The organism is Bradyrhizobium genosp. SA-4 str. CB756 (assembly GCF_000473125.1).
Lineage (GTDB): Bacteria > Pseudomonadota > Alphaproteobacteria > Rhizobiales > Xanthobacteraceae > Bradyrhizobium > Bradyrhizobium arachidis.
Genome location: NZ_KI421499.1, coordinates 4,387,842 through 4,444,118, shown reverse-complemented (window position 1 = coordinate 4,444,118; position 56,277 = coordinate 4,387,842). Strand labels below are relative to the sequence as shown.

Sequence of the window (56,277 nt, the reverse complement as noted above, 5' to 3'; positions counted from 1 at the left end):
CCGTCGCGGACGTTCCGGCGGCGATGGACATTGCGGGCGAATGGCTGCGGAACGAGGTTCGCATCCATCCGCTGGCGGTCGGGCATCGCGTCGTCCATGGCGGGCCTGACTATGAGCGGCCGGTCCTGGTCGATCATGGCGTGGTGGCGCGGCTGGAGCGCTTCGTCGCGCTGGCGCCGCTGCATCAACCGCACAATCTGGCGCCGATCCGTTCGATCCTCGCCAATTTCCCTGCGGTGCCGCAGGTCGCTTGCTTCGACACCGCGTTTCACCGCACGCACGGGCCGCTGGCCGATCATTACGCCATCCCGCACCAGCTCCACGCTGAGGGCGTGCGGCGCTACGGCTTCCATGGGCTGTCCTATGAATATATCTCCCGGACCTTGCCGCAGATCGCACCTGATATCGCAAAGCGCCGGGTGATCGTCGCACATCTCGGCAGCGGCGCATCGATGTGCGCGATGAAGGGCGGACAGAGCGTCGAGAGCACCATGGGATTCACCGCGCTCGACGGGCTGCCGATGGGCACGCGCCCCGGCCAGCTCGATCCCGGCGTGGTGCTATATTTGATCTCCGAGAAGGGGATGTCGGCATCGAAGGTGCAGGATTTCCTCTACCGCGATTGCGGCCTGAAAGGTCTCTCCGGTGTCAGCAATGACATGCGCGAGCTGGAAGCAAGTCCCGATCCGCAGGCGAGGCTGGCGGTGGACTATTTCGTCTATCGCATCGGCCTCAACGCCGGCATGCTCGCGGCCGCGCTCCAGGGCCTCGACGCCTTCGTCTTCACCGCCGGCATCGGCGAGAACTCGAGCAGCATCCGCGCCCGCGTGGCGGAGCAGCTCGGCTGGCTCGGCGTGACGCTCGATGCGGCCGAGAACGCACGCCATGCGCGGCTGATCTCGACGGCGACAAGTCGCATCCCGGTCTACGTGGTGCCGACCGACGAGGAGCTGATGATCGCGCAGCACACGCTGGCGCTGCTGATGAACGGCCACTCGCAAAATCCCAGGCATGAGAGGGTGTCATGATCCCAGTATTTCCGGACAGCAAGGTCGCCCTGAAGGGGAAGAAGGGCCTCGTCGTCGGCATCGCCAACGACCAGTCGATCGCCTGGGGCTGCGCCAGGGCGTTCCGGGCACTCGGCGCCGATCTCGCCGTCACCTATCTGAACGACCGCGCCAAAAAGCATGTCGAGCCGCTGGCGCAGGCACTGGAAGCACCGATCTTCATGCCGCTCGATGTCATGGTCGAGGGCCAGACCGAAGCGGTGTTCGAGCGCATCAAGTCGGAGTGGGGCCAGCTCGATTTCCTGCTTCATTCCATCGCCTTCTCGCCCAAGGAGGCCTTGCACGGCCGCGTCGTCGATGTCGGCCGTGACGGCTTCCTCAAGACCATGGACGTCTCCTGCTGGTCGTTCTTGCGCATGGCGCATCTCGCCGAGCCGCTGATGAAGGATGGCGGCACGTTGTTCACCATGACCTATTACGGCAGCCAGATGGTGGTGGAGAACTACAACATCATGGGCGTCGCCAAGGCCGCGCTCGAAGCCTCGGTTCGCTATGCTGCCGCCGAACTGGGTCCGAAGGGCATCCGCGTCCACGCGATCTCGCCGGGACCGCTTGCGACCCGCGCGGCCTCAGGCATTCCGGAATTCGACGAGCTGATGGACAAGGCGCAATCCAAGGCGCCGTCGCGCAGCCTCGTCAGCATCGACGATGTCGGCAACGCCACCGCCTTCCTCGCGCTCGACGGCGCCAAGCTGATCACCGGCGGCGTGCTCTACATCGATGGCGGCTACCACATCATCGATTGATCGCGCCGCGCGTTGTCACGCCGGATTCGGCCGTCTGGTCACTCGGGCTGATGATGGCATATTGCCACTGTTTTGCCCGACGGGTCAACGACTTTTCGCCAAATCAGAAAAATGCATCGTGGAATCAACCCATGGCTACTGTGCATGGGGTTGTTTTCGAACTTTTGTTTCAGCGGTAGTGCAGGGCGATCAGCTCGGCGATGCAGGCGGGCTTCTTTCCGCCCTCGATCTCGATCACGAGGTGATAGTTGACGCGCAGTCCGTCGGGCGGCACGTCCTCGGCTTCGGCGACCGTGACGCGGCCGCGCAGTTTCGAGCCCGCCGGCACCGGCGCGAGATATCTGATCCGGTCGGCGCCGTAGTTCAGCGTGTTGCGCAGGCCCTTCAGGCTGAGCACCGAGCGGATGAACAACGGCGCCAGAGCGAGCGAGAGCAGGCCGTGAGCGATGGTCTTGCCGCCGGGCATCTCCTTGCTCGCGCGCTCCTGGTCGACATGGATCCATTGCTCGTCGCAGGTCGCCTCGGCGAACTGGTTGATGCGCTCTTGGGTGATCTCGATCCAGTCGCTGGCTCCGATCTCGGTGCCCACGGCGGATTTGATCTCGTCGAAGTCCGTGAAGATCCGCATGGTCAGCCTGCTCAGAGCTTCATTTCCGGAACGTGATCGGGAATGGTCAATTCCGCCTCCGTCAGCGCCAGGACCTCGCCGACGCTGACGCCGGGCGCGGTTTCCAGGAGCGTTGCCTTGCCGTCGGGGAAGCCGATCACGGCCATGTCTGTCACGACCAGGTTGACAGGCCGCGCCGAAGTCAGCGGCAGCGAGCATTTCGCCACGATCTTCGACTTGCCCTTGGCGGCGTGCTGCATGGCGACGATGACGCGCTTGGCGCCGCTGACGAGGTCCATGGCGCCGCCCATGCCCGGCACCATCTTGCCGGGGATCATCCAGTTGGCGAGAAGGCCGTGCGCATCGACCTGGAGGCCGCCGAGCACGGTGATATCGACGTGGCCGCCGCGGATCAGTCCGAACGACATTGCGCTGTCGAAGGTGGCGGCGCCCGGCAGCGCGCTGATCGGCCGCCCGCCGGCGTCCGTGAGCAGGGGATGGGCCATGCCTTGCTCGGGGATCGGCCCGGTGCCGATCAGGCCGTTCTCCGACTGGAAAAAGACCTTGAGGTCGGACGGCACGTAATTGGCCACCAGCGTCGGGATGCCGATGCCCAGATTGACGAGGTTGCCGCTGCGGAGCTCCTTGGCGACGCGCCGGGCGATGATGATCTGCGGATCCATGGCTCACCCGTTGGTGATGAGATAGTCGACGAGCGGCGCCGGTGTCATGACGTGATCGGGCGCGATGACGCCGACCGGCACGATGTTCTCCGTCGTGACGATGACGGTATCGGCGGCCATCGCCATGATTGGGTTGAAGTTGCGCGACGTCAGCGCGTAGGCGAGGTTGCCGAGATAGTCGGCGAGGAAGGCGTGCACCAGCGCGAATTGCGCCCGCAGCGCGGTCTCGAGCAGGAAGGGTTTGCCATCGACCTCGATCTGGCGCTTGCCTTCCGCAACCAGCGTGCCGACGCCGGTCGGCGTGAGCACGCCGCCGAGACCGCATCCGCCTGCACGAATGCGCTCGACGAAGGTGCCCTGCGGAATGAGATCGACCGCGATCTGGTTCGCCAGCATCTGCTGCTGGGCTTTCGGATTGAGACCGATATGTGTGGCGGTCAAGCGGGAGACCAGCGCCGCATCGAACAGCTTGCCGACGCCCTTGCCGGGCGTGGCTGCATCGTTGCAAATCAGCGTCAGCCCGGTCTTCTTCTGCCGCACGATCTCGTCGAGCAGGCGCTCCGGAGTTCCTACGCCCATGAAGCCGCCAACCATGACGCTGGCGCCTGCCGGGATCATCGCAACGGCTTCTTCGACGGAGACGGCCTTCATGATTGAAACTCCCGGTCGGCCGGCGATGCGCAGAATGGCGACGGTGCGATGTTGGCGCCGGCCGGTTGCCCTCCTTTGATCTGCATCAAGGCTCCCGGTCATTCCGTTCCGGGTGCGTCCACGCCGATGCTCGCGAGCGTCTCGCGCCAAAGCTTGCGAACGCTGTCGTGGCGCTGCTCGAGCGCCGCGCTCACGGCGTCCCGATATGGCGCAAGGTCTTCGCCCTTAAGGAACAGGATCTGCGCCTGCAACAGCCGGCTGCTCTCGAACTCGATACGGCGCAGAGCCATGACAAAGGGATCCTGCGCATTGGCCTCGACCGGGAGCAGCGCAGCCGGTCGGATGCCGGCGTGAACGGCATGGGCAAGCGTTGCGAGGTGAACCGCCTGGGCGAGGCGAGGATCTGCGATCCCGTCGATGGGCGCCGGCAACCAGGCGGTCTCCCAGGATGCGGCCATGTATCCCAGGGCAAGATCGGGAATCCACGAGGTGGCGCGCATCAGCAGCGAGACGATCTCGCTCTCACGATAGAACTGCGCGTTCAGTTCGGTCTGCCAGGCGGCATCGAGCCTCATGGGTAGGGTGAAGGCGAATTGCCGGGCGAGGGCGCCATGCGCCGAGATCAGGAATGCTGCGACCCGCGTCTGCTGCCGCCGTGGAATGCGGCTGTCGAAATCGAGAGGACCAAGGAAGCCGCTCATGGCAGCGCTCGCTTGACCGGGATGGCGCGCAGATGGTCGTAGCCGGCGGGAAACGGCGTGAGCTCGCCGCCGGGCTCGTCCGGCGCGATCCAGACCGCTTGATTGCCTTGCCAGCGCCCGGCCAGCACGTCCTCGGCAAAGCGCGCGAGCAGATCGGCGGTCAGCGCGCCTTTCTCCAGCGTGAAGGCGTGATAGGCCTTTGGCACGATGACTAGTGAGCTGTTGGGAATCTCGACGCGCAACGTCTCGTGCAGGCTGCGCGGCGTCAGGAAATCGAACTCACCGTTGAGGATCATGGTCGGAACCGTGATCGCTGACAGGCGCGGCGTCAGCGGCTGGAAGTCGAGGAAGGATTCCATCAGGTTCTGGAGCGCGTAGACGTCGTTGACGAGCCAGCCCTGACGCTTGATGCCGTCGAGCTTGTCCAGCAGCGGCTCCAGCCATTGGTCCGACAGGTTCATCGGCAGCAAGAGGTCCTGGAGGTAACTTGTGCCGCCGAGGATCAGCCCGGTCCGCAAGGCATTGCCGAGCAGCAGAAGCTGCGGCGTAAGTTCGGCGAAGCAGCTCATCGGCACGAGCCCGGACAGCCGCGCGCCATGCGCGATGGCATAGCGCAGCGCGATCAGGCCGCCGAAACTGATGCCGCTCAGGAAGACCGGGCCGTCGCCGAGCTCGTCGATCAGCAGGCGTAGCGCCGTGACCTGGTCGTCCTGACTGATGAAGAGCGTCGGCTTGTCGGAAGCGCCCTGGCCGAGCAGGTCGAAGGTCGCAACGCGAAAGCCACGCGCCAGCAACGCCTCGCGATAGGCCGACCAGAGTTCGGCATATTGCGTAAGCCCGTTCACGAGCACAAAGGCTGGAGCATCCGCCGGCCCGTCCAGCTCATAGCGTACCCGGTATGAGCCATGACTGAGGAAGGGCATTGCACTGGCCGGCGGCGGTTTCGATTGTGCGATCCTCAACGTCGGCAAGCACATTCCATTGAGTTAGATCAAAGCTCGCCCGGCTGTCCTGCCTAGCGTCTCGCCAAAATGCGCGAGGGAGGATTCCGTCATGATCGCGAGAGATATCGTCAGGCGCTGCTTGGTCAGCCTGGTCCTGCTGCTGGTCGGCACGGCGCTCGCAGTCGCACAACCCTTCACGCGGCGTTCGTCGCAGGTGCAGCATGACGGTTTGAAGAAAACTTACGAGATCGCCAACTTTCGCCTTGGCGGCAAGTATGACCTGTCGGATCCCTCGAAATGGGAGAACGGCGGCGAAGGCGGCGTCACGCTGGAGTCGCTCGGCGCCGGCAAGCTGCGCACCGCCTACATCGCCATCGGCAACGCCCGGCGTAACGCGGCCGGCGAGATCACCAATGCTGTCGTGATCAACTCCTATTATTCCGGCGACTCCACCGACATGTACGAGCAGTGGGTCAAGGGCGCCGCATTGTCGGGCGGGGTGCCGATCATCGGTCCGGGCCGGCCGATCGACACCGATCGCTATTACGTCATCATGGTCGATCCGCTCGGCACCTGGGGCGCGAGCAAGCCGTCTGACGGACTCGGCATCAAGTTTCCGCAGTACAGCTACTACGACATGGTGCAGGCGAATTACCGTCTGCTGCGCGACGAGCTGAAGGTCGCGCGCGTCGCGCTGGTCACCGGCGTCTCCATGGGCGGCACGCAGACTTACGTCTGGGGCGTGATGCATCCGGAATACATCAACGCCCTGATGCCGATCGGCGGTACCACGCAGTCGGATGGCGAGGACCCCGTCGGCAACTGGACGTTCCAGATGATGACGGCGGCGATCGAGTCCGATCCCGTCTGGCAGTCCACCAACGGCGATTACTACAAGCTGCCCAAGGAAAAGCATCCGGTCCCGGGCGTTGCATTCGGCTGGTCGATCCTCGGCATGACCGGTTACGACTTTGCTTTCCGCACGACCCAGAACTGGCCAGCGGTGCAGCCGGAGATCTTCTATTGGGATCCGCCGAACGAGAAGGCCGGCTTGAACGTCACCAACCGCGCCAAGCTCTATGACGCAGTCGACCTCGTCTGGCGCAACCGGGTCGGCGAGACGCACAACATCAACCCGTATCTCGGCCGCATCCAGGCCCGCACGCTGGTGATGCACATCACCAACGATCTCTGGCTCAACTTCAAGCTGGCGCAGAAGGCGGTCGATCGCGTGCCCGGTGCGGACCTGATCGCGCAGGAGAGCCCGGTCGCGCACTACGGCGTGTTCCCGATCATCAACCAGCGCAAGAACGATCCGAAGTTCGTCGCCTTCATGGACGACGTGGTGGCGCTCGACCGCGCCCAGAAATTCGTCGACAAGAATTACCGCGTGCCCGACGTCGCGCAGAACATCGATCCCAAGAAGTCGTTCTGGAAGGCGTATGTGACCTATCCCTATCCGGTCAAATTTGCCAACGCCAAGGACAAGAGCGGCAACGCCTGGGAGATCGGCTACATGGACGAGTATGCCGGCACCGACAAGGATCCGAAGGTGCTCGTCATCATCCACGGCAAGGGTGCGTTCGGCGGTCACTACGGCAACATCATGCAATACGCGCTGCGCAGCGGCCTGCGCGTGATCGTGCCTGACCTGCCGCATTATGGTATGTCGGGGCCCGGCAATCTCGACAAGAGCCCGGCGCGCACCATGCAGGACATGCGCGAGGTGATTTACGACCTCGTCGTCAACCAGCTCGGCGTCAAGAAGGCCTATTATCTCGGTCACTCGCTCGGCGGTCAGTTCGTCGTGGGCTACGCCCTGACCTGGCCGGATGCGGTGCAGGGCCTCGCTTTGGAAGCGCCGTCAGGCCTCGAGGAATATCCGCGCGAAATCACCATCGCCAAGGACAAGAAGGCGCCGCTGTTCGATCCGACCCTCGGCCGCGACTTCGACAAGTGGAGGCAGGTCTGGGACCAGACCGGCATCCTCGCGGCGGAAAAGGCGCGCGACGAGCAGAACATCCGCGACTTCTTCTATTTCAAGAAGCGTGACCCCAACACCGGCGTGGTCTCGACGGCGAAGAGCGGCTATTTCTTCAGCGACAGCGAATATGCCCGCCTTCACACCGAGCAGCGCGTCGGGCTCACCAAGGGCAACCCCAAGGAGCTCGAGCAGTGGTGCAACGTCTTCATCTTCGACATCTACACGATAGGCGCGGAGCTGCAGCAGGATGACCCGAAGAACCTCTATGAGCGGGTCACCCAGATCAAGGCGCCGATCTTCCTCGCGTTCGGCGACAAGGAGCCGTTCATCCCGACACCCGCGTTCAACGGGCTGACCGACCTCGGTCGTGACGTCATCACGCCGTTCATGACGCGAATGACGAATGCCGGCAATCGGCCGATGCTCAAGATCTATCCGGAGACCGGACACTTCATCCACACCGACAACCCCGTGGAATATTCCGCCGATGTGGTGGACTTCGTGACCAAGGGAACGGTCGATACCTCGTCGCCGCAAGGCACCGACCGCATGATCAAGGGCGCGGTGGTGTCGGCCTTGCCGGTGGCGCCGACGCCGCCCGGCGCGGCGCCGACGGCCGGCCTCAACAAGTAGGACCTGTCGATGCCGAGAGTGCAGGCGGGCGAGGTGCAGCTTGGCTGGCGGGAGTGGGGGCGAGGCGACGTCACGGTCGTCTTCGTCCACGGCAATCTCGCCAGCAAGGACTGGATCGAGCTCGCGGCGCCCTTGTTTCCAACCGGCTTGCGCGTCATCGCAATCGACTGGCGTGGTTGCGGTGACAGCGACCGGCCGAAGCCGACTGCGGATTACGCCAACTACTCCATGCAACAGCATGCCGAGGATATGCTGGCGGCGCTCGATGCGCTCGATATCGGCTACTGCCACCTTGCGACCCATTCGACCGGCGGCATCATCGCCGCGCGCATGCTGTTGATGCAGCCGCAGCGCTTCGGCCGCGTCTTTGCGCTCGATCCGGTGACGCCGCTCGGCATGGCCTTCAACGCCGAGCAGATCGGGTTGTTCAGGGCGATGATGGCGAGCAAGGAGCTGACGCGGTCCGTGATGGCGACCGCCGCCTCGTCGCTGTTTGTTCCGGAGAGCATGGCACCGAACATGGTCCCGCGCTTTCGCGAGGGGCTCGGCGAGATCCAGGCGCTGTTCGACCGGATCATCGAGCAGACCTTCGGCGTCTCGGAGGGGGTCTGGATCGGAACGCCGGTCAACCTGACGCGCGAGAAGGAGAGCCGCGAGCTGGAGCGGCGCATGCCGGAGATCCGGCATCCGCACCTCGTCTTGTGGGGCGAGTGGGACGGCTGGATTGCGCCGGCTGATCTGCGCGCCATGGCCGAATCGATGCCGGACTGCCGCCTGGTGGTCGTCCCCGGCATCGGCCATTCGATGAACCTCGAACGGCCGGCGCTCTATGCTGGTTATTTCGGAGCCTGGTTCGGAGGACTAGCCGCTTAACCCCCAACTCCTCGAAGGGAGAGACGTCATGGCAGAAATCAATTCGTCCGTCGAAGGTATCCGCACGGCTTTGGCCGAAGCGCTCGGCCGTCTGCGCAAGGCCAATGCGGAGTATTTCGAGATGCTGGAGAAGGGACTTGCCGCTTCCCCGCTGCCGATCGCAAACCAGGCCAAGGAATTTTCCAGCTTCATGCAGCGCAACGTCACCGCCACCTTCGACCTCGGCGATAAGCTGATCCAGGCCAAGGACATGCAGGACGCACTCAAGCTCCAGGCCGATTTCTTCCAGGACCAGATGCGGGCTTTGACCGACCAGGCGAGGACCGTGGGCGAATCGGCGATGAAAGCCGCTGGCGGCCTGTTCACCCCGAAGAGTTGACACGCCGGACGGTCATGGGCGGGTCGAAGGACATGGCCGTGATAGTCTACTCAGAGCCGCCAGACGCGAGGTCCGGCGGCTCGGTCGTCGCTCTGCTGTCGCGATCGTGTCGTCGCGGCGTGCGCTTGAGTGCCGCCTTCGCGCGTTCGCGCATGCGCTGAAAGACCACGTATAGCATCGGCACCAGGAAGATCCCGACTGTGCTTGCGGCCAGCATGCCGGCGAACACGGCCGTGCCCACGGCGCGCCGGCTGAGCGCGGCGGCGCCGGTCGCGATCACGAGCGGCAACAGGCCAAGGATGAAGGCGGCCGACGTCATCATGACGGCGCGAAAGCGCATATGAGCGCCCTGGATGGCGGCTTCGTGAAGCGCGACGCCAGCCTCGCGCTGCTCCTTGGCGAATTCGACGATCAGGATGCCATTCTTGGCCGCGAGGGCGATCAGGACCACGAGGCCGATCTGGCCATAGAGGTCGAGATTGAGGCCCGCGAGCTTGATGCCGAGATAGGATCCCAGCACGCCGACGACGACCGAGAGCAGCACGGGAATCGGGATCACCGTGCTCTCATAGAGCGCGACCAGGAACAGATAGGCGAACAGCACTGCGAGCATCAGCACGATGCCGGTCTGGCCCGCGGCCTGCTGCTCCTGATAGGCGGTGCCGGTCCACGCGAAGCTGTAGCCGGACGGCAGCACGTTGTCCGAGATCTGCGCCATCGCGGCGATCGCGGTGCCCGAGGAGATGTTCGGCGCGGGGCTGCCGTTGATGGTCACCGAGCGATAGTTGTTGTAGCGGGTGATGACTTGCGGGCCTGTCACGATCTTGAGCCCGGCCAGTGATCTCAACGGGACCATCTGGCCCGTGCTGTTGCGCACATAGATCCGCCAGATGTCGGAGATGTCGGCCCGGTCGAACGCCTCGCCTTGCAGGTTGACCTGCCAGGTCCTTCCGAACAGGTTGAAGTTGTTCACGTAGATTCCGCCGAGCGTGGCCTGGAGCGCGGTGAAGATGTCGCTGATCGTAACGCCCAGCGCCTGCGCCTTGCGGCGGTCGATGTCGAGGTAAAGCGACGGATTGGTCGCGGTGAACGTGGAGAACACACGTGTGAGCCGGGGATCGGCATTGGCCGCGCCGATCAGCGCGTTGGTGACGCTGGAGATCGCGGCCGGACTCTGTCCCTCCAGCGCTTGCAACTGATATTCGAATCCGCCGCCGGTGGAGAGCCCGATGATCGGCGGCAGGTTGAACGGCAGGACGTTGGCCTGCCGGATCTGTGCTCCGGCCGCAAACATCTTGGCGATGAGCGCCTGTGCGGAATCCGCCGCCGTGTTGCGATCCGCGAACGGCTTCAGCCGCGCCACCACGAGCGCGCTGTTCGGCTCGGAGGCGCCGTCGAGCAGGGAAAACCCGATCACCGCGAGGACGTGGTCGACCGCCGGCATCTGTTTCAGGACGGCCTCGACCTGCCGGGTGACCTCGCTGGTTCGCGCCACCGAGGCGCCATCCGGCAGCTGCACGGAGGTGAAGAAGGCACCCTGATCCTCCTCGGGGAGGAACCCTGTCGGGGTCACGAGCGACAGGCCGAAGATCCCGGCAGCGAAGAGCGCCACCAGCAGGAGCGACAGGGTGGCCATGCGCACCAGCCGGCCAACGGCGCCGCTGTAGCGATCGCGCACCCAGTCAATTCCGCCGAGCACGCGGCCCATGACGCCGCGGCGCGGACCGCTGTGCCGCAACAGCAGCGCGCAGAGCGCCGGGGACAGCGTCAACGCATTCAATGCCGAGATCATCATGGCGGCGCTGATCGTCACCGCGAATTGGCGGAACAGCGTGCCCGAGATGCCGGGAATGAACGCGATCGGCACAAACACCGAGAGCAGCACCAGCGTGATCGCGATGATCGGCGCGGTGATCTGGCTCATTGCCTTCTTGCTGGCTTCGGCCGGGGACAGCTGAGGCTCTTCCGCCATGACGCGCTCGACATTTTCCACCACGACGATGGCGTCATCGACTACGATGCCGATGGCGAGCACCATCGCGAGCAGGGACACCGTATTGGCCGAATAGCCGAACACGAGCAGGACGGCGAAGGTGCCGATGAGGCTGACCGGCACGGCGACGGCCGGAATCGCCGTGGCGCGAAGGCTTCCGAGAAACAGATAGACCACGACCACCACGAGGACAAACGCTTCGCCCAGGGTGCGCAGCACCTCGGCGATGGTATCCCGCACGAAGGTCGTGGAGTCGTATTGCACGAGATAGCTGAGGCCCGGAGGGAACCGGGTCGACAGCCGCTGCATCGTGTCGGCGACCGCGCGCGCCGTGGTGACGGCGTTGGCGCCCGGCGCGAGGTAGATCGCGATCGGAACGGCTGCGCGCCCGTCGATCCGCGCTTCGCTGTCGAGATTCTGCGCGCCCATCTCGACCCGGGCAACGTCACGCACCAGCAGCGAGGATCCATCCGGATTGGCGCGCAGCACGATGCTCGCGAACTGGTCGACGGTCGCCAGCCGGCCCTGGGTCTGGACGTTGAACTGGAATTGCTGGTCGTCGCTGATCGGCCGCGCGCCGATGCGGCCGACGGGAGCCTGGACGCTCTGCGCGCGGATCGCAGCGATCACGTCCGACGGGGTCAGGTTGAGACTGGTCAGCCGCTGCGTGTCGAACCAGATCCGCATCGAGTAATTCATCTTGGCGAACAGGTTCGCCTGGCCGACGCCGGGCGTGCTCGCAATCGCGTCGAGCACGTTGATGATGGCGTAGTTGGTGATGAAGAGCGGGTCCTGCTGGCCGTTCGCGCTGTAGAGCACGAGGAACTGCAGGATCGACGAAGATCGCTTCTGCACCGTCACGCCCTGCTGCTGCACTTCCGTCGGCAATTGCGACTGGGCGCTCTGCACGCGGTTGTTGACGTTGACGGTGTTGATGTCGGGATTGGTGCCGAGCGCGAAGGACACCGTGAGCGTGTAGCTGCCGTCATTGCCGCTGGTCGATTTCATGTAGAGCGCGCGGTCGACGCCGATCACCTGCGCTTCCAGCGGCTGTGCGACGCTGCTCTCCACGACCTCGGCGGAGGCGCCGGGGAACGTTGCGGCGACGGTGACCTGCGGCGGCACGATGTCCGGAAACTGCGCCACCGGAATCTGCGTGAGCGCCAGCGCGCCGGCGATGGTGATGACGAAGGCGATCACCATCGAAAGCCGGGGGCGGTCGATGAAGACGCTCGAAATCATGGGCGGCTGCCGGGGCGCGTCGGAGCGGACGCGCCATGATCGCCCGGCGAAGCCGCGCCGCTCGCCGGAGCCTTCATGCTCGACAGGATCAGCGCGCTCGCCGGCTCGGGAGCGACGGCCTGACCCGGACGGACCCGCTGCAGGCCCTCGGCGATCACCTTCTCGCCGGCTGCAAGCCCGTTGATAACGGAAGCGATGGTCGGCGTCGACTGTCCGAGCTGGATGCGGCGCTGCTCGGCCTTGTTGTCGGCGCCGACCACGAGGACGTAATCGCCGCGCTGGTCGGACAGCACAGCCGAGCGTGGGATCGCCAGCACCTCGACCGGCTGGACGCCTTCGAGCACGACGGTGACGAATTCGCCGTCGGTGAGCTCGTGAACCGTCACGCCTGCGGCTGATGGAGCGCGCAGGATCGGATTGGCGATCTCTCCGCGCACGGTGATCGTATCGGTGTTTTGCGCGATGCTGTTGTCGACGAAATTGAGCTTGCCCGATTGCCCGTACATGCGCCCGTCGGGCAGCCGCAGCCTGATAGTGACCGCTTCGAGGCCGCCTTGCGGGCCGTATCGTTCGCGCAGCTCCAGGCCCTGACGCAGCGGCACCGGAAAGGTGACATACATCGGATCCTGGCTGACGATCGTGGTCAACACGCCCGAGCTTGGACTGACGATGTTGCCTTCCGTCACGGCCGTGCGTCCGATCTTGCCGTCGATCGGCGCGCTGATCACGGTGTAGTCGAGGTTGATCTGGGAAGCCTCGACCTGTGCCTGCGCGGCCTTGACCTGGGCCTCCAGGCTGCGCTGGTTCGCGATCGCTGCGTCGTAGGTCGATTGCTGACCGGCCGGCCCGCCCAGCAGGGTGCGTGCGCGCTCTGTCGTCAGCTTGGCATTCTCCAGCGTTGCCTCGAGCTGTACGACCTGCGCCTGCTTGGACGCTACGTCAGCCTCGAACGGCCCGCGCTCCAGGCGATAGAGCTCATCGCCCTTCTTGATCTCGGCCCCTTCGGTGAACAGCCGCTGCTCCAGGAAGGCGGTGACGCGGGCGGCAATGTTGACCCGATTGACCGCCTCGATCCGGCCGAGAAACTCGGCGGTCTCGGTGATCGGCCGCTGCGTCGCTTCGACGACGCCGACGACAGGTGCCGACGGAGCAGACTGGGCCCGCGCCGCCCCAGTGGCTGCCAGCATCAGCAGGCTTGCCGCTAGCAGCCTGGTCGGGACGTCAGCAAGGTTCATGCTCGCTCCTTGCTCCAGGCTTGAGGCCTGACGGCTCGATCATCGACCGAAAGACAGCGTTAGTCCCGCGCGGTGCGGTCGCTGCGCGCCGGCTCGTCGTAGCCCTTGCGCTGACTGTAGAACATCAGCGCGATCAGGCCGCAGCCGGACACCAGAACGAGGATCGCCGCCACGGCCAGGATGACGTTGCCGTAGGTCGGCATCGCCGGGGTCGATCGCCAGACCGAGAGACAAAACCAGCTCGCCGCCACCAGCAGCGCTGCCAGCACGGCGGCGAGGACCCATTGGCTCTTGTTGCGCACCATGTCCTCCCTCATCTTGGTGTGATCCTCGGGAGGCACCTACCAGCGCCATCCGCAGTGACGGCGGCCGCGATGCCACCAGCAGACCCAGCGGCGCCGCCGGCGCGGTGGCGGCGGGCGACCCCATCCCGGACCCGGCCCCCATCCCGGGCCTGGACCCGGCCCCCATCCTGGCCCCCACTGTGCCTGCGTCACGTCATCCAAGGGCTCGCTGCCACGTCCGGGAGCGGGATCGACCGGCATCGCGTTCGCGACGCTGACGAGGCGAGCGCCGGCGGCGCCGATCGCAGCGGCGGCAAGGGCATTGGTTGCGAAGCCGAGGAAGGCGCGGCGGCTGGAAGCGTCCATTACGTTTTCTCCGTTGTTATGCGGTCGTCCGTGCCGATTGCAGCGCGTAGACCAGCCATGCCAGGCCGTGGGCGATCAGGTCGACGCCGAGCAGGAATCCGAGCGCCCAGGCGCTGATGGTCGGGAAGCCGAACAGGATGAGCACGCCCGCGACGATCGCGAAGGCGCCGGAGATCAGCATCGTCCAGCCGTTCTGCCGCCAATGGGCAAAGCTCAGCATGAATCGGATGACGCCCGATGCGAACAGCACCGCGCCGAGCAAATTGGTCAGGATCAGCGCGCCGGAGGCGGGCTGGGTGAGCAGCAGCAGACCGAAGGCGAGATAGAGCGCGCCGAGCAGGACCTGCCAGAGGAATCCGCCCCATCCCTTGGTCCAGAAGGCGTGCGCAATCTCGAACGCGCCGGCGGCGATGGCGGTCAGCCCAATCAGCTTGACGCTGATGATGGTCGCGAACACGACGTCACCGAGCGCGAGAGCGCCGGCGGCGATCAAGACAATGCCGAGCAGCGCGCAAACCCAGAATGGCGGAGGCCCCAGAGCTTCGATGCGGGAGCGGCTGTCAAACACCGTCATCGCCATCCCTCCAGATCCGAGATGATCGGCACGCTTCGGATGGTAGTGGTGAACCCGCGCCGTCGACATCCGACGAAACCCTGAGCCATGAGCCGGGAATGTGCTGACCTTCGGAGACGGCAGCGCCATCCGGCCTCATTGCAGGAATTGCCTGAAGCGACGAAGGGACAGGACGAACAATACTCCGCCGATTGCCAGCAGCGCGGCGAATTGCGGCCACACCACGGTCAGACCGGCGCCGCGAAACAGGATGGCCTGGGCAAGGATCACGAAATGGGTGTTCGGCGCAGCGAGCATGATGTCCTGGATGATCTCGGGCATGCTCTCCCTCGGGGTCGTGGCCCCCGACAGCATCTGAAGCGGCATCAGCACCAGCATCAGCAGGAGACCGAACTGCGGCATCGTGCCGGCGGACGTGGCGAGAAAGATGCCCATGCAGGTGGTCGCAAAGAGATAGAGCGCCGTTCCGATCAGGAACATCGGGATCGAGCCGTCGATCCGGACCGCCAGCAGGCCCTGAACGATGAAGACAAGCGATATGCTGGCTGCAAGGAACACGACGAGCCCCATCGACCAGATCTTGCTCGCCATGACCTCGAACGGGGTCACCGGCATGACCAGGAGATGTTCGATCGTGCCGTGCTCGCGCTCGCGGATCAGGGCCGCGCCGGTCAGGATGATCGACAGCATCGTGACCGAGGAAATGATGTTGTTGATAGCTCCGAACCAGGTCCTGTTGAGCTCGGGATTGAAGCGTGCGCGGAGCGCCAGATCGATCGGCAGCGGCGCGGCCGAGCGGTAGCGGGACAGGAACTCGCTGACCTCGTCGGTGACGATGGACTGGATGAAGCCGCTTCCGGTGAAGGCCTGCGACATCCGAGTTGCGTCGACATTGAGCTGGACGGCGGGCGATCTCCGCGCCAGAAGGTCGCGCTGGAAATTGGGCGGGATGTTGAGCGCAAAGGTATCGAGCCCCGAATCCATACGGGCCATCATCTCGGATTGCGGGATCAGCCGGGGAATAGTGAAATAGGGCGGGCTGAAGGCCGTGATGATGCGCGTTGCGGCGGGAGATCTGTCCTCGTCGACGATGGCGATCGCGGCCTGGTTGAGGGTCTCCGGTTGTGCGCTGGAGGAGGTATAGATCGAGATCGTGAAGGCATAGACGATCAGTATGAGCATCATGGGATCACGGAGCAGGCCGCGGAGCTCCTTGATACCGAGCTGAATGACATTGCCGATCTGCATCTAGTTTGCCTGCTTCTTGAGAAGCACAGCGCCGAGCGCGAGCAGCACCGGGACCGTGACGGCGAGAGCCACGAAGGGTTCGGACAGATCGCCGAAGTCGAGGCCCTTCGAGAAGGTGCCGCGTGTAATGGTGACGAAGTGGGCAGTCGGATAGATTCGCCCGACGAGGGCGCCCGCGCCCTGGAGCGAGGAGACCGGATCGACCAGTCCCGAATATTGCGTGGCCGGGATCATGGTGAGCAGCGCGGTCGCGAAAATCGCGGCAATCTGGCTTGCCATGAACGACGAGATCACGAGGCCCATCGCAGTCGTGATGATGACGTATAGCAGCGCGGCCGAGGCGAAGGCGGCGAAGCTGCCCGTGAAGGGGACGCGAAAGATGAACACGGCGAAGGCGGTCAACAGCAGGAAATTCAGCATCGCGAGCGCCACATAGGGAAGCTGCTTGCCGATGAGAAATTCCAGCCGCGTCACCGGGGTGACGTAGAAGTTGATGATCGATCCCAGCTCCTTCTCCCGCACGACGCTTAGCGTAGCCAGGATGGCCGGAATGATCAGGAGCAGGATCGGGATCACGGCCGGCGCCATCGCGACGATGCTCCTGATGTCGGGATTGTAGAGGAAACGAACCTCGATCTGGAAATCGCCGGTGGTGCCGGCGCTGCCATGGAGCTGCTGGGCGCGCTGCGCCAGCCAGGTCGTGTGCATCGCCTGCACGTAGCCGCGCACCGTCTCGGCACGAGACGGCATTGCGCCGTCGACCCACGCGCCGATCTTGACGTTGCTGCCACGGGCGACGTCGCGGCCGAATCCGGGCGGAATCTCGATCGCAAGACTGAGCTCGCCGCTGCGCATGCGGCGATCGAGATCATCATAGTCGGTGATCGGCGCAAGTTCGGTGAAATAGCGTGAACCTGCGATCTGGAGCACGTAGTCGCGGCTGGTCGTGCTGTCGTCGCGGTCCATGACGGCGAAAGAGAGGTTCTCGACGTCCATGTTGATGCCGTAGCCCATCACGAACATCAGGATCAGGCTGCCGAGGATCGCAAGCGTGGCGCGGATCGGATCGCGCCTGAGCTCGAGCGCCTCGCGCTGGGTGTAGGCGAACATGCGGCGCGGATCGAAGACGTGCAAGGCGCCGTGCGCCTTCGCGGCAGTCTTGCCGGTGATTTGCGGCGCCGGCGATGCCCCGGCCGGATTCGTTGCCGCGATAGCGTCCTCCAGATAGGCCACGAAGGCCTGTTCGAGATTGCCGCCGCCGCGCCGGGCGGCAATTCCCGCCGGCGTGTCGCTGATCATCACTTTGCCGGCGTGCATCAGCGAGATGCGATCGCAGCGTTCCGCCTCGTTCATGAAATGGGTGGAGACGAAGATCGTGACATTGTCGTGCCGCGAGAGATCGGACAGGATTTGCCAGAAGCCATCGCGTGCGATCGGATCGACGCCGGAGGTCGGCTCGTCCAGGATCAGGATATCGGGCGCGTGGATCATGGCGACGGCAAGCGACAGGCGCTGGCGGACGCCGAGCGGCAGAGCGTCGGGCAGGGCGTCGATGACCCCGGCGAGATCGAAGCGCTCGACCATCTCGCGGACCCGGTTGCCGATCGTATCCGGCGCGAGCCGAAACAGGCGCGCGTGCAGCTCCAGGTTCTGACGGACGGTCAGCTCGCTATAGAGCGAGAAGGCCTGCGACATGTAGCCGACGCGGCGCCGGACATCCATGTCCCTGGGGTCGACCTCGTGTCCGAACAGCCGCGCTTCACCTTCGCTTGCCGGCAGCAGCCCGGTGAGCACCTTCATGGTCGTGGTCTTGCCGCAGCCGTTGGAGCCGAGGAAGCCGAAGATCTCGCCGCGGGCGATACGAAAGCTCACATGATCGACCGCAGTGAAATCGCCGAACCTGACCGTGAGCTGCTCGGCTTCGATCGCGATGTCCTCGCCCTGGTCGCTCGCGCGAGGCGGGATGACCACCTCTCTGTGGGCCCGACGTTGCTCCTCCGGGAGCAGGGCGATGAAGGCGGCGTCGAGAGTGTCGGTATCTGTCTGTTGCAGCAGCTCGGACGGCGTGCCGGTTGCGAGCACCCGCCCGTCGTCCATCGCGACAAGCCAGTCGAACCGCGCCGCTTCCTCCATATAGGCGGTGGCGACGATGACGCTCATGCCGGGGCGATCTTTCCGAATGCCCTCGATCAGCTCCCAGAACTGGCGCCGCGAGAGTGGATCGACACCGGTGGTCGGCTCATCGAGGATCAGCAGGTCTGGGTCGTGGATCAGCGCGCAGCACAGGCCAAGCTTCTGCTTCATGCCGCCGGACAGCTTCCCCGCCGGCCGGTCGGTGAACGGCGCAAGGCCGGTATCCCGCAGGAGCTGGCCTATTCGCTCCTCGCGCTCGTGCCGATCGTGACCGAACAGACGCCCGAAGAAGTCGACATTCTCGAACACGGAGAGCGTCGGGTAGAGGTTCTTGCCGAGACCTTGCGGCATGTAGGCGATTTGCGGGCAGGTCTGTCGCCGGTGAGCGGCATCGGCCATGTCGCCGCCAAGCACGAGAACACGGCCTTGCTGGATCGCGCGCGCTCCTGCGACGAGCGACAGCAGGCTCGACTTGCCGACGCCGTCGGGGCCGATCAGGCCGACCATGCGTGCCGGCGGAATCTCGAGCGTGATGCCGTCGAGCGCGCGCGTCGTACCGTAGGACAGCCCGACCGCTTCGAGGCGTATCACCGGAGGCGGATCGGGCGCGTCGCTCATTTGACCAGATTTTCCGTAAGCTGCGCCGGCCATTCGGCCTTTTGATCAAGGCGAACGAAGGCGCGGCCGGGAAGCCCGGTCTTGACCTGCTCGATGTTCCTCCGCAGCAGATCCGGCGGAATGTGCGCCCTGACCCGGAACATCAGCTTCTCACGTTCCACCTCGGTTTCGACCGTCTTCGGCGTGAATTGAGCGACGCTGGCGACGAACGTCGCTCTGGCGGGAATGACCCATTGCGGCGCGGCGTCGAGGACGAGCCGGACCTCCGAACCGATCGCGACACGGCCAGCCTGGGCCGTCGGCAGGAAGAAGGTCATGAAGACGTCGCCGAGATCGACGAGATTGAGCACGCGTCCACCGGCGCTGAGAACCTCGCCGGGCTGGGCCACGCGGAACTGGACGCGTCCGTCACGTGGTGCGCGAAGCGTCGAGTCGTTCAGATCGGCCTTGATGCTCTCGATGGAGGCTTTCGCCGCCTCGACCGCAGCCTCCGCATCGACCACTTGCGCCTCGGCCGCACCGATGGCGGCTTCCGAGCCTGCAAGCTGGGCCTCCGCCGCCGCGACGGCTGCGCGTGCGCCGTTGGCGGTCGCCCGGTCGTCGTCGAGCACCTGCTGGGACACGGCACTGGTCCTGATCAGCTGTTCGGAGCGCTGGAGCCTCCGGTCGGCTGCATCGTACTCCGCGCTGCGCTGCGCGATCACCGCGGTCGCCGTTTTCTTCTCGGCCTCACGTTGGGTGACAAGGCTTTTGGCCGTCTCGATTCCGATCGTGGCACGTCGCAGCTGGGCCTGTGCCTGGCGAGCCTGCGCCTCGAGCTGCACCGTATCCATCTGCGCCAGCGCCTGTCCCGCCGAGACCAGATCGCCTTCGCGCACCAGGATGTCGCGAATGCGCCCCGGTGTCTTGGTGGCGATATCGATCTCGACCGCCTCGATGCGGCCGTTGCCACTGGCGAATCCGCTTGGAAGACCATCGCCCCCAAGCGCCTGCCAAGCGAAGTAGCCGCCGACGCAGAGTGCGACGGCAACGAGCGCGATCAGCCAGCGTTTTCGATTAGGTGTCATGACCCGGGCTGCTTTGTCGCGCAACGGGGTGGAAATGGTCGCATCCGCTCCGTCGATGCTGCGCGGGATCGCGGGCGCGATTCATCCTCGCCCCCGCGGTCCAAGCGTCAGATTGGTCACGCCGGCGGCAAGGTTCAGCCCGATCGACCGTTCGATCGACAACGGCTGAAGCATGACGCTCCGGCGAGAGCCGCCGATGAGGACGTTGGCGCCGAGGCCAGGACCCAACGCGACATTGCCGCTTGCACCGACATATTGGCCGCGCAAGGTACCGGGACCGATCCGCGAGTTCCTGGCGAACACGACCCAGGACAGGGTGCCGGCGCTGGTTACGCCGATGTCCAGGCCGACGCGCCTGATCCGTCCCTCGTAGATATATGTCCGCTGCGGGTGCCGTCTGTGGAACGTGCAGCGCAGCGATTGCGCCGATCCGAGCACCAGTCCGACACGCGGCGTCGACCAGCACAACAGCCTGCCGACCCGAAACGCTTCGGCCTGCGCGGGTGGTGCGACACCGCAAGACCATGTCAACGCAGCGATGGCTGCAAGATGCCGAAATTTGTGCATTCAATCCTCCGCCTGGTTGCTCGTTCGCGTGGCGACGTGCGGCGGCCTGCGGTCCTGGCGCACCCAGAACGAGATGGCGAGTCCGATGAGCAGCACGGCGCCCAGCAGGAAAAAGAAGATGGATTGCTTCAGCCAGGAGATCGCCGGCACGGCCGCGCCCATCGCAAGGCCAAGAAAGCTGATCTGCACCGACAGCAGGCTCACGCCCGCAAGGAACGTGCCGAGCGCGAGCAAGGTCAGCAGGACGAGGCCGGTTGCCGGCGTGGGCAGCAATTGCTGGACGCCGGAAATGAGCATGATGTTCATCGTGACCAGGACGGCGATCCAGTGCAGCGCCTGTGTCCAGATCAGGCGGAGCTGGTTGTCCCTGCCATCGACCTCCGGCCATTTGGTCACGACGCAGACGACGCCGATGGCGAGCGCCAGGAATTCCCAATAGCCGGTCAAAGGCTGGTGCGAGACGTTGGTATAGGCGACGCCCGCGATGGCGAGCAGCAGCGCAACCAGATAAGGTAGCTGCTGCCACATGAATTGAGCCGTCCCCGATCGCGTCGGGGCGGTCTCGTGGAGATCGCTTTGCTGCGCGTCAATTCCGCTCATGACTGATCGCTCGCAATCGTTGCCGGCCTCGGATCGTCGCCAAGATAGTCCTCGACATAGAACCTGATGATAGCGACCCGGCCGATGGCGACGAGAGGCATCGCGAGCGCGATGCCGAGGACACCGAACAGGGAGCCGAGGAGGACGATCGCGACCAACGTCCAGGCCGGCGGGATTTCGACCGCCTGGCGCTGGATCAGCGGGCCGATCACATAGCCCTCGATCGACTGGATGATGGTGTAGATCACGACGGCCCAGATCAGCAGCGATGCGCCGAGCGGCATTGCCACAAGCGCGATCGGGATCGCGGCAACGATCGGCCCGAGATAGGGAATGAAGTTCGACAGGCCTGCCTGAAGCCCCAGCACGAAGGGACCGGGCAGCCCAATGAGATAGAGCGCGATCCAGACGCACAACGTCATCAGGACGATGCGAACCAGTTGGCCGACGAACCACAGCCGCATGATGCCGCCCATCTCATCCATCACGGCGCGCGCACGGGCGCGGTATGAGTGCTTGACCAGCATGACCACGCTTTCGCGATGGCCGGTGGGATCGAAGGCGAAAAGGATGCCGAGGAACAGGATCACGAGCACCGCGGAGAGGAAGCTCGATGCTCCGCCGAGCAGAAACTGGGCGTGGCTGAAGAACCGGCCCTGATCGGCGAACAGCCATTGAGCGAAGTCGCGGCCCCATTCCGGGCCGAGCAGGTCCACGCCATATGACAGCAAGTGCTCCTGGAGCACGTCGACCTGGGCATCCATGACTTTGAGCAGCAGGCGCGTCTGTTCCGGCAACTTGCCCGCGCCCCAGGCCATTCCAAAGCCTGATAGCGCGGATAGCAGCAGAAGCACGAGCGTCAGGCGCCAGGCGCGGCTGATCGGAACGATCGAAGCCAGCGCTCGCGCCGCGGCGTCGAGCAAGGCCGCGAACAGCACGCCGGCGAAGACGATGAGCAGGCTGGAGACCGTCTGCCATATCAGGAACAGGGCGACGCCCGTGGCGAGCAGGGAGAGGCCGACGGCGAGCATGCTTCTTGGCGGCTCGGCGCTGTCCGGCCGTTCGGCAGCGGTCAGCACGACCTCGCGGAATCGATCTGGTCCCATCCTGGAATCGCTCATCGCTCGATCCATCGCCAGGCATCTCCGGCGCAATGCCGCTGCCGGCCGTGGGGCGCCTCCGCAGTGGCCTCAGGTACGAACGCGACGGCTGCCATAATGCGGGTGCCGGCCGCCGCGATGACGCCAGTAGCGGTGCTTGACCGGGTTGGTGTTGGTGTTGGGGACTGCCTCCTTCGGCGCAGCCGCACCTGTCTGCGCTGGTGCCGCCGCGCCGGTGTCCTTCGGTTGCGCGATCGAGAGGGATGGCAGGGCAAGGGCCACCAATCCGGCCAGAACCAGGCCGCGACCAATGGCGTGAATGTTCATGCCCGCCTCCATGCGCTCAGGGGACCACGGCTCGGATCGAGACGGCTCCGAGGGCAGGCAATCTTAGAAGTGCGCGTGGTGTGCGCACATCGGGGATTCTCTGTAGGCGGCGAGGGCAGGAAATCGGCCGGCGCGATGGACGCGCAACTCCGTAAAAGCGCCGCGGCTAAAGAGGCGCTGCCCTGGCGCTCACGAACAGGAAGCTGGGGCTGGCCGCCCGGCAACGAGCACGACGCTGCCGCGGAAGAACTCGCCGGCCCTGGCGAGTTCGGTGGCAAAATGCCGGGCATGCCGGACGGCCGCATCCTGATCGATGCAGTCGTGTCCGATGCCATCGGGACAGACACCGTATTTGTCGGCGATGTGAAAGAAGAAGCGCATGCCCCGGACTAGGGCAGACGGGGCGCTGGCTTCCAAGTGACAAAGGCGTAAGGCGCCTACGCCGAAAGGCTTAGGCGCCATGGCCTTGCGGATCGGTAACGTGAGCGTGGCGGTGGCTGCTTGGCCCTTCGCCGGTTGCAGCGCGCGCGGGTGGTTACCGCCAGCACCAATAGGGTGATTGGCCGATGTCGCTCCGCCGGTACGAACGTTAGCGTCGCTGTCCTCTGTGAGATCCAGAGGAGGCCAACCATGTCCAATTTCGACCAGAACCTGACCAATCCGCAGGCGAGCGGCAGTGCGAGCGCGGTGGACGCCGGATTGCACGACTATATGCTGCGGATTTACGGCTATATGGCCGGCGGCGTCGGCTTGACCGCGCTCGTCGCCTGGCTGACCTACGAGATTACCGGTCCCGCGCTGCTCCAGAGCCCGTTGATGTGGCTGTTCATCCTGGCGCCGCTCGCATTGGTGTTCTTCATCGGCTCGCGCATCAATACGCTGTCGGTGTCGACGGCGCGGCTGCTGTTCTTCATCTATGCAGCCCTGATCGGTATTTCGCTCTCGATCTTGCTGCACATGTATACCAGCTCGTCGATCGCCCGCGTGTTTTTCGTCGCGGCGGCGAGTTTCGGCGCGCTCAGCATGTTCGGCTACACGACGCGGCGCGATCTCTCCGGCCTCGGCACCTTCCTGTTCATGGGGCTGATCGGAATCATCATTGCGAGCCTGGTCAACCTGTTTCTGTCGTCGAGCACGCTCGATTGGCTGATCTCGATCGTGGGCGTCGGCGTGTTTGCCGGCCTCACGGCCTACGATACGCAGCGGATCAAGGCGATGTACGACAGCGCCGATGACCATACCTCCGCGGGGCGCAAGTCCGTCATCGGAGCGCTGTCGCTCTACCTCAATTTCCTGAACCTGTTCCTGATGCTGCTGCGCCTTGCCGGCGGAAGGCGCTGAGACGAGCAGGGCGGCGGCTCAGGCCGCCGGCCGCTCCACGGCGCTCTCGAGGGCATCGCGCAGGATCTTTTCCTTGGTCTCGTCGAGCGAGGTCTTGAGCACGACGCCGCCGGCGTCCTTGATCTCCTTGATCACCTTGTCCGCGGTCATGTGCTTGATCAGCACGAACAGGGCCGCGTTGCCGGACTTAAGGTTGGCGGACAGGCTCTTCATGAAGGCATCGTCGATGCCGAAGTCGGAAAGCGCGCCGCCAAGCGCGCCCGAAGCCGCGCCTACCGCGACACCGAGGATCGGATTGAGGAAGAGCACGCCGATGAGCAGACCCCAGAAGCTTCCCGTCATCGCGCCCATGGCGGTCGTGTTGACGAGCTGATTGAGCTTGATGCCGCCCGAATCCGTCTTCACCGCGATCACGGCGTCGCTGATGGTGATCAGATATTCCTTTTGCAGCTTCAGCAGTCGCTGACGCACTTCCTCGGCTTTCGCTTCGGACGGATACACGATCGCGACAAGATCCGACATGGGAGACCTCCCGTTAGGTCGAAAGACAGGCACCGGAACAGCCCGCCCGACCTTATCGCGCAAGCGTCGCTTTCGGGATCGGACGAAACCCTCGACACCGTGGATGAATGTCCCGATGGGCAAGCTCGCACTCGGCGCGAATTTCGCACGCGGAACCTCGGTTCGAAAAATCCGCATATGCTGCTATTTACTCGTTCCTGACCGGACCCGCGGCGCCGCCTACGATCGACGTGGCACAAGTTGCATATTCGTGCGTTGCAGAGCGGGCGTCACGAATTCGAGATTTTATTCCCATTGCAATGCTACTTGATGGTGTGAGCGCTGTTCGGGGTGTATAGTCGGTTGGCTCCAGGGCGGCGGACCTTCCGGAGCCGGATTGTGGATGTTTGGCGGGCGGGGGCCCACGACTGCTTTCGGTGCCGAAAAGGCGCCTGAATAGAGTGAGTGCGTACCGTGAAACTACATGGCCGTCCCCCCACAGAGTTGCATCGTACCAGCCTCGGGAGCTGGCCGCGAATAGGTTCGGACGATTCGATCGAGGCGCTCCATTGGAAGTTTTCGAGGGATCTTCTCTTCGTCGTTCGCCCGATCTTTGAGGGGCGGTTCGCCTATGAGGCGATCAATCCCGAGTTCGAATCTCATCTCGGCCTCTCGTCAAAGGACGTCCGCGACATGGATGTCTTCGATTGCATGAGCGGAGACGATGCCAGAGCCGTCTGCGAGACGCTTCGGGCGTGTCTCGCCGAAGGTGCCGAGATACGGATCCGGCAGCGTCTCGCGCTCGGCGGCTCGCCCCGGAACATCGAAACGACCGTGGTGCCGGTCGTCGATCCATCGGTCGGCGGCGTGGTCGGACTGATCGGCAGCCATCGTTCCATACGCAACGGCCCCCGCGAGAGCGTCATCGAACGCGACGACGGCCTCGCCATGGACGTCGGCCTGTTGTCCATCCAGGAAGGCATCCAGCAACGGATCGCGTCAGACCTCCACGATTCGACCTGTCAGCATTTGATTGCCGCCAGCCTTGGCTTGATGCGGGTCCGGAGCCATCTCGGCGAGACGGCCTCGGCAGGGCAGCTTTGCGACGACATCGATACGTCGATTGACGAAGCTCTCCGCGAGATCCGCGCCTTTGCCTATCTGCTGCATCCCCGGAATCTGGCGGGAGAGGGCCTGAAGGCCACCATTGAACGATACGCGGAAGGATTTGCGGCGCGCACGTCGTTGCGGGTGACGGTCGACATCGTGCCGGAGGTCGATCGGTTGCTCTACGAAACCAAGCGCTCGTTGCTGCGCGTCGTCCAGGAGGCCCTGACCAACGTTTTCCGTCACGCGAAGGCGACGGAGGTGGCGATTGTCATCGACGCGACCAATGATTGGTTCCACTTGACGGTCCGCGACAACGGACGCGGCCTCCCGGTAGAGCCCGGCCGGCGCGGCACCAGGACAGCATCGATCGGGGTCGGAATTCCGGCGATGCGAGCACGGCTGCACGAGATTGGCGGCACGCTCGACATCCATCCCAATCGGGCAGCGCCGCAATCCGGCACGGTCTTGTACGCAGCGTTTCCGTATGCCCTGGCGGCAATGCGAGACAATCGGCGAAGAGACACGACAACGACGCGGGCCCGCGCAGGCAGACGGTCAAAGAGAGAACACTAGCCCCCCGCGGTGCCAGGTCCAGGGTCCGGACCGAAACGCTGTGAACGGATACTGGAGCGCTCTGCCATGAAGCGAATTCTCATTGCCGACGATCATGAGGCGGTACGGTCGGGATTACGGGCGGTGATCGAGCAACGGGCGGATTGGGAGGTAGTGGCTGAGGTGAACGATGGCGGCAAGGCGGTGGCCGCCGCGATCGAGAGCCGGCCCCATGTCGCCATCGTCGACTTCTCCATGCCGCGCATGACCGGCGTCGAGGTGGCGCGGCGGATCAGGGATTATCCGCTGCAGACCGAGGTGCTGATCTTCACCGTGCACAATTCTGGCCTGCTGGCGCAGCAGGCGTTCGAGGCCGGGGCGCGCGCATTCCTGGTGAAGTCCGATGCCAACAAGCTGCTGCTTGCCGCAGTCGAATCGCTGCTGCTGCACAGGCCGTTCTGCAACAGAAGCTGCTCGACGGAACTCGATCGCGGGCCTGTGGGCGATGGCAAGCGCCACGACGATCTCACGGCGCGGGAGCAACTGGTGGTCAAGCTGGTTGCCGAGGGCTACAGCAACAAGGGAATCAGCGCGATCCTCAACCTCAGGGTCAAAACGACCGAGGCCCACCGGGCGGCCGCGATGCGTAAGCTCGAGGTGAACTCGACGGCAGGGCTGGTTCGCTACGCCGTCCGGGCCGGACTTGTCGAGGCTTGAGGCGGGAACACCGACGCGGCGTTCCGGAGGTCAGGACCTCCGCCGAGAGATCTCAGGGTTTTGCTGGATAACGCCCGCAGCCGCGGCCCATATGATCGCCAGCGTCGTTGACGGCCTCGCGGGCAAAGCGGGGAAAACGGGAACGATGCCGTGAAACGCATCTTGATTGCGGACGATCATGAAGTCGTGCGATCCGGTTTGCGCGCGATCGTCGAAACGCATTCCAACTGGATCGTGAGCGGAGAAGCGACCAACGGCGAGCAAGCGGTTGCGCTGACGCTCGAAACCAGGCCGGATATCCTGATCGTGGACTATTCCATGCCGATCATGAACGGCCTGGAGGTCAGTCGCCGCCTCAAGGCGCTCCATCTCCGGGCCGAAGTCCTGATCCTGACGATGCACGAGAGCGAGGAGCTCTTGACCGAGGCCATCCTGGCGGGGGTGCGCGGCTTCCTGTTCAAGTCGGACGCCCGCAAGCACCTGATCTTCGCGATCGAGGCCCTGCTCGACGGCAGGCCCTACTTCACCAGCATCCTGCTGGAGAAGCTGCTTCACGATTACCAGGTGAACAAGCAGAACCGGGCCGACATGTTGCTGACCTCGCGCGAGCAGAGCGTGGTCCAGCTGATCGCGGAAGGGCATACCAACAAGTCGATTAGCACGATCCTGAAGCTGAGTGTGAAGACGGTCGAGACCCACCGCGCCTCGGCTATGCGCAAGCTCAGGATGTCCTCCACCGCCGAGCTGGTCCGCTACGCCATTCGCAAGAAGCTGGTCGCGCCCTGAAGACCGCTGTTACGCCACGTCGCGCGCCTCGGCACAGGCGAGACGTCCCGTATTCCGGTGAGGCCCGCGATCTGCAACGAATGCGCGATACAGCGCGACGGATACGAGCCAGGCAAACCCGAACAAGCCGATCACCACGAAGCCGAGATCGGCAAGGCTCTCGTTGAGGCCGGCAATGGCCGACCACAAATGGCCTGACAGCTCGAACTGCCTGCCAAGCAGGCCGAGCGCCTCCACCCCGCCGATGAAGAGCGCGATGACGACCGACGCCCCCGTGATCGTGAGGTTATACCAGAGCTTGCGCAACGGATCGACGAAAGCCCAGCGATAGGCGTTCACCATCAACACACTGTCGGCGGTGTCGACCAGTGCCATGCCGGCGGCAAACAATGCCGGAAACACCAGGACGCTCCCGGCTGACCCGCCGCGAACCGCCTCCGCTGCCGAGATGCTCATCAGGCCGATGGCGGTTGCCGTATCGAAGCCGAGCCCGAACAGGAAGCCGAGCGGATACATGTGCCAGGTCTTCGTCACGATACGGAACGCCGGGCTGAGCAGGCGCGCAAATACGCCCACACCGGGAGCAGCGTCGAGATGTTCCATATGGTGGCTTGCCTTCCGGGTTGCAGATCGGAAGGTGCGCCACAGGCCGATGAAGATGGCAAGATTGATCAGCGCGATCAGCAGCAGGAACGCGGCCGAAACCGAAGTGCCGATCAGGCCGCCGATGCGCCTGCCCGGGCTGTCATCACCCCAAAATCCGATTGCGGTTTCCGACAGCAGCATGGTCGCCGCCACGACCACGCTGGAGTGCCCGAGCGCGAAATAAAGTCCGGCGCATTTCGGCGCACCGCCTGCCTGGATCAACTTGCGCACCGCGTTGTCGATCGCGGCGATATGATCGGCATCGACGGCGTGACGCAGGCCGAACACCCAGGCGAGCAGGGCGGTCGCCATGACCACTGGACGGTCGGCGAACAGCGCGAATGCCCAGAGCCACGCCGCGGCATTGGCGAAGATGAGCCCGCCGAACAGCAGGGCGGTGCCGAGCTCGATACCTCGCAAAGACCGCTTCGTCGCCTGGTACGTCGCTTGGCCCATGGCCGCACCTCGGTGTGAGCTTCATCAAAGTCCATCATACTGACGAAGGCAAGAGCCCAGCATGACGACGCCGGCTCATTGGTATTTCCCGATCTCCGACTGAGTAGAACACCGGATGATTCTTGCCGGAGACTTGTTCCAACGTGGCTGCGGTCCTTGGGAGCCGGGCTCCGGGAGAATCCCATGCAGCTAACCCCGCGAGAGTTCGACAAGCTGCTCGTCCACATGTTGGCCGACGTGGCGCTGAAACGACGGGCCAAAGGCCTCAAGCTCAACTATCCGGAAGCGGTCGCCGTGATTTCAGCGGCGGCCCTCGATGGCGCACGCGCGGGCAAGACGATCGAGGACGTCACCAACGAGGCGCGCACCGTTCTCACCAAGGCCGACGTCATGGATGGCGTTGCCGATCTCATTCCGATGGTGCAGGTCGAGGCCGTGTTCAGCGATGGCAGCCGCCTGGTCACGGTACATACGCCGATCCAGTAAACGTTTGGAGGAGGTCGACATGGCCGGACCAAAACTAGGCCCCAAGATTGCCGCCGATGTCGATCCGGCCACGTCGAGCGTACCGGTCGGTGGCTATGTGTGCAGCCCGGCAGCGATCACCTTCGATGCCGATCGGCCGGTGACCGCGCTCAAGGTGCGCAATGCCGGAGACCGCCCCATTCAGGTCGGCTCGCACTTCCACTTCTTCGAGGTCAATCCCGCGCTGGAATTCGATCGCGCCGCGGCGTTCGGCCTGCATCTGAACATCCCGTCCTCGACCGCAACGCGGTTCGAGCCCGGCGACGAGCGCGAGGTTCAGCTCGTTCCCTATGGCGGCAAGCGCGCCGTCTATGGCTTCAATAATCTTGTCGATGGTCCGACCGCCGACAAGAACGCCGCCAAGATGAAATCCAGGGCGGTGGCGCTGGCGGCGGAACGGGGCTTTCGTTCCTCGCAGACCAAGGCGTGACGCGTCCATTTCTTGAACGAGGGCCGTGATGGCGACCATCTCCCGGCAGGAATATGTCGGCCTGTTCGGGCCGACGACAGGCGACCGGATCCGCTTGGGCGATACCGGTCTGTTCGTTGAAATCGAGCGCGACCTGCGCGGCGGCTACGGCGACGAAATCGTCTTCGGCGGCGGCAAGAGCATGCGCGAAGGCATGGGAATGGACAATCAGGTGACGCGGGCGGGCGGCGCACCCGACCTCGTGATCACCAACGTGACCGTCATCGACGCGATGCTGGGCATCGTGAAGGCCGATGTCGGCATCAAGGATGGGCGCATCTGTGCGATCGGAAAGTCCGGCAATCCGCAGACAATGGATCGCATCACGCCCGGCCTGGAGCTGGGCCTGGCGACGGACGCCATCTCGGGCTCACATCTCATCCTAACGGCTGCCGGGATCGACACGCACATCCATTTCATCTCGCCGCAGCAGGCCGAGGCTGCGCTCTCAAATGGCACGACCACTTTGATCGGCGGCGGGACCGGTCCTTCGGACGGATCCAACGCGACAACGGTCACGTCGGGCCCCGGCAACATCAGCATGATGCTGCGCGCGTTCGAAAACTGGCCGCTCAACGTCGGCATTCTCGGCAAAGGACACGGCCACGGCAAAGCCGCCTTGGTCGAACAGATCGAGGCGGGGGCGGTCGGCGTGAAATGCCACGAAGACTGGGGCACCACGCCGGCTGTGCTTCGCTCCGCGCTCACGGTCGCTGATGAGACCGATACCCAGGTCTGCATCCATACCGACACGCTGAACGAGTCCGGCTTCATCGACGATTCGATTGCGGCGTTCGAAGGACGAACGGTCCATTCGTTCCATACCGAAGGATCCGGCGGCGGCCACGCGCCCGACATCATCAAGATCGCCGGGCTCCCCAACGTCCTGCCGTCGTCGACCAACCCCACGCTCCCCTACGGCATCAATTCGCAGGCGGAGCTCTACGACATGATCATGGTGTGTCACCATCTCAGCCCCGATATTCCCTCGGATGTCGCATTCACCGAGAGCCGGATCCGCGCCGAAACCATCGCCGCGGAGAACGTCCTTCAGGACCTCGGCGTCATCTCGATGTTCTCGAGCGACTCGCAGGCGATGGGGCGGATCGGGGAATGCTGGCTCCGCTGCATCCAGACCGCCGATGCGATGAAGACGGGACGCGGCAAGCTGCCGGAGGACGCACCTGGCAACGATAATTTCCGGGTGCTGCGCTACGTCGCGAAGATCACGATCAATCCCGCTATCGCGCATGGCATCGCCGACGTGCTCGGCTCGGTCGAGGTCGGCAAGATCGCCGATCTCGTGCTGTGGGAGCCGGCATTCTTCGGCGCCAAGCCGAAGATCGTGATTAAGAACGGCTTCATCAGTTGGGCGGTGATGGGCGATCCGAACGCCTCGCTGCCGACGCCGCAACCGACCTATTACCGGCCGATGTTCGGCGCCTACGGGGATGCGCTGGCCGCCAATTGCATCACCTTCGTCTCCGGCGCCGCGCATGCCGCCGGCGTCAAGGAACGGCTTGGCCTGCGCCGCCAGGTGATGCCGGTGAGGAACGTGCGCAAGATCGGAAAGCAGAACATGGTTCGCAATACCGGCACGCCGAAGATCGAGGTCAGTCCGGAGACCTTCGCCGTGACCGTGGACGGCAAGCACGCCACCGTTCCGCCACTGACGACGGTGTCGTTGAACCAGAAATATTTCTTCAGCTGAGGATCGGCCATGATCATGATTGAGAGCGTCCTGGGCAATTCCGTCGATCCGGTATGGGCCGGACGGCTGTCGGACGCCGAGATAGATCTGGTCGAGATCGACCAGTGGGAGGCGCAGAAGAGCCGCTTCCGGAAGACCACGGCCAAGGGCGCGCAGGTGGCAGTCTCTCTCGATCGCCACACGCATCTTTGCGACGGGGACATCCTGCTCTGGAATGAGCAGACGCGGGCGGCGCTGGTGGCGCGGATCGAGCTGCGGGACGTCATGGTTGTGCATCTGGACGAGCTGACGACCGAGGCGCCCGACCTCGCAATGCGGACATGCGTCGAGCTCGGCCACGCCATGGGCAACCAGCACTGGCCGGCCCTGGTCAAGGGCACCTGCGTCTATGTCCCGCTGACCGTCGATCGCAAGGTGATGGCCTCGGTCATGAAGACGCACCGCTTTGAGGGCATCCGCTTCGAATTCGTCTCCGGACGCGAGGTCGTTCCTTACCTCGCCCCGCATGAATCCCGCCGGCTGTTCGGCGGCGCCGAAGGGCCGGTGCATTCTCACGCGCACGAGAGCCACGTCCACGACGCGGCAGAGGCGGGGCAGGTCAACGGACACTCGCCGGCGCACGTCCACGCTCATCCGACTCCAGCTCCACATCAACGAATCTCGCCGGTAACGGCCGGCTCCGCACGTGATCACCGCAAATGATAATGCGGGCGCAACGAGGAGTTCCGCGTGGCTCTCGCGGCTGCTCCAGTTTGGCGACTCGATGTTTCCCGTCGGCGCGTTCTCGTTTTCGTCCGGACTGGAATCCGCCGTTCAGGAAGGCGTCGTCACTGACGTGGCCACTCTGCGAGCCTTTGCGCGGACGGCACTGGAGCAAGCGGCGCGCGGTGACTGCGTCGCACTGATCGCTGCGCATCGCGCGGCCCTCGCCGGAGACATCGAGACCCTCGCGCACATCGACGCGCAGGTCTATGCGCGCAAGCTCTCGGGCGAAGCGCGGGTGATGTCGGTTCGCATGGGCCGGAAGTTCACTGACATGGGTGTCGAGGTGGTCGGCGCGCCGCTGCTTTGCACCTGGCGTGAATGCATTGCGAAAGCGGTCACTCCGGGCTGCTACCCGATCGCGTTGGCGATCAATTTCGCGGTGCAGGAGTTGCCCGCTTATCAGGCGTTCGTTGTGCACCAGTATGGAGTGGCGACAACGATCCTCGGTGCGGCCCTGCGGCTGATGAAGATCAGCCACATCGAAACGCAGAGGATTCTCTACGAGCTCACCGGACAGGCGGAAGCGATGTACGCGGTCGCCGCGACGGCCCGGCTGTCGGATATGGCCGGCTTTGCGCCCCTCACGGAAATTCTGGCCGCTGTCCATACCCGCGCGCATGTGCGCCTGTTCATGAACTGACGTCGAATGGAGCCTCGTCATGTCGAAGAGTATCACGCGCATCGGTATTGGCGGCCCGGTGGGGTCGGGAAAGACCGCGATCGTCGAAGCCATCACGCCGCGGCTACTCGATCTCGGCATCAAGGTGCTCATCATCACCAATGACGTGGTGACGACCGAGGACGCCAAGCACGTTCAGCGGACGCTCAAGGGCATTCTGCTGCATGAGCGCATCATTGGCGTGGAGACGGGCGCCTGTCCGCACACCGCCGTGCGCGAAGATCCGAGCATGAATCTTGCCGCGGTCGAGGATATGGAGCGGCGCTTCCCCGACAGCGACGTCGTGCTGATCGAGAGCGGAGGGGACAATCTGACCCTGACGTTCTCGCCCGCCTTGGTGGACTATTTCATCTATGTGATCGATGTCGCCGCGGGCGACAAGATCCCTCGCAAGAACGGCCCCGGGATCACTTATTCCGATATCCTGGTCATCAACAAGACCGATCTTGCCCCTCATGTCGGAGCCAGCCTCGAGGTGATGAGACGGGATTCGCAGCTGATGCGCGGCGCAAAGCCGTTCCTGTTCACCAACTGCAAGACAGGCGAGGGCATTCCGGAGCTGGTGGGGCTGATCGAGCGGGAGTTCCTGTTCGACATCAATCCGCGCGCACGGCGGTCGGCATGATACCGGCAGCGTTCCATCCCTGGTCCCGGGCCGAAGCGCTCGGCGCATCGATGCCCGAGTTTGCGTCCTTTCAGGACGAGCCGCCGCAGATGCGCAGCGGCACTGTCGGAAAGACGGGGTTCCTGCGCCTGGGCTTCGAACGGCGTTCTGGCCAGACCATCCTGACCGATTTGCAACGCCGCGCGCCCTATATGGTGCAGCGGCCGCTGTACTGCGATGAAGCGATCCCAGGCTTGGCGAGCGTGTTCCTCATCACCACCACCGGCTGCGTGTTGCAGGGCGACCGGCTCGGTCTCGACGTAAGCCTTGGTCCGGCTGCGCAGGTTCATTTGACGTCGCAGTCGGCCACCAAGATTCATGCGATGGACGCCAACTACGCGGCGCAAAGCCAGACGATCACGCTCGCCGACGGTGCCTATCTGGAGTTTCTCCCGGATCCCGTGATTCCGCACCGGCACTCGCGGTTTCTCAGCGATACGCAGATCTGCGTCGCGCCGTCGGCGACCTTGCTGTTCTCGGAAATCATTCAGCCCGGCCGCAAGCACCATCATCCCGACGAGTGCTTTGGCGCAACCGTGTTGTCGATATCGACCTCGGCTGCGCGGCCCGATGGCCGATCCCTGTTCGCGGAGAAGCTGGTGATCGAGCCGCAGCGTTATGAGATGCGGCAGACGGGTGTAATGAATTCCTTCGACGTACTCGCCAACGTGATCCTGTGCACGCCCATGGAGAGGGCGGAGCGCATCCACGAACGCATGCAGGCTGCGGTCGACCTCGCGGACGGGATCGCCTTCGGCGCGTGTCGCCTGCCCAATGAGGCCGGTCTGATCTTCAAGGTGCTCGGCCGGGAAACGGCGCAGGTAAAGGCCAAGGTACGCGAATTCTGGGGGATAGTCCGCGAAGAGGTCGTCGGTGCCGCGCTGCCGCCGCCGTATTTGTGGCGGTAGCAAGCGCTGCCGACGGCTTGCCGGCCGACGGGTTCGAGGAGGCAGCAATGGAAAAGATCTTGGCCAACTGGGAAAGCCTCTCGGTGTCGTCAGGCGCGTTGCGGTTCCTGGACACCAATCTGCGCGGCATTGGACAGGTCATGTTCCAGGATAATCCGCTGAGCGGGGCGCTCTTCCTCGCCGCGATCGCCTGGGGCTCCTACGCTGCCGGCACACCCCAGGTCGCGATCGCCGGCGTGCTCGCGGTTATCGTCTCGAACCTGACGGCGCTATGGCTTCACGTCGAAAGCGAGCCGCTTCATTCCGGTCTCTATGGCTTCAACGGCATTCTCGTCGGCCTTGCGCTGGCAACGTTCCTGGCGCCCGGACCGCTGCTTTGGGTGTATGTGATCTTGGGGGCGGCCGTCTCCGTGGTCGTGATGCTTGCCACCACGAACGTCGTCAAGCCTTGGGGAGGCGCGCTCACATTTCCGTTCGTGCTCACGACGTGGCTGCTCTTGCTGGCTACGTATGGGTTTTCCGGCCTTGCGGGAACGGCGCTGCCGTCCGGCGCAGTCGTGACCGCCTTCCAACCCTACAAGGCGAACCCGCTCCAGCTGATCGACCTCGGCAATGGCGTGGTCCTGAGCATCTCCCAGGTATTTCTGAAAGGCAGCGGCATCTCAGCGCTGCTCCTGCTTGCGGGGCTTGCTGTGAGCTCCCTCGCAGCAGCCGCCTTCGCGCTCGGGGGAGCGGTCTTGGCTGTGCTGACGGCCCATCTTTTCGGCGCCGAGAGCGACCTGATCACCGGTGGCCTGCTTGGGTTCAGTCCGGTTCTGACGGCGATCGCGCTTGGGACCGTCTTTTATCGGCCGAGCTGGCGCGTCGTGGCCTACGCAGCCCTTGCGACGGTGTTCACGGTGATCGCTCAGGCAGCCCTGAACGTGGCGTTGACCCCGTTTGCCATCCCGGCGCTTACGGCGCCCTTTGTCCTGGTGACGTGGCTGTTCCTGCTGCCGCGACAGCGGTTGGAGACGGTCGCTCCTGTCGCCAACGACGTCGAAAAGCCTGTCGCAGGAGCTTGATCCGCAACGCGGCGATCATCGCTCCGAAATTGCTGGAAGGTGCACCATGGGATTGCTTGGGGTGTTGGTCGGACTAGCGCTGCTGATGTGGCTCGCGTACCGGGGCGTCAGCGTGCTGCTGGTCTCTCCGCTGGCGGCGCTCATCGCGGCCGCATTCTCGGGCGAACCGTTGCTGGCGCAATGGACGCAAACATTCATGAGCGGGGCGGCGCGGTTCGTCGCGCAATGGTTTCCCATGTTCATGCTGGGTGGCCTGTTCGGCAAGCTGATGGGGGACAGCGGCTCGATCAGCGCCATCGCGCGAGGTCTGACGAAACGGCTGGGAACCAGCCGCACGATATTGGCGGTGGTGATCGCCTCGGCGATCGTGACCTACGGCGGCGTGAGCGTGTTCGTCGCATTCTTCGTGCTGGTGCCGATGGCGCACGAGATGTTCCGGGCCGCGGACCTGCCGCGCCGTCTGTTGCCGGCAACGATCGGGCTCGGTGCATTCACGTTCACGATGTCGGTGATGCCCGGAACGCCCTCAGTCAACAACGCCATTCCGATGCCGTACTTCGGCACCACCACCTTCGCGGCTCCCGGCCTCAGTATTATCGCGTCGATTATCATTTTCGTCTTCGGAATGTGGTGGCTACGTCGGGCCGAGGCGGCTGCACTCAAGGCCGGCGAGGGGTACGGCGGCGGGGTCGATGTCGCGCCGGTCGTCAGCGAGATGGTTCGCGAGCAGGCGGCGCCCGCAGGCGACTTCGATCCGGCCGAGCTGCCGCATGGCAAGCCAGCCGAAAGTGGGCCTAGCTTCGCGCTCGCCGTGCTGCCCCTGGTCGTTGTCATTGGCACGAATTTCCTGATGTCGCTTGTGGTGTTCCCGCGACTCGATTTTTCGTTTCTATCGGAGGAGCAGTGGGGCGGCACGACCATCGGGGCCGTGTCCGGCGTCTGGTCAGTCATCGTAGCGCTCGTTGCGGCAAACCTGACCGTCCTTCTCGTCAACCTGCGACGCTTGCCCTCCGTGCGCGAAAGTCTCGACGCCGGAGCGAATTCCGCGGCGTTGCCGATGCTGATGATCGCGAGTCTTGTCGGCTTCGGCGCAGTCGTGGCCGCACTACCGGCATTTGCGACGGTTCGCGACGCGGTCTTCTCGATTCAGGGCGGACCGCTCGTCTCGCTGGCCGTCTCGATGAATGTCCTGGCGGGGTTGACCGGGACCGCGTCCGGCGGCATGGCCATCGTCCTCAACGCGTTCGGCGACGACTTCATGCGCCTCGCGGCCGAGCACCACCTCGCTCCGGAATTGATGCATCGCATCACGACGATGAGCGCCGGTACACTGGACGCGCTTCCCCACAACGGCACCGTGCTCCTGCTGTTGCAGATCAGTGGTCTCACCCACCGTGAAAGCTATCTCGACATGGTGATGACCGTGATCGTCAGCTGCATCATCGCGCTCGTTGCCGTCCTGATCCTGGGGTCGATGTTCGGATCGTTCTAACTCATCCCGCAAGGAATCCGCCGTCCACCGCGACCACCGTACCCGTCGCATATTGCGACGCCGGCATGCAGAGGAATGCGACTGCGCCGGCAATGTCCTCTGGTTGTCCCCAGCGCTTGAAGGCAGTGCGGTCGGCGATGCGTTGATAATGTGCGCGATCGGTGCGGCCGGCGGCGTTGATCGCGGTTTCGATGTAGCCGGGTGCCACCGCATTGACGCGGATAGCTTCCTCGGCCCATTTGAGGGCGAGTGCCTTGGTCAACATCACGACGCCGCCCTTGCTGGCGCAATAGGCAGGGATGCGCGGCAGCGCCAGCGTCGCATTCATCGAGGCGATGTTGACGATCGAACCCTTGCTCTCCGCGAGCAGCGGACGGAATGCCATGCAGGTCCGGAACGTGCCGGTGAGATTGACGTCGAGCACCTTCATGAAAGTCTCGATCTCGAATTCCTTGTCGCGTGCAAGAATGCCGGCGCAATTGACCAGCGCGTCGACGCGCTTGTGCTGGCGGGCGAATGACATGACGGCGGCATCATCGGTGACATCCAGCGTCGCGAGCGTGAGGCCCGCGCGTGGCTTGAGCAGGGTGCGGGCAAGATCGGTATCGTTGGCACCGGTTGCCGTGACAGTCGCGCCGAGGTCGCAAAACTGGTTGCTAATCGCAGCGCCGATGTCGCCGGCGCCGCCGATCACGACGGCATGAAAGCCGGGTGCGAGAGAGAAGTTGGAATTCATCGCGCGTGTCTCACTTCAGGGATTTCGGAGGAGGAGCGGTCGATTCACGGACCACCAGCGAGAAGTCGATCTCGCGGTGCATGATGGTCTGCTCGCCGGCGAGGCTTCGGACCAGATATTCGCCCGCACGCTGCCAGGTTTCTCCGGTCGGGACGTGGATCGTGGTCAGGCTCGGCCGCAAATGGCGGCTCCAGTCGAGATCGTCGAAGCCGACGACCGACAGATCGCGCGGCACCGAGAACCCGTCGCGCTCCGCCTCGAGTAGCACGCCATAGGCGATGACGTCGTTGCCGCAGACCACGGCCGTCGGGCGGTCCTTGAGGTTGAGGAGATAGCGGGCCGCCTCGCGGGCGTCGTCGAGCGTATAGGGCACCTCGACATGCCATTGCGGGGGAAGCTCGAGGCCGTTCTCGGCGAGCGCGCGGCGGAAGCCGGCGACGCGGGCGCTGGCGCGGTCATTGTTGCGCTGGAGCGCCGAGACGATCCCGATCCGGCGATGGCCGAGCTCGATGACATGCGCGGCGGCGCGATGGGCTGCGGCCTCATTGTCGGTGCCGACGCAAGGGTAGGGCCGGTCAGGCTGATAGATGCCGACATTGATGAAGGGCACCGCATTGTCGGCGAGCAGTTTTCGCAATCCGTCGTGATGGCAATCGCCGCGCAGCACGAGCCCGTCGACACCGCGGCTGATCAGATTGCGCGCCTGCTGTAATTCGACCTCGAGATCATATCCGCTGGTGGTGAGGAACAGCATGTATCCGACCGAGGACAGATATTGCTGAAGCGAGGCAATGCCGCGCGCGAACATCGTGTTGTCGATGGTCGGCACGATCGCGCCGAGCGTGCGCGAGCGGCGCGATGAGAGGATCCGTGCCGGCGCATGCGGAATGTAGCCGAGCGCGTCGATGGCCTGCTCGATGCGCGCGCGTAAGGACGGGCTCACCGCGTTGGGATTGTTGAGGGCGCGCGAGACCGATGCCGTCGAGACGCCGGCGCGGGCCGCCACGGCGCGGATGCCCTGCTTCACAGACTTGGCGTTGGTCAGTCTCATGAATGTAACGTTACATCTTGCGTAGGGAGCCGCTCGGTAGCGATAATGTCGCAAATCTGCCGTGGATTGTGCAGCTTGTCCATGCTTGACAGGGCGAATGTGAGGTTTATTTTGTAACCGTTTTCAGTGGTGCTCAAACGTGTTCAAAATGGTCCGCCAGCTTAAGGCGGCCAGCCGGGAGGAGAGTTCGATGAAGGCCAGGATGCTCGCGACGCATGTCGCGTTGCCCGTTCTCGCGATTGCCGTCAGCGCGCAGGCGCGCGCCGCCGATTTCGACTGGATGAAGTTCAAGGGCAAGACCGTCACCTTTCTCGCCAACAATAATCCTGTCTCGCAGGCGCTGCTGACCTACAAGGCTGATTTCGAGAAGCTGACCGGCATGACCCTGAAGGTCGACGGTTATCAGGAACAGCAGATGCGCCAGCGTCTGGTCACCGTCATGAATGCGAACAGCGACGAGGTCGACGTGTTCATGACGCTGCCTTCGCGCGAGGGCGAGCAGTTCGCGGCGGCCGGATGGTACGCTGATCTCACGACAATGGCCAAGAACGAGGTCGCCAAGGACTATGATCCGAGCGGGCTGAGCCAGGCCCTGCTCAAGGCCGCGACCTTCAACGGTAAGCTCACCAGCATGCCCATGAATCTCGAAGGGCCGATCTTCTATTATCGCACCGACATCTTCAAGAAGTGCGGCCTCGATGCGCCGAAGACGATCAAGGACGTCGAGGCTGCGGCCGAGAAGATCAAGACCTGCGATAGCACGGTGACGCCGTTCGTCTCGCGCGGCCTCAAGCCGGCGGTCGCCTACACCTTCAGCAACCTGCTGCACAATATCGGCGGCACATACATCGCCAACGGCAAGTCGAACCTCTGTTCGGCCAAGGGCAAGGAGGCGCTTGACACCTATAGCCGGCTGCTGCGCGACTTCGGACCGCCGGGCGTCGTCAACTACAGCTTCCAGCAGATTTCGGCGCTCTATCGCGGCGGCCGCGCCGCAATGGCGTTCGAATCCTCGAATGAACTGCGCACGGTGATGGAAGGCGGTGCGCGCCTGAAGGACACCGGCCTGCTGCCGTTCCCGGCGGGCGATGCCGGCCAGGTGCCGACCACGATCGGCTGGGGCATGGCAGTGTCCTCGCACAGCAAGCAGCCGGATGCGGCCTGGTACTTCGTGCAATGGGCGACCAGCCCCGAGGTGCAGAAGAAGATGGCGCTCCAGGGCATCGCGCCGCCGCGCCCGTCCGTCGCCAACGATCCCGAGTATCGCAAGTGGATCGACGAGGAGCCGGTGCGGAAGGAATGGCAGGCCGCGCTCGACGTGCTCGCCACCAAGGGTTCGTCCGAAGTCGGCTATCCCATCGTCGCCAATCCGCAATCGCGCGAGTTCATCGGGCAGGCGGTGCAGGACCTGATCCTGAAGCAGAAGCCGATCGACCAGGCCTGCGCGGATGCCGACAAGGCGCTCGATGCGCTGATCGCACTGAATTAACGGCCTCATGCCGGCAGGCAAGCTGCCTGCCGGCACCTAACTCGATCGAGGACACCAACGCATGTCGGACACGGCTGCGACACTGACGCAGGACCGGCAGAAGCTGGAGATGGCGGCGCTTTCGGCACCGGCCGTGATCTTCACGGTCGCGATGATCGCGTTTCCGGTCCTCTACACGATCTGGCTCGGCTTCCAGACGTTCTCCTCGACCGGCAAGCAGTCGTTCGCGGGCCTCGCCAATTATTCGAAGTTGATCTCGGACTACGAGTTCTGGCACGGGCTGTGGGTCACCATCGCGCTTTATGTGCTGTCGCTGGTGCTCCAGCTCGTCTTCGGCGTCTGGCTGGCGCTGGTGCTGTTCCACGCCAAGCGCCTGCCGGGCATCGTGCGTTCGCTGTTCATCTCGCCCTTCATGATGCCGCCGGTGGTGGCGGGCATGATGTGGCTGGTCATCCTCGATCCGTCGCTGGGCGCCGCCAACTATATCCTGCGATCGCTCGGCCTGCCGCCATCGGACTGGCTGGCCTCGCCGACATGGGTCATTCCGACCGTGGCGCTGATCGACAGCTGGCAGTGGACGCCTTACGTCGCGCTGATCGTACTGGGCGGGCTGCAGTCGCTGCCGCCGAGCGTCTACGAGGCCGCGCAGATCGACGGCGCATCGCCGTTCAAGACGTTCCAGCGCATCACGCTGCCGCTGCTGCTGCCGACCATCGTCACCGCGGCGATCCTGCGCAGCGTCGATCTGCTGCGCTTCTTCGACATCATCTACATCACCACCCAAGGCGGCCCCGGTAACGCTTCCAACACGCTCAACATCTACGGCTTCCGGGTCGGTTTCGAATTCTTCAACATCGGCTATGCCAGCGCCCTGATGCTGACGCTGACGGCGATCGTGTTCGGCGCCGTGCTCGCCTTCAACCGCCTGCGCGGCGCCGTGGCGTGGTGACCTCATGACCGACGCAGCCACCACCGATCGCTGGATCCGCTGGCTCAACACGCTGCAGCTCGTGCTTGCCGGCGTGCTCATCATGGCGCCGACGATCTGGATGGTCCTGTCCTCGTTCAAGCCGTCGTTCGAGGTCACCGCCTATCCGCCGACGCTGATCTTCACGCCGACGCTGGAGAACTATGTCGAGCTGACCAAGACCACGCCGTTCCTCAGCTACGCACTCAACAGCCTGATCGTCACGGTCGGCTCGACCGCGCTCGGCCTGCTGTTTGGAATTCCGGCCGCTTTCGCCGTCTCCTGGACGCGCATCTCATGGCCGGCGATCCTGACGCTCGCAGCGCGCATGGCGCCGGGCACTCTGTTCCTGCTGCCGTGGTACGTCATGTTCCGGCAAATCGGCATGATCGGCTCGTACACCGCGCTGATCCTCAGCCATGCCGTGATCACGCTGCCGATCGTGATCTGGGTCTTGCTGCCGTCGTTCGACGGCATACCACGCAGCGTGTTCGAGGCGGCGCAGGTCGACGGATGCAGCGTCACGCGCATCCTCTGGCGCATCGCGCTGCCGCTGGTGGCTTCCGGCGTGGCTGTCTCCGCGATCCTCGCCTTCGTCTTCTCTTGGAACTACTTCCTGTTTGCGCTGGTGCTCTCCAATGGCGACACCAAGACGCTGATCGCGGCGGCCTTCAACTTCATCGGCGAAGGCTCGACGCAATGGGGCGCCCTCATGGCCGCGGCGACGCTGATCGCATTGCCGCCGCTTGTGCTCGCCGCCCTGGTTCAGCGCTGGCTGGTGTCCGGACTGACGCTCGGCGCGGTGAAAGGCTAGGTATCTGATGAACGTATCGCCCCGTCCGAATTCGATCATGCAGGCCGCGGTCTTCCACGGCAACGACCGCATCACCATCGAGCGTGTTGCGATGCCCGAAGTCGGCACCGGCGAGGTGCTGGTGCGGGTCTCGCGCACCGCGCTGTGCGGCTCGGACTTCAAGCTCTGGCACAAGGGCGCCGAGTTCACCGCGGGCCACGAGATTTTTGGCGTCGTCGAGCAGCCTGGTCACCGGCTGCATGGCCGCCGCTGCGCCGTTTATATCCCGCTTCATTGCGACCACTGCGCGGCCTGCAAGCGCGGGGACACCCAGATGTGCCTGGAAGTCTCGAGCCTGATCGGCTGGAACAGGCCAGGCGGCTATGCCGAATACGTTCCGGTGCCCGAAAACTGCCTGCTGCCGGTGCCTGACGATATCGAGGACAGCCTCGCGCCGCTGCTGCTCGACACCATCGGCACGTCGGGGCACGCCGTGCGCTTCGTCAGTCGCGTGGTGCCAGCGAGTGAGGCAGGTCCGGTCCTCGTCATGGGGGCGGGGCCGGTCGGCCTCGGCGTGGTGCTGGCGCTCCGCGCGCTCGGCTATGGCGATATCTACGTCGCCGATCCCAACGCGGCGCGGTTGAAGATCGCGCAGTCCTTCGGCGCGAAGGCGCACCCGGTCGGCGATACCTCCAAGCGCTTCGCCCTCATTATGGAATGCTCCGGCGCCCATGCGGCGCGCAATCTCGGCATCGAGCTGGTTCTGCCGCGCGGCGCGCTGGTGCTGGTCGGCGAGAACGCCGCGCCCTGGACCATCGAGGAAGGCAAGGTCTTCCGTCGCAAGGATTTCTATATGATCCGGACCTTCTATTTCCCGGTCTCGGATTTCGAGCCGAATGTCGAGCTGCTGCGCAAGTACAAGGATGAATACCGCGTCCTGGTCGATGGCGAGTTCGGCCTGTTGGCTCTGCCCGAGAATTTCGCCCGGTTCGCCAAGGGCGAGCTGATCAAGCCCGTGCTGGCGCTGGACTGAGCGATCATGGCCTCGATCTCGATCCGAAATCTCACCAAACGCTACGGCAATTTCACTGTGATCCCCGATCTCAATCTGGAGATCGCGGACCACGAGTTCGTCGTGTTCGTCGGCCCGTCTGGCTGCGGCAAATCGACCTTGCTGCGTATCATCGCCGGCCTGGAGCCGATCTCGTCAGGCGACCTCTATATCGGCGACAAGCGCGTCAACGGCGTGCAGGCCGCGCAGCGCGATATCGCCATGGTGTTCCAGGACTACGCGCTCTATCCGCACATGAAAGTCTACGACAACATGTCGTTTGCGCTGGAGCTGCGCGGCACGCCGAAAGCGGAGATCGACGCCCGGGTGAAACGTGCCGCCGCGTTGCTGCACATCGAGCCTTATCTCGACCGTAAGCCGAAGGAGCTCTCCGGCGGCCAGCGCCAGCGCGTCGCCATGGGGCGCGCCATCGTGCGTAACCCCAAGGCCTTCCTGTTCGACGAGCCGCTGTCCAATCTCGACGCCAAGCTGCGCGGGCAGGTGCGCGCCGAGATCAAGGCGCTGTCGCAGGAGCTGAAGACCACCATGGTCTTCGTCACCCATGATCAGATCGAAGCCATGACGATGGCCGACCGGATCGTGGTGCTCCAGAGCGGCACGATCCAGCAATACGATACGCCCGAGGCGGTCTATGAGCGGCCGGCTAACCAGTTCGTCGCCGGCTTCATCGGCTCGCCCGCGATGAACTTCTTCCCGGTCGAGTGGCGTCAGGAGCGTGCGATCCTTTCGCAAGGTGGAACGGTGGTGCCGCTGGACGGCGAGACCGCGAGCAACCTGAGTAAGGCCGGCAACGCCGTGCTGGGCATTCGCCCCGAACATTTTGCCGTCGCTACCGATGCTGCCGATGGTATCGCCATCAACGTCAAGCTGGTCGAGCCGCTCGGCTCGGATACGCTGATCCATTTCGATCTCGCCGGCGGCTCCGCCATTGCGCGGGTCGATCCGGCGCTGCGGCCGAAGGTCGGCGATCGCATCAATCTGCGTCCGCAGCCGGGCAAGACGCATCTGTTTGACTCTGCCAGGGGACTGGTCCTGCGGTGAGCGCGTCGGCCAACATTGGTGATCTCTCCGCGCTGGCGGACGTCGCGTCCAGGGCGAGGCCCGTGCACGTGATCTGCCTCGGCCTGTCCGCGCTCGACCAGGTCTGGCGCGTCGATCGGCCGTTCGCGGGTGGAAGCGAGAAGATCAAGGCCCTCGAATACGGCACGCTTGGCGGCGGCATGGCCGCCAATGCGAGTGTGGCAGTGGCAAAGCTCGGCGCGTCTGTCGCGTTCTGGGGGCGGGCAGGGAATGATGCCGCCGGCAAAGAAATGAAGTCGGCTTTCATCGCTGAAGGCGTCGATGTCGAGAATTTCCGGCTGTTTCCCGATGGTCGTTCGTCGGTCTCCGGGATCATCGTCGACAGCAGCGGCGAGCGGCAGATCGTCAATTTCCGTGGCCTCTTTCCGGAGGCCGCAGACTGGCTTCCACTCGAAGCCGTTGCGCGCGCATCGTCCGTGCTGGCGGATCCGCGCTGGGTCGAAGGCGCGGCGACGCTGTTCCGTGAGGCGCGAGCGCGCGGCATCCCGACGGTGCTTGACGGCGACATGGCCGATGCCGAGGTGTTCGAGCGGCTGCTGCCGTCGACCGACCACGCGATCTTCTCCGAGCCCGCGCTCGCCGCCTTTGCCGGCTCGGCCAAAGATGAATCTCTTGCAGCGCTTGCGCGCTTCGGTTGCCGGGTCATCGCGGTCACGCGCGGCGAGGGCGGTGTCAGCTGGTACGAGAACGGCCAGCTGCACCGGCAGGCCGCCTATGCCGTCGACGTCGTCGACACTACTGGCGCGGGCGACGTCTTCCATGGCGCCTATGCGCTGGCGATCGGCGCCGGTCTCGACATACGCGCTGCCATGACTTTTTCGGCGGCCACGGCCGCCATGAAATGCCGCCACGCCGGCGGCCGCAATGGAATCCCTGCCATCAACGAGTGTCTTGTATTCATGAGGACGAAGCCATGAGAACGATTGGAAAGAACCGCGGCCTGGCACGGCTTGCTGACGCGGATGGCCACTTTCGCATGGTCGCGCTGGATCAGCGGCCGCCACTGTTCGACGCCATCGCGAAAGCAAAGGGCATCACGCGGGATCAGGTCGAATATTCCGACGTCACGGCGGCCAAGCGCCTTCTCGTCGAGAACCTCGCGCCCCATTGCAGCTCGATGCTGTTCGACCCGAACTTTGCCGTGCCTGCTGCGATCGATCTGTTGCCGCCGCGCTGCGGCCTGATCATGACTCTGGAAGAGCATCGCGTCGAGGAGACCGCGAGTGGCCGCAAGTCGCGCGCCATCACCAATTGGAGCGTGGAAAAGATCCGAGCCATGGGCGGTGACGCTGTCAAGGTGCTGGCCTGGTACCGGCCGGACGCCGATGCCGCGGTGAACGAGCATCAGAAGAAGTTCGTGCGGGAGATCGGCGATGACTGCGCCCGCCACGACATTCCCTACGTGCTCGAGTTGCTGGTCTATCCGTTCCTCGGCAGTGCCAATCACACGGCCGATTACGTGGAATCGCCCGGCAAGCTTCCTCAGCTCGTCATCGACAGTGTGCGCGAGTTCGCCAAACCCGAATACAACGTCGATCTTCTCAAGCTGGAGAGCCCGCTGGCAGCCAACGGCCTGCCGGCCCGCGACGGCAGCGCGGAGGCCAAGGCCGCGCAAAAGGAGTTCGATGCGATCGGCGATATCTGCCGCGAGCGGAGCATCCCCTGGGTGCTGCTGTCGGGCGGTGCCGCGCCCGAAAAGTTCGAGCGTGTGCTCGACTACTCCTATGCCGCGGGCGCAAGCGGATTCCTGGCAGGCCGCACCATCTGGCTCGATGCCGTCCTGAAGAATTTTCCAGACCGCGCGGCGGTCTCCGCAAGCCTGCGCAAGGATGGCCTCGGCGTGCTGGAGCGGCTCAACCAACTGACCACGGCCAAGGGCACGCCCTGGAAGGCGCGCTTTCCGGTATTCAGCGATATCAAGCAGGAAGGTGACTTCGCGCGCGCCTACTAAGATGGTAGCGGTTCGGCGTGGTCTCGCAGGATCTGCAGTATGACTGACAGCTTCACCATCCGTTCGATCGAGGCGTTCTGCTACCGCTACCCGCTGGCAACGCCGGTGGTGACGTCGTTCGGCAAGATGCTCAACCGTCCCGCCGTCTTCGTTCGCGCTGTCGACGAGGACGGCGTCGAGGGATGGGGTGAAGCCTGGTCCAACTTTCCAGCGCCAGGCGCGGAGCATCGCGCCCGGCTCATCAACGAGGTGCTTGCGCCGGGCCTCGTCGGGCGCAAATTCGACGGTCCTGGTCAGGCTTTCGGGGCCCTGACCGGGGGCACCGAAGTGCTGGCGCTCCAATGCGGCGAGCCTGGTCCGTTCGCGCAGGCGATCTCGGGCATCGATCTCGCGCTATGGGATCTTTTCGCGCGACGCCGGAACTTGCCGCTGTGGCGGCTGCTCGGCGGACAATCGCGCAAGATCAAGGTGTACGCCAGCGGCATCAATCCCGGCGGCGCCGCGCAGACGGCCGAAGCTGCGCTCAAGCGTGGTCATCGTGCGCTGAAGCTGAAAGTCGGCTTCGGTGCCGAGACCGACCTCGCCAATCTGGCCGCGCTGCGCGACCTCATCGGCACGGGCATGCTCGCTACCGATGCCAATCAGGGGTGGTCAATTGCGCAGGCCTTGGAAATGCTGCCGCGACTGGCCGCATTCGATCTCCGCTGGCTGGAGGAACCCATCCGCGCCGACCGGCCGCGCGAGGAGTGGCGCAGACTGCGGATGGCCGCGAAGATGCCGATCGCGGCGGGCGAGAACGTCTCCAGCGTCGAGGGATTCAAGGAAATTCTGGCCGAAGACGTGCTCGGCGTGGTTCAGCCCGACATCGCGAAATGGGGCGGGCTCAGCGCCTGCGCCGGCCTTGCGCGTGACGTCCTGAAATCGGGCAAGACGTTCTGCCCGCATTATCTCGGTGGCGGCATCGGGCTGCTTGCCTCGGCGCATCTTTTGGCGGGCGTCGGGGGCGACGGCTGGCTCGAGGTCGACATCAACGACAATCCACTGCGCGACCTCTTCTGCGGTCCCGTTGCCGACGTGACGGACGGTACCGTCAGCCTGGGCGAAGAGCCGGGGCTTGGCTTTGCACCGGCTCTCGCCTCGATTGCACGTCACCGCAGTTTGTGAAAGCCTCGGCAGCGCCAGGGCTGCTGCATGGCAGCAGCAAACGCCTGGCGCCGACGGCCGTTGGTCCGGAGCGATGGGAGTTGAGCGTGTAGATTAGCTGCAGCTCAACGGTAACGGCTGGTACGGATGAAACTCGTACCAGTCATAGCAATCCGGATAGGCGCCGTAGAGTCCATATCCGGAACGGAAGCGGCCGTAGTGGTGAAACGCGTGCTGGCGGAGGCCGCCGGCATGTCCGCCGAAGCCGAGGTGCTCGCCGCCGAACCGGGCGCCCCCGCCAAAGCCTCCCTCATGGCCCATGCCGCCGAAATGCGCGCCACCGCCGAAGCCCGCATGTCCGCCGCCGAAGCCGCCGCCGCCAAAGCCGCCGTGGCCACCGCCGCCGCCGTGCGCGTTGGCTGCGCCGATGGCGAGGGTCGAGGCGAGCGCTGCCGTCGCCAGAATCATGATCGTGCGTGTCATGGAAAACTCCTCTCGTGTTGAGCTGCCCGGCCATCCGTGATGCCCGCTGCCGCGTCGCGCCTTGCGCGAGGCTGCTGATGGTCGAGCGAGTGATGAAAGAGAGGTAGGCGCGGGGCGCGGCAATCCAACTGAATTCGGCGTCAGACATGATGCGCGACGCTCGCGCAGGTGATCGCGCTACGCGTGCCCGCGACGCGCGGAAGGGAGCGGGCTGAACCGAGCAGCCCGCTCCCTGTCGTTCCATCAGCAGCGTCCGGCGGAGTTACGCGGCCGGTCGCATTGGCGCGATCAGTAGCCCGTGCCCGGCTCGCAAGGCACGTTGTTGCCGGTCCACGGCGCGGTCGCGAAGGCTCCGACGCGCGGCGCGGGGACGCAGGCGCGCTCGCCCGGATAATAGAACTGAGCGTTGCTCGCGACCGTATCGGCTTCGACCGCAGGCTGCCGCACGACGCGATGGTGCTCGCGCGCCATGACGGGTCCGCCCAGCATGGCGGCGGCAATCAATCCCATCGACAACAGTTTGGACGTGGTCATTCGCTCTCTCCATTGATGACGTCAGGCCGAACCAAGCCGGCTCGCTATCCAGATGTGAACGATGGGCCGCGATTCAAATGCACGAATTGCTCACCGCATTTCAACCGCGTGTGAGCCGATGCGGCGTCGCGAGCACGATCGTGCGAATCCATAACATCCGTGGCCCCCCGGACGACCGATGGCGCGTTGACAACATATGCTTGACGTAGCGCAGTTCAGAGCGGAGCCCGCAAGATGATCATTACGTTTGTAACACGCATAATTCACGCGCTCGTGCTGTTGGCGACGCGCGCAGCCGACAACATGAACCGCAATTTAATGGCACCGCGCGCGCCGCAGCATTACCTCATGCTGCAGCGGGCGGCCCGCATCAGGCGGCATCAGCGCCGCGCGTCCGACGAGCGCGGGCACTGAGCATGACATTGCGCGACGCCGAACCCGTGCTGTCCCGCCGTGCGCCAAAGCGCCGTGCGGACCATGGGACGAAGCTCATGAACCGGATTCTCCTGATCGAGGACGACGCCGAGACCGCCGAGGCGATCGTTGCCGAGCTCGCCGATCGCGGCTTCGAGGTGCAATGGGCCGGCGACGGCGTTGACGGTCTCAACCGGGCGCGCGCATCGAGCCCTGATGCCATGATCGTCGATCGGATGCTGCCGGGGATGGACGGGCTCTCCGTTATCGAAACGCTGCGCAAGGATCAGGTCAGAACGCCCGTGCTGGTGCTGAGCGCGCTCGGCGCGGTGGACGATCGGGTGCGCGGACTGCGCATGGGCGGAGACGATTATCTCACAAAGCCGTTCGCGCTGGTCGAGCTGGTCGCGCGGATCGAGGCATTGCTGCGCCGTCCGACCGACTGCCGTGAAACCATTTTGCATGTCGGACCGCTCGAGCTCGATCTGATCGAGCGCACCGCACGACGCGGCGGGCGCGAGCTCGACCTGCTACCCCGCGAATTCCGCTTGCTCGAATACATGATGCGCCGGAACGACCAATTGCTGACGCGCGCGATGCTGCTCGAGGAAGTCTGGAACTACAAGTTCGTGCCGGCGACCACGAACCTGATCGACGTGCATATGGGCCGCCTTCGCCACAAGGTCGATGGCCCCGGAGAAGTACAGCTCATCCACAATGTGCGCGGCTCCGGCTTCGTCCTGCGCTCGCGGCAATAGGGGCGGGCGATGCACCAGATTCAGTTGATCCGCTCCGCCACGTTCCTTTGGGCGCTGGCTGTGGCGGCCGCCTTCGGGTTGTTCGTGGTCGCCCTGTTTGCATTTGTCTACTTCAAGCTCGACGACTATCTGGTCGCGCGATCCGATCGCATGATCACCAGGCAGATCCACTTCATGGCCGACCTGCCACCGGCGCGACGCATCGACGCCATCGCGGATCATCTCGCGCAGGATTCCAGGGGCGTGCAGTACGCAGGACTGTTCGACGCTGCCGGCGCCCGCCTTGCCGGCAACATCGATCGTGTGCCGCGCGGGCTCCGGCTCGACGGAGCGGTACAGGGCGTGCGGCTCGATCTGTTCGAACAGCCGGTGCTGCACGTTCCAGTCGTCAGGGCGGTCGGCACGCGTCTCGAGGGCGGTGATGTCGTGGTGATGGGCCGGAACGTCGATGAAACGCGCGAGATATCGAGCGTGGTGGGCGAGGCCCTAGCCCTGGGTCTGCTGCCGGCCTTCAGCCTCTGCCTGCTCGCCGGTGCGTGGCTGAGCCTTCGCGCTCAGAGGCGCGTCGAGGAGGTCAACCAGCGGGTCCAGCGCATTGTGGCTGGCGAGCTGCGCGAGCGGCTTCCGGAGGGCGATACCGACGATTCCTTTGCGCGGTTGGCCGGGATCGTCAACGGCATGCTCGACGAGATGGAGACGATGATCTCTGCGCTTGCCAGCGTCGGCAACGATATCGCCCATGATCTCCGAACTCCGCTCACGCGCGTCCGCCTGGCGCTGGAGCGCGGGCGAACGCATGCGGCAACGCTGGAGGAGCTCCAGGAGGTTACGGATAACGCCATCGCCGGCATCGACCAGTCGCTGGCGATCGTCACGGCCCTGCTGCGCCTGACCGAGATCGAGAACAATCGCCGCACGGCCGGCTTCGGCGACGTGGCGCTCGACGAGATATTGCGGGAGGTTCTCGACGTCTACGAGCCCATCGCCGAGGACAAGCGCATTGGGCTCGGTGTCGTGATCGAGCGCAATGTGCGGGTGTGGGGTGACCGCGACCTGCTTTTCGAGGCGGTCGCTAACCTCGTCGACAATGCCATCAAGTTCACGTCGTCAGGCGGACGGGTGGAGCTCGCCCTGGAAGCGGAGGACGACACCGCGCTCGTAAGCGTGAGCGATAGCGGCCCCGGCATCAGCGAGCAGGAGCGCGAGGCAGTGCTGCGGCGCTTCTACCGGTCCGACAGGATGCGCAATACACCGGGCGTCGGATTAGGGCTGAGCCTGGTGGCTGCCATCGTCAAGCTGCATGGCTTCCGGCTGATCATCGGTCCGGCGCCCGGAGGGCGTGTCGAGATCCTTGCCTGGACCCGAGGAGCGGCCAAATCCGCCACCCGCCGGGTCGCGGACGGCGCTGCATGCAGGCGCCAGCCAGATGGGATGAGCCAAATGAAGCGCGATGCTTTCACGAATGGTCAGCCGGATTTGAGTGTGGGAGTGACGAATGCAGACTAGCCACGAAATTGCAAGGCGCGATCCGGTCACCGTGCCGGGCGCATCGATGTTGACGCCGTTCCTCAGCGCCTATTCTGCGGCCATCAGGCGCTTCGACCTGCTTGAGCCGGGGCAGGAGCAGCAGCTGGCGCGTAGCTGGCAGGAAACGCGGGACCGCGGCGCAGCGGATGCACTCGTCACCAGCCATCTTCGGCTCGCCGCCAAGCTGGCGCGCGGCTATCAGGGATATGGCCTCCCGCTGGTCGATCTGATCGCCGAAGCGAATTTAGGTCTCGTGATCGCAGCGTCTCGCTTCGAACCCGGCCGCGGCGCCCGCTTTTCGACCTACGCGATCTGGTGGATCAAGGCCGCCATTCACGAATACATCCTGCGGTCATGGTCCCTCGTGAAGATCGGAACGACGGCCGCGCAGAAGAAGCTGTTCTTCAAACTCCGCAGCGAGATCAGGAAGGCCACCGGCAGTGCAATGACTGGGCTTACGCCTGACGTCGCCGAGTTGATCGCCGGGAAGCTGGAGGTGACGGCGCGAGAGGTGATCGAGATGGACGTGCGGCTCAATGGCGACATGTCGCTGAACGCGCGCGTCGGCAGCGAGGACAATGGAACCGAGTTGGAGGCCCTTCTGGTCGATGAGGCGGTCGACGCCGAGACGGTGCTCGTCGATCACGAGCAGACGGAGCGGCGCACCAAGGCCTTGCGTGCCGCGTTGGGCGGGCTTGCTGCGCGGGAACGCCGTGTCTTCGAAGCGCGGCGGTTGACGGAATGTCCTGTCACGCGCGATCAGCTCGCCCGCGAATTGTCCATCTCCAGTGAACGCGTTCGACAGATCGAAAATCGCGCGTTCGCCAAGGTCAAGCGCGCCGTCGTGCTCGCCGCGCAGGAGGCATCACGCGCTGCCGTATGCAGCGTCTGAATTCCTTTTCATTTGAACGGAGGTCCGACCGTCCTCACCTGTCCGACGATCTCGCGTCATTTGCTCCAGGCAGACCACCATGGGAATTGTTCGTTTCGCGCTGCGGCTTCCGCACACATTCTATGTGCTTGCGGCCCTGATCCTGTTTCTCGGCGGCATCGCGATCCGGTCGATGCCAACCGATGTTTTCCCGGAGATCCCGATCCCGGTCGTCACGGTGATCTGGAGCTATACTGGGCTTTCGACCCCGGAGATGGAGCAGCGCGTCAGCACCTACAGCCAATATTCGATCAGTGCCAATGTCAGCGGGATCAAGAATATCGAGGCGCAGACCCTCAACGGTCTGTCGGTTCAGAGAATCTATTTCCAGCCGGACGTCAATCTCGATCTCGCGATCTCGCAGATCGTCTCCGCGACGAACGCCATCCGCGCCCTGATGCCACCCGGCATCCAGCCGCCGATCATCGTGCAGTTCAATGCCTCGAGCGTGCCGGTGCTCCAGCTCAGCCTCGAGTCGAACAGCCTGAACGAGCAGCAGCTCTACGATTTCGGCATCTACCGGGTCCGCCAGCAACTGGCGCCCGTGCCGGGTGTGACCTTGCCCACGCCGGCCGGCGGCAAATACCGCCAGATCATGGTCGACATCGATCCGAACAAGCTCTTGTCGCGGGGACTGACGCCGCTCGACATCGTCAACGCGGTGAACACCCAGAACCTGACGCTGCCGACCGGCACGACCAAGATCGGCGACACCCAGTACACCGTTCGCACCAACGCGACGCCGGCCACGATCCACGATCTCAACATGATTCCGGTCAAGTTCGCGAACGGCGCGACGATCTTCCTGAAGGACGTCGCCCAGGTCCGCGACGGCGCCCAGGTCCAGCAGAACATCGTCCGCGAGGACGGCCATCGCGCCGTCCTGCTCAGCGTCATCAAGAACGGAAATGCCTCCACGCTTGCCGTCGTCAATGGCGTGAAGGCGGCGCTGGCGTCGATCCGCGCGGCGGCTCCGGCGGGGATGAAGATCAACGAGCTATTCGACCAGTCGATATTCGTCACCCATTCGGTCAATGGTGTTCTGCGCGAAGGGGCGATTGCGGCGGGCCTCACGGCGCTGATGATCCTGGTGTTCCTGGGGTCGTGGCGATCGACGCTGGTCGTCCTGATCTCGATCCCGCTGGCGATGCTGTCCTCGCTGATCGTTCTGTATTTTCTCGGCGAGACCCTCAACACGATGACGCTCGGCGGGCTTGCCCTCGCGGTCGGCATCCTCGTCGACGATTCGACGGTGACGATCGAGAACACCCACCGGCTCTGGACCGAGGAAGGCATGCCGCTGCCGGATGCGACCCTGCACGGCGCTGCTGAAATCGCGGTGCCGACGCTGGTCTCGACGCTCGCGATCAGTTGCGTGTTCACCTCGGTCGTGTTTCTGGAAGGGCCGGCCAAATATCTATTCACGCCGCTGGGCCTCGCGGTCGTGTTCGCGATGCTGGCGTCATACGGACTGTCGCGGACGCTCACGCCGATCACGATCGGCCTGCTGCTGAAGGGCGAGCGGCGTCACGGCGAGGGCGATCGCCCGTCGAGTATCTTTGCGCGCGCCTCTGCCGCGTTCGAGCGCGGGTTCGAACGCCTGCGCAATGGCTATTCCAATCTCCTGCTGGCGCTGCTGCGGCATCGGGTCATCGTCCCCGTCGTCGCCGTAGCGGTGTTGGCACTCGGAGCGACCATGTTCGTCTATGTCGGGCGGGACTTTTATCCCCTGATCGACGGCGGCCAGATCCAGCTCCACGTTCGCGCGCCCGCTGGCACCCGCATCGAGCGGACGGAGGCCATTTTCCAGGCAGTCGAGGACAAGATCCGCGAAGTCATTCCGGACAAGGACCGGGCGCTGATCGTGGACAATATCGGCCTCCCGGCGCGCGCCTACAATCTCGCATTCACTGACGGATCGACGATCGGGGTGAACGACGGCACCATCCTCGTGTCGCTGAAGGACGGCCACAAGCCGACAGCGGACTACATCAAGAAGCTGCGGCAGGTGCTGCCATCGGCGTTTCCGGAGGACACCTTCTATTTCCAGGCCGCGGACATCGTGACGCAAATCCTGAATTTCGGCCTTCCGGCGCAGATCGATGTCCGCACCGTCGGTTACGGTAGCAACAACCTGGCGGTGGCCAAGGAGCTGCAGAAGAGTCTCGCGGCGATTCCCGGTGTCGTCGATGCGCATCTGCAGCAGGAGGTCGATGCTCCCGCGTTCTATGCCGACATCGACCGCACCCGCGCCGCGCAGCTTGGCCTCAATGCCAGCACGGTGGCGACCAATATCAATGTCAGCCTCAGTTCGTCCGCGCAGGTGTCACCTAATTTCTGGACGGATCCGACGTCGGGAATTCCATACTACCTGGCGGTGCAGACACCCGAATACAGGGCCAACTCGCTGAACGCCCTGGGCAACACGCCGGTGTCGGCCTCGCTTGCCGCAAGCGGGCAGACGGTGCCCGGCCTCCTCAGCAATGTCGCGACGTTCAAGCGCGGGACCGTTCCCACCAATTCGAACCAGGCCAACGTCCAGCCGGTGTATGATGTCTATGCGAGCGTGCAGGGGCGCGATCTCGGCAGCGTTGCGGCTGACATCGAGAAGGTGACGTCCACCCTGCAGAAGCAGTTGCAGCCGGGCAATTCGATCCAGGTTCTGGGGCAGATCCAGAGCATGCATCAGTCGTTCCGGGATCTCGGGATCGGACTGTTGTTCGCGGCCATCCTCGTCTATCTGCTGATGGTCGTGAACTACCAGAATTTCGGCGATCCCTTCGTCGTCATCCTGGCGCTGCCGGCGACGTTCTGCGGCATCGTGACGATGCTGTTCATCACCGGGACGACGTTGAACGTGCCATCGCTGATGGGAGCGATCATGGCGATCGGCGTTGCTTCCGCAAATTCCATCCTGCTCGTGACCTTCGCGCGGGACGAGCAGTTGAAGGGACACTCCGCGTTCCAGGCGGCGCTGAGCGCTGGCCGGACGAGGATCCGGCCCGTGCTGATGACCGCGGCGGCGATGATCGTGGGCATGATCCCGATGGCGATTGGTGGGCCGGGCGAAGAGCAGAATGCCGCACTTGCGCGGGCGGTCATCGGGGGATTGCTGTTTGCGACCCCGACCACCTTGCTGATCGTGCCCTATCTCTTTGCGATGCTGCGCAAAGGCAACGACGGCAAGCCTCGCCACGGCGTATTCGAGGAGCAACCGGAATGAGCGATGTTCGCGCAAGGACTAATGACGAGGAGGCGAAAGATCGCCCCGGGGCGGAAAGCCTGCGGATCGTGGAGCTGCCTGGCAAGGGCGAACGATCCGGACGCCGTTACGGCGGCGCGCTGCTTGGAGGCAGCGCACTCCTGCTGCTTGCGGGCGGTCTCGGCATTGGCGGCTGGCGGCATTATGAGGCCGCGCGTGACGTTGCCGCGATGGCCGAGCAGATTCGAACCAACGTTCCCGAGGTTCGGGTCGCGACGGTCCGGCCCAGCGGCGACCTCATGAAGGTCACCTTGCCGGCGACGACGACGGCGTTCGAGGCGGCCAATATCTTCGCGCGGACCAGCGGCTATATCGAGAAGCGCTATGTCGACATCGGCGACCGGGTCAAAAAGGGTGATCTCCTCGCGGAAATCACCGCGCCCGAGCTCGACCAGCAGATCGCGCAGGCGCAGGCGACGCTTGCCCAGGACCAGGCCGCACTTCAGCAGGCGCAGGCGAGCCGGGAGCTCGCCGATGTCACCAATTCGCGCGACAGCAATCTCGTCAAGCAAGGCTGGCTGACGGCACAACAGGGCGACAATGATCGTCTCACCCTGCGCGCGCAGCAGGGTGCGGTGGGTGTCGCCCAGTCGAACATCACGGCGCAGCAAGCGCAGATCCGTGTCCTGGAGCAGGAGAAGGCTTATCAGCGTGTGGTGGCGCCGTTCGACGGCGTCGTCACCCAGCGCAACGTGGACAATGGCAGCCTGGTGCAGGCCGGATCGACGTTCATGTTCACGCTGATGCATTCCAACGTGATCCGAACCCAGGTCTTCGTGCCGCAGGACGAGGCTTTCGGAGTTGGCCCGGGCGTCGATGCGGACATTCGCGTGCCCGAGATTCCGGGGCGGACGTTTGCAGGCAAGGTCACGCGGATCGCAACCGCGCTGCAGCCGGGAAGCCGGACACTGCTGACCGAGATCGACGTCCCCAATCCCGATGGTTTGCTTAGCCCGGGCATCTACTGCACGGTCGAGCTGTCGATTCCGCGCAGGACGCCGTCGATGACGATCCCATCCGACGCGCTCGTCTTCGACCAGAATGGTCTTCATGTCGTGGTCGTGCGGAACGGCACGGTT

General features: G+C 64.4%; 54 protein-coding genes and 1 pseudogene (2 of these 55 running past the window's edge). 32 read left to right on the top strand and 23 right to left on the bottom strand.

Annotated elements, in window-relative coordinates; all coding sequences use genetic code 11:
• A protein-coding gene (locus tag BRAGE_RS0121835; protein ID WP_027559049.1) for an acetate/propionate family kinase crosses the window boundary here: on the top strand, window positions 1–1,028 show its 3' portion. The gene continues 187 nt to the left of window position 1, outside the view; 1,028 of the gene's 1,215 nt are visible here — the last part of the coding sequence; its start codon lies beyond the left edge, outside the window; its stop codon occupies window positions 1,026–1,028.
• Window positions 1,025–1,813 carry an enoyl-ACP reductase FabI gene (fabI, locus tag BRAGE_RS0121830; protein WP_027559050.1) on the top strand — a complete coding sequence of 263 codons (789 nt, stop codon included), beginning with the start codon at window positions 1,025–1,027 and terminating at the stop codon, window positions 1,811–1,813. The genes BRAGE_RS0121835 and fabI overlap by 4 nt, the downstream gene beginning before the upstream one ends.
• A 169-nt stretch (window positions 1,814–1,982) precedes the next feature.
• Here fabI and BRAGE_RS0121825 read toward each other — a convergent pair whose 3' ends face one another.
• From BRAGE_RS0121825 to BRAGE_RS0121805, 5 genes are all read right to left on the bottom strand, one after another.
• A complete protein-coding gene (locus BRAGE_RS0121825; RefSeq protein ID WP_027559051.1) occupies window positions 1,983–2,441 on the bottom strand; it encodes a MaoC family dehydratase in 459 nt (152 codons plus the stop codon).
• 11 nt (window positions 2,442–2,452) lie between these two features.
• Complete coding sequence (locus BRAGE_RS0121820) at window positions 2,453–3,103, bottom strand: 3-oxoacid CoA-transferase subunit B (RefSeq protein WP_027559052.1); 651 nt, start codon at window positions 3,101–3,103, stop codon at window positions 2,453–2,455.
• Between the two features lie 3 nt (window positions 3,104–3,106).
• A complete protein-coding gene (locus BRAGE_RS0121815) occupies window positions 3,107–3,754 on the bottom strand; it encodes a CoA transferase subunit A (protein WP_027559053.1) in 648 nt (215 codons plus the stop codon).
• 98 nt (window positions 3,755–3,852) lie between these two features.
• A complete protein-coding gene (locus BRAGE_RS0121810) occupies window positions 3,853–4,455 on the bottom strand; it encodes a hypothetical protein (RefSeq protein WP_027559054.1) in 603 nt (200 codons plus the stop codon).
• Window positions 4,452–5,378 (bottom strand): alpha/beta fold hydrolase, encoded by a 927-nt coding sequence (locus BRAGE_RS0121805; protein ID WP_027559055.1) that lies wholly within the window; start codon window positions 5,376–5,378, stop codon window positions 4,452–4,454. The genes BRAGE_RS0121810 and BRAGE_RS0121805 overlap by 4 nt, the downstream gene beginning before the upstream one ends.
• A gap of 130 nt (window positions 5,379–5,508) precedes the next feature.
• Between BRAGE_RS0121805 and BRAGE_RS0121800 the strand changes: the two genes are divergently transcribed.
• Genes BRAGE_RS0121800 through BRAGE_RS0121790 form a run of 3 tightly spaced genes read left to right on the top strand, consistent with a single transcriptional unit; the run spans window position 5,509 to window position 9,268 of the window.
• Window positions 5,509–8,016, top strand: coding sequence for an alpha/beta hydrolase (locus tag BRAGE_RS0121800; protein ID WP_027559056.1), 2,508 nt, complete (start codon window positions 5,509–5,511; stop codon window positions 8,014–8,016).
• 9 nt (window positions 8,017–8,025) lie between these two features.
• Window positions 8,026–8,889 carry an alpha/beta fold hydrolase gene (locus BRAGE_RS0121795; RefSeq protein ID WP_027559057.1) on the top strand — a complete coding sequence of 288 codons (864 nt, stop codon included), beginning with the start codon at window positions 8,026–8,028 and terminating at the stop codon, window positions 8,887–8,889.
• 28 nt (window positions 8,890–8,917) lie between these two features.
• Window positions 8,918–9,268 carry a phasin gene (locus tag BRAGE_RS0121790; RefSeq protein WP_027559058.1) on the top strand — a complete coding sequence of 117 codons (351 nt, stop codon included), beginning with the start codon at window positions 8,918–8,920 and terminating at the stop codon, window positions 9,266–9,268.
• A 46-nt stretch (window positions 9,269–9,314) separates the two neighbouring features.
• On the opposite strand, the gene BRAGE_RS49060 is transcribed toward BRAGE_RS0121790, so the two are convergent.
• The 12 genes from BRAGE_RS49060 to BRAGE_RS57920 all read right to left on the bottom strand — a co-directional run bounded on the left by BRAGE_RS49060 (window position 9,315) and on the right by BRAGE_RS57920 (window position 23,003).
• The gene (locus tag BRAGE_RS49060) at window positions 9,315–12,503 is read right to left on the bottom strand and encodes an efflux RND transporter permease subunit (RefSeq protein WP_051377980.1); all 3,189 of its coding nucleotides are present in this window, start codon (window positions 12,501–12,503) and stop codon (window positions 9,315–9,317) included.
• Window positions 12,500–13,738 carry an efflux RND transporter periplasmic adaptor subunit gene (locus BRAGE_RS0121780; RefSeq protein WP_035729959.1) on the bottom strand — a complete coding sequence of 413 codons (1,239 nt, stop codon included), beginning with the start codon at window positions 13,736–13,738 and terminating at the stop codon, window positions 12,500–12,502. The genes BRAGE_RS49060 and BRAGE_RS0121780 overlap by 4 nt, the downstream gene beginning before the upstream one ends.
• Window positions 13,739–13,797: 59 nt before the next feature.
• Window positions 13,798–14,055, bottom strand: coding sequence for a hypothetical protein (locus tag BRAGE_RS0121775; protein ID WP_027559060.1), 258 nt, complete (start codon window positions 14,053–14,055; stop codon window positions 13,798–13,800).
• 349 nt (window positions 14,056–14,404) lie between these two features.
• On the bottom strand, window positions 14,405–14,962 hold the full coding sequence (locus tag BRAGE_RS0121770) for an HdeD family acid-resistance protein (protein WP_027559061.1): 558 nt from the start codon (window positions 14,960–14,962) through the stop codon (window positions 14,405–14,407).
• A 135-nt stretch (window positions 14,963–15,097) separates the two neighbouring features.
• A complete protein-coding gene (locus tag BRAGE_RS0121765; RefSeq protein ID WP_027559062.1) occupies window positions 15,098–16,210 on the bottom strand; it encodes an ABC transporter permease in 1,113 nt (370 codons plus the stop codon).
• A complete protein-coding gene (gene rbbA, locus BRAGE_RS0121760; protein WP_027559063.1) occupies window positions 16,211–18,961 on the bottom strand; it encodes a ribosome-associated ATPase/putative transporter RbbA in 2,751 nt (916 codons plus the stop codon). It abuts the gene before it with no gap.
• Window positions 18,958–20,028, bottom strand: a complete 1,071-nt coding sequence (locus tag BRAGE_RS0121755) for an HlyD family secretion protein (protein ID WP_027559064.1) — start codon at window positions 20,026–20,028, stop codon at window positions 18,958–18,960. The genes rbbA and BRAGE_RS0121755 overlap by 4 nt, the downstream gene beginning before the upstream one ends.
• Window positions 20,029–20,109: 81 nt before the next feature.
• Entirely contained in the window at window positions 20,110–20,595 is a 486-nt protein-coding gene (locus BRAGE_RS0121750; RefSeq protein WP_027559065.1) for a DUF992 domain-containing protein, read from the bottom strand.
• A complete protein-coding gene (locus tag BRAGE_RS0121745; RefSeq protein WP_027559066.1) occupies window positions 20,596–21,195 on the bottom strand; it encodes a hypothetical protein in 600 nt (199 codons plus the stop codon).
• Window positions 21,192–22,316: an AI-2E family transporter gene (locus tag BRAGE_RS0121740; RefSeq protein WP_027559067.1), complete on the bottom strand. Its 1,125-nt coding sequence runs from the start codon at window positions 22,314–22,316 to the stop codon at window positions 21,192–21,194. The genes BRAGE_RS0121745 and BRAGE_RS0121740 overlap by 4 nt, the downstream gene beginning before the upstream one ends.
• A gap of 69 nt (window positions 22,317–22,385) precedes the next feature.
• Entirely contained in the window at window positions 22,386–22,622 is a 237-nt protein-coding gene (locus BRAGE_RS0121735; RefSeq protein ID WP_027559068.1) for a hypothetical protein, read from the bottom strand.
• Window positions 22,623–22,811: 189 nt separating this feature from the next.
• On the bottom strand, window positions 22,812–23,003 hold the full coding sequence (locus BRAGE_RS57920; protein ID WP_084334272.1) for a DUF6894 family protein: 192 nt from the start codon (window positions 23,001–23,003) through the stop codon (window positions 22,812–22,814).
• A gap of 249 nt (window positions 23,004–23,252) precedes the next feature.
• Here BRAGE_RS57920 and BRAGE_RS0121725 point away from each other — a divergent pair, with 249 nt between their 5' ends.
• Entirely contained in the window at window positions 23,253–23,963 is a 711-nt protein-coding gene (locus BRAGE_RS0121725) for a Bax inhibitor-1/YccA family protein (protein ID WP_027559070.1), read from the top strand.
• A gap of 18 nt (window positions 23,964–23,981) precedes the next feature.
• Here BRAGE_RS0121725 and BRAGE_RS0121720 read toward each other — a convergent pair whose 3' ends face one another.
• On the bottom strand, window positions 23,982–24,485 hold the full coding sequence (locus BRAGE_RS0121720; protein WP_027559071.1) for a DUF1269 domain-containing protein: 504 nt from the start codon (window positions 24,483–24,485) through the stop codon (window positions 23,982–23,984).
• Window positions 24,486–24,929: 444 nt separating this feature from the next.
• Here BRAGE_RS0121720 and BRAGE_RS0121715 point away from each other — a divergent pair, with 444 nt between their 5' ends.
• From BRAGE_RS0121715 to BRAGE_RS0121705, 3 genes are all read left to right on the top strand, one after another.
• Window positions 24,930–26,147 (top strand): ATP-binding protein, encoded by a 1,218-nt coding sequence (locus tag BRAGE_RS0121715; RefSeq protein ID WP_027559072.1) that lies wholly within the window; start codon window positions 24,930–24,932, stop codon window positions 26,145–26,147.
• Between the two features lie 66 nt (window positions 26,148–26,213).
• Entirely contained in the window at window positions 26,214–26,843 is a 630-nt protein-coding gene (locus BRAGE_RS0121710; protein ID WP_027559073.1) for a response regulator, read from the top strand.
• A 150-nt stretch (window positions 26,844–26,993) separates the two neighbouring features.
• Window positions 26,994–27,629: a response regulator transcription factor gene (locus BRAGE_RS0121705; protein WP_027559074.1), complete on the top strand. Its 636-nt coding sequence runs from the start codon at window positions 26,994–26,996 to the stop codon at window positions 27,627–27,629.
• 9 nt (window positions 27,630–27,638) lie between these two features.
• On the opposite strand, the gene BRAGE_RS49055 is transcribed toward BRAGE_RS0121705, so the two are convergent.
• The gene (locus BRAGE_RS49055; protein WP_035729955.1) at window positions 27,639–28,730 is read right to left on the bottom strand and encodes a HoxN/HupN/NixA family nickel/cobalt transporter; all 1,092 of its coding nucleotides are present in this window, start codon (window positions 28,728–28,730) and stop codon (window positions 27,639–27,641) included.
• Between the two features lie 183 nt (window positions 28,731–28,913).
• Here BRAGE_RS49055 and BRAGE_RS0121695 point away from each other — a divergent pair, with 183 nt between their 5' ends.
• The 9 genes and pseudogenes from BRAGE_RS0121695 to BRAGE_RS0121655 all read left to right on the top strand — a co-directional run bounded on the left by BRAGE_RS0121695 (window position 28,914) and on the right by BRAGE_RS0121655 (window position 37,007).
• Window positions 28,914–29,216, top strand: coding sequence for an urease subunit gamma (locus BRAGE_RS0121695; RefSeq protein ID WP_027559076.1), 303 nt, complete (start codon window positions 28,914–28,916; stop codon window positions 29,214–29,216).
• A gap of 19 nt (window positions 29,217–29,235) precedes the next feature.
• Window positions 29,236–29,685, top strand: coding sequence for an urease subunit beta (locus BRAGE_RS0121690; protein ID WP_051378492.1), 450 nt, complete (start codon window positions 29,236–29,238; stop codon window positions 29,683–29,685).
• A 28-nt stretch (window positions 29,686–29,713) separates the two neighbouring features.
• Window positions 29,714–31,435 (top strand): urease subunit alpha, encoded by a 1,722-nt coding sequence (locus BRAGE_RS0121685; RefSeq protein WP_027559078.1) that lies wholly within the window; start codon window positions 29,714–29,716, stop codon window positions 31,433–31,435.
• 9 nt (window positions 31,436–31,444) lie between these two features.
• Window positions 31,445–32,020 (top strand): annotated as a pseudogene (gene ureE / locus BRAGE_RS49050) (urease accessory protein UreE); the annotation flags it as partial.
• A 100-nt stretch (window positions 32,021–32,120) separates the two neighbouring features.
• Window positions 32,121–32,840: an urease accessory protein UreF gene (locus tag BRAGE_RS0121675; protein ID WP_027559079.1), complete on the top strand. Its 720-nt coding sequence runs from the start codon at window positions 32,121–32,123 to the stop codon at window positions 32,838–32,840.
• Between the two features lie 19 nt (window positions 32,841–32,859).
• Window positions 32,860–33,504 (top strand): urease accessory protein UreG, encoded by a 645-nt coding sequence (gene ureG, locus BRAGE_RS0121670; protein WP_027559080.1) that lies wholly within the window; start codon window positions 32,860–32,862, stop codon window positions 33,502–33,504.
• Window positions 33,501–34,451, top strand: coding sequence for an urease accessory protein UreD (locus tag BRAGE_RS0121665; RefSeq protein WP_027559081.1), 951 nt, complete (start codon window positions 33,501–33,503; stop codon window positions 34,449–34,451). Before ureG ends, BRAGE_RS0121665 begins: the two co-directional genes overlap by 4 nt.
• A gap of 47 nt (window positions 34,452–34,498) precedes the next feature.
• On the top strand, window positions 34,499–35,515 hold the full coding sequence (yut, locus tag BRAGE_RS0121660) for an urea transporter (RefSeq protein WP_028146337.1): 1,017 nt from the start codon (window positions 34,499–34,501) through the stop codon (window positions 35,513–35,515).
• Window positions 35,516–35,561: 46 nt separating this feature from the next.
• Window positions 35,562–37,007: a GntP family permease gene (locus BRAGE_RS0121655; protein WP_027559082.1), complete on the top strand. Its 1,446-nt coding sequence runs from the start codon at window positions 35,562–35,564 to the stop codon at window positions 37,005–37,007.
• A gap of 1 nt (window position 37,008) precedes the next feature.
• On the opposite strand, the gene BRAGE_RS0121650 is transcribed toward BRAGE_RS0121655, so the two are convergent.
• Both BRAGE_RS0121650 and BRAGE_RS0121645 read right to left on the bottom strand, forming a co-directional pair.
• On the bottom strand, window positions 37,009–37,743 hold the full coding sequence (locus BRAGE_RS0121650; protein WP_027559083.1) for an SDR family NAD(P)-dependent oxidoreductase: 735 nt from the start codon (window positions 37,741–37,743) through the stop codon (window positions 37,009–37,011).
• 10 nt (window positions 37,744–37,753) lie between these two features.
• Window positions 37,754–38,794 (bottom strand): LacI family DNA-binding transcriptional regulator, encoded by a 1,041-nt coding sequence (locus BRAGE_RS0121645; protein WP_027559084.1) that lies wholly within the window; start codon window positions 38,792–38,794, stop codon window positions 37,754–37,756.
• A 190-nt stretch (window positions 38,795–38,984) separates the two neighbouring features.
• Between BRAGE_RS0121645 and BRAGE_RS0121640 the strand changes: the two genes are divergently transcribed.
• From BRAGE_RS0121640 to BRAGE_RS0121605, 8 genes are all read left to right on the top strand, one after another.
• A complete protein-coding gene (locus BRAGE_RS0121640; protein ID WP_027559085.1) occupies window positions 38,985–40,283 on the top strand; it encodes an ABC transporter substrate-binding protein in 1,299 nt (432 codons plus the stop codon).
• Between the two features lie 61 nt (window positions 40,284–40,344).
• Window positions 40,345–41,232, top strand: a complete 888-nt coding sequence (locus BRAGE_RS0121635) for a carbohydrate ABC transporter permease (protein ID WP_035729952.1) — start codon at window positions 40,345–40,347, stop codon at window positions 41,230–41,232.
• 4 nt (window positions 41,233–41,236) lie between these two features.
• Window positions 41,237–42,064, top strand: a complete 828-nt coding sequence (locus tag BRAGE_RS0121630) for a carbohydrate ABC transporter permease (protein ID WP_027559087.1) — start codon at window positions 41,237–41,239, stop codon at window positions 42,062–42,064.
• A gap of 7 nt (window positions 42,065–42,071) precedes the next feature.
• Window positions 42,072–43,076, top strand: a complete 1,005-nt coding sequence (locus tag BRAGE_RS0121625) for a zinc-dependent alcohol dehydrogenase family protein (RefSeq protein ID WP_027559088.1) — start codon at window positions 42,072–42,074, stop codon at window positions 43,074–43,076.
• Between the two features lie 6 nt (window positions 43,077–43,082).
• Entirely contained in the window at window positions 43,083–44,156 is a 1,074-nt protein-coding gene (locus BRAGE_RS0121620) for an ABC transporter ATP-binding protein (protein WP_027559089.1), read from the top strand.
• A complete protein-coding gene (locus BRAGE_RS0121615) occupies window positions 44,153–45,112 on the top strand; it encodes a sugar kinase (protein WP_027559090.1) in 960 nt (319 codons plus the stop codon). Before BRAGE_RS0121620 ends, BRAGE_RS0121615 begins: the two co-directional genes overlap by 4 nt.
• Entirely contained in the window at window positions 45,109–46,146 is a 1,038-nt protein-coding gene (locus BRAGE_RS0121610) for a tagatose 1,6-diphosphate aldolase (protein WP_027559091.1), read from the top strand. Before BRAGE_RS0121615 ends, BRAGE_RS0121610 begins: the two co-directional genes overlap by 4 nt.
• Before the next feature lie 39 nt (window positions 46,147–46,185).
• Window positions 46,186–47,310, top strand: coding sequence for a mandelate racemase/muconate lactonizing enzyme family protein (locus tag BRAGE_RS0121605; RefSeq protein WP_027559092.1), 1,125 nt, complete (start codon window positions 46,186–46,188; stop codon window positions 47,308–47,310).
• Window positions 47,311–47,403: 93 nt separating this feature from the next.
• Here the strand turns inward: BRAGE_RS0121605 and BRAGE_RS0121600 are convergent, their stop codons facing one another.
• Window positions 47,404–47,772, bottom strand: a complete 369-nt coding sequence (locus tag BRAGE_RS0121600; RefSeq protein WP_027559093.1) for a hypothetical protein — start codon at window positions 47,770–47,772, stop codon at window positions 47,404–47,406.
• Between the two features lie 288 nt (window positions 47,773–48,060).
• Window positions 48,061–48,306: a hypothetical protein gene (locus BRAGE_RS55955; RefSeq protein WP_027559094.1), complete on the bottom strand. Its 246-nt coding sequence runs from the start codon at window positions 48,304–48,306 to the stop codon at window positions 48,061–48,063.
• A gap of 234 nt (window positions 48,307–48,540) precedes the next feature.
• Between BRAGE_RS55955 and BRAGE_RS0121590 the strand changes: the two genes are divergently transcribed.
• From BRAGE_RS0121590 to BRAGE_RS0121565, 6 genes are all read left to right on the top strand, one after another.
• A complete protein-coding gene (locus BRAGE_RS0121590; protein ID WP_027559095.1) occupies window positions 48,541–48,720 on the top strand; it encodes a hypothetical protein in 180 nt (59 codons plus the stop codon).
• Window positions 48,721–48,797: 77 nt separating this feature from the next.
• Window positions 48,798–49,478: a response regulator transcription factor gene (locus BRAGE_RS0121585; RefSeq protein WP_027559096.1), complete on the top strand. Its 681-nt coding sequence runs from the start codon at window positions 48,798–48,800 to the stop codon at window positions 49,476–49,478.
• A 9-nt stretch (window positions 49,479–49,487) separates the two neighbouring features.
• On the top strand, window positions 49,488–50,984 hold the full coding sequence (locus BRAGE_RS49045) for a sensor histidine kinase (RefSeq protein ID WP_231164321.1): 1,497 nt from the start codon (window positions 49,488–49,490) through the stop codon (window positions 50,982–50,984).
• Window positions 50,974–51,897 (top strand): RNA polymerase sigma factor RpoH, encoded by a 924-nt coding sequence (gene rpoH, locus BRAGE_RS0121575; protein ID WP_027559097.1) that lies wholly within the window; start codon window positions 50,974–50,976, stop codon window positions 51,895–51,897. Before BRAGE_RS49045 ends, rpoH begins: the two co-directional genes overlap by 11 nt.
• Before the next feature lie 79 nt (window positions 51,898–51,976).
• Entirely contained in the window at window positions 51,977–55,159 is a 3,183-nt protein-coding gene (locus tag BRAGE_RS0121570) for an efflux RND transporter permease subunit (RefSeq protein WP_027559098.1), read from the top strand.
• Window positions 55,156–56,277 carry the 5' portion of an efflux RND transporter periplasmic adaptor subunit gene (locus BRAGE_RS0121565; RefSeq protein ID WP_027559099.1) on the top strand. It continues 150 nt past the right edge of the window, so 1,122 of the gene's 1,272 nt are visible here — the first part of the coding sequence; the start codon lies at window positions 55,156–55,158; the stop codon falls past the right edge of the window. Before BRAGE_RS0121570 ends, BRAGE_RS0121565 begins: the two co-directional genes overlap by 4 nt.

Excerpts from the sequence above, each read along its gene's own strand:
- BRAGE_RS0121610 (WP_027559091.1), top strand. The coding sequence starts at position 45,109 with ATGAGAACGATTGGAAAGAACCGCGGCCTGGCACGGCTTGCTGACGCG.
- BRAGE_RS0121690 (WP_051378492.1), top strand. The coding sequence starts at position 29,236 with ATGGCCGGACCAAAACTAGGCCCCAAGATTGCCGCCGATGTCGATCCG.
- BRAGE_RS0121590 (WP_027559095.1), top strand. The coding sequence starts at position 48,541 with ATGATCATTACGTTTGTAACACGCATAATTCACGCGCTCGTGCTGTTG.
- BRAGE_RS0121780 (WP_035729959.1), bottom strand. The coding sequence starts at position 13,738 with ATGAACCTTGCTGACGTCCCGACCAGGCTGCTAGCGGCAAGCCTGCTG.
- rpoH (WP_027559097.1), top strand. The coding sequence starts at position 50,974 with ATGCAGACTAGCCACGAAATTGCAAGGCGCGATCCGGTCACCGTGCCG.
- BRAGE_RS0121710 (WP_027559073.1), top strand. The coding sequence starts at position 26,214 with ATGAAGCGAATTCTCATTGCCGACGATCATGAGGCGGTACGGTCGGGA.
- BRAGE_RS0121735 (WP_027559068.1), bottom strand. The coding sequence starts at position 22,622 with ATGAACATTCACGCCATTGGTCGCGGCCTGGTTCTGGCCGGATTGGTG.
- BRAGE_RS0121620 (WP_027559089.1), top strand. The coding sequence starts at position 43,083 with ATGGCCTCGATCTCGATCCGAAATCTCACCAAACGCTACGGCAATTTC.
- BRAGE_RS0121765 (WP_027559062.1), bottom strand. The coding sequence starts at position 16,210 with ATGCAGATCGGCAATGTCATTCAGCTCGGTATCAAGGAGCTCCGCGGC.
- BRAGE_RS0121815 (WP_027559053.1), bottom strand. The coding sequence starts at position 3,754 with ATGAAGGCCGTCTCCGTCGAAGAAGCCGTTGCGATGATCCCGGCAGGC.
- BRAGE_RS0121720 (WP_027559071.1), bottom strand. The coding sequence starts at position 24,485 with ATGTCGGATCTTGTCGCGATCGTGTATCCGTCCGAAGCGAAAGCCGAG.
- BRAGE_RS0121800 (WP_027559056.1), top strand. The coding sequence starts at position 5,509 with ATGATCGCGAGAGATATCGTCAGGCGCTGCTTGGTCAGCCTGGTCCTG.
- BRAGE_RS0121790 (WP_027559058.1), top strand. The coding sequence starts at position 8,918 with ATGGCAGAAATCAATTCGTCCGTCGAAGGTATCCGCACGGCTTTGGCC.
- BRAGE_RS49045 (WP_231164321.1), top strand. The coding sequence starts at position 49,488 with ATGCACCAGATTCAGTTGATCCGCTCCGCCACGTTCCTTTGGGCGCTG.
- BRAGE_RS0121685 (WP_027559078.1), top strand. The coding sequence starts at position 29,714 with ATGGCGACCATCTCCCGGCAGGAATATGTCGGCCTGTTCGGGCCGACG.
- BRAGE_RS0121625 (WP_027559088.1), top strand. The coding sequence starts at position 42,072 with ATGAACGTATCGCCCCGTCCGAATTCGATCATGCAGGCCGCGGTCTTC.
- fabI (WP_027559050.1), top strand. The coding sequence starts at position 1,025 with ATGATCCCAGTATTTCCGGACAGCAAGGTCGCCCTGAAGGGGAAGAAG.
- BRAGE_RS49060 (WP_051377980.1), bottom strand. The coding sequence starts at position 12,503 with ATGATTTCGAGCGTCTTCATCGACCGCCCCCGGCTTTCGATGGTGATC.
- BRAGE_RS0121770 (WP_027559061.1), bottom strand. The coding sequence starts at position 14,962 with ATGACGGTGTTTGACAGCCGCTCCCGCATCGAAGCTCTGGGGCCTCCG.
- ureG (WP_027559080.1), top strand. The coding sequence starts at position 32,860 with ATGTCGAAGAGTATCACGCGCATCGGTATTGGCGGCCCGGTGGGGTCG.
- BRAGE_RS0121645 (WP_027559084.1), bottom strand. The coding sequence starts at position 38,794 with ATGAGACTGACCAACGCCAAGTCTGTGAAGCAGGGCATCCGCGCCGTG.
- BRAGE_RS0121570 (WP_027559098.1), top strand. The coding sequence starts at position 51,977 with ATGGGAATTGTTCGTTTCGCGCTGCGGCTTCCGCACACATTCTATGTG.
- BRAGE_RS0121605 (WP_027559092.1), top strand. The coding sequence starts at position 46,186 with ATGACTGACAGCTTCACCATCCGTTCGATCGAGGCGTTCTGCTACCGC.
- BRAGE_RS0121755 (WP_027559064.1), bottom strand. The coding sequence starts at position 20,028 with ATGACACCTAATCGAAAACGCTGGCTGATCGCGCTCGTTGCCGTCGCA.
- BRAGE_RS0121825 (WP_027559051.1), bottom strand. The coding sequence starts at position 2,441 with ATGCGGATCTTCACGGACTTCGACGAGATCAAATCCGCCGTGGGCACC.
- BRAGE_RS0121600 (WP_027559093.1), bottom strand. The coding sequence starts at position 47,772 with ATGACACGCACGATCATGATTCTGGCGACGGCAGCGCTCGCCTCGACC.
- BRAGE_RS0121740 (WP_027559067.1), bottom strand. The coding sequence starts at position 22,316 with ATGAGCGATTCCAGGATGGGACCAGATCGATTCCGCGAGGTCGTGCTG.
- BRAGE_RS57920 (WP_084334272.1), bottom strand. The coding sequence starts at position 23,003 with ATGCGCTTCTTCTTTCACATCGCCGACAAATACGGTGTCTGTCCCGAT.
- BRAGE_RS0121775 (WP_027559060.1), bottom strand. The coding sequence starts at position 14,055 with ATGAGGGAGGACATGGTGCGCAACAAGAGCCAATGGGTCCTCGCCGCC.
- BRAGE_RS0121585 (WP_027559096.1), top strand. The coding sequence starts at position 48,798 with ATGAACCGGATTCTCCTGATCGAGGACGACGCCGAGACCGCCGAGGCG.
- BRAGE_RS0121810 (WP_027559054.1), bottom strand. The coding sequence starts at position 4,455 with ATGAGCGGCTTCCTTGGTCCTCTCGATTTCGACAGCCGCATTCCACGG.
- BRAGE_RS0121695 (WP_027559076.1), top strand. The coding sequence starts at position 28,914 with ATGCAGCTAACCCCGCGAGAGTTCGACAAGCTGCTCGTCCACATGTTG.
- BRAGE_RS0121655 (WP_027559082.1), top strand. The coding sequence starts at position 35,562 with ATGGGATTGCTTGGGGTGTTGGTCGGACTAGCGCTGCTGATGTGGCTC.
- BRAGE_RS0121750 (WP_027559065.1), bottom strand. The coding sequence starts at position 20,595 with ATGCACAAATTTCGGCATCTTGCAGCCATCGCTGCGTTGACATGGTCT.
- BRAGE_RS55955 (WP_027559094.1), bottom strand. The coding sequence starts at position 48,306 with ATGACCACGTCCAAACTGTTGTCGATGGGATTGATTGCCGCCGCCATG.
- BRAGE_RS0121805 (WP_027559055.1), bottom strand. The coding sequence starts at position 5,378 with ATGCCCTTCCTCAGTCATGGCTCATACCGGGTACGCTATGAGCTGGAC.
- BRAGE_RS0121795 (WP_027559057.1), top strand. The coding sequence starts at position 8,026 with ATGCCGAGAGTGCAGGCGGGCGAGGTGCAGCTTGGCTGGCGGGAGTGG.
- BRAGE_RS0121665 (WP_027559081.1), top strand. The coding sequence starts at position 33,501 with ATGATACCGGCAGCGTTCCATCCCTGGTCCCGGGCCGAAGCGCTCGGC.
- BRAGE_RS49055 (WP_035729955.1), bottom strand. The coding sequence starts at position 28,730 with ATGGGCCAAGCGACGTACCAGGCGACGAAGCGGTCTTTGCGAGGTATC.
- BRAGE_RS0121745 (WP_027559066.1), bottom strand. The coding sequence starts at position 21,195 with ATGAGCGGAATTGACGCGCAGCAAAGCGATCTCCACGAGACCGCCCCG.
- BRAGE_RS0121640 (WP_027559085.1), top strand. The coding sequence starts at position 38,985 with ATGAAGGCCAGGATGCTCGCGACGCATGTCGCGTTGCCCGTTCTCGCG.
- rbbA (WP_027559063.1), bottom strand. The coding sequence starts at position 18,961 with ATGAGCGACGCGCCCGATCCGCCTCCGGTGATACGCCTCGAAGCGGTC.
- BRAGE_RS0121635 (WP_035729952.1), top strand. The coding sequence starts at position 40,345 with ATGTCGGACACGGCTGCGACACTGACGCAGGACCGGCAGAAGCTGGAG.
- BRAGE_RS0121650 (WP_027559083.1), bottom strand. The coding sequence starts at position 37,743 with ATGAATTCCAACTTCTCTCTCGCACCCGGCTTTCATGCCGTCGTGATC.
- BRAGE_RS0121630 (WP_027559087.1), top strand. The coding sequence starts at position 41,237 with ATGACCGACGCAGCCACCACCGATCGCTGGATCCGCTGGCTCAACACG.
- yut (WP_028146337.1), top strand. The coding sequence starts at position 34,499 with ATGGAAAAGATCTTGGCCAACTGGGAAAGCCTCTCGGTGTCGTCAGGC.
- BRAGE_RS0121725 (WP_027559070.1), top strand. The coding sequence starts at position 23,253 with ATGTCCAATTTCGACCAGAACCTGACCAATCCGCAGGCGAGCGGCAGT.
- BRAGE_RS0121820 (WP_027559052.1), bottom strand. The coding sequence starts at position 3,103 with ATGGATCCGCAGATCATCATCGCCCGGCGCGTCGCCAAGGAGCTCCGC.